Consider the following 57,671-nt stretch of genomic DNA (forward strand, 5'->3'; position numbering starts at 1 on the left):
CAGGACGCGGCGGCGGCTTACCCCGACATCGCGGAATGGCTATCTGCCGACGCCTTTCGCGAACGATTGCCGGACGTCCGAACGTGCGGAGGCGGCCTCTTCATCCCTCGCGGCGGGGCGATCGACGTGCCGGCGTTCGTGAATGGCGTTCTGGATGCGGCCCGGTCGCATGGAGCGCACCTGCACACCGCGGCGGACGTGCGGTACTGGTCGGAGCGGGACGGCACGGTGACGGTCGACGTAGAACACGCAGCCGCGGATGGCGGCGGGTCTCTCGAAACGTATCGCGGCTCCCACCTCCTCCTTTGCGTCGGGCAGGGGTATTCTCGAATCGCCGAACTCACAAATCTCCAACTGACCGGCATCAAGGGTCAAACCGTCCGGGTCCGACGCCCGACGATAACGGGCAGCGGCCCGCTTCACCCGATGTCCGGTCGCGGCTACATCGTTCCTGATGACGACATCCTGATCCTTGGAAGCAGCTATCAACACAACTTCGACTCGCTCCAACCCGATCCGGAGGAGACGAACTACATCCTTACGAAAACCGCGGAGATGCTTCCCGGCCTCGAGCACGCCGAGGTGTTGGATGTCACCTCGGGCGTTCGCGTGAAGCACCTGGACTCCAACCTTCCCATCGTCGGGCCGCTCCCGGACCGAGAGCGGATCTGGACATTCACCGCGCTCGGGTCGAAGGGGCTGCTGACCGCCCCGATAATCGCACATGAACTACACGGCTACCTGCAGAATCCAGCGATCATTCCGAACGACCTCGCCGTTCCGCGACTACTCGACCCCTGACCTAAACGGACGTCGAGAGCCACGCACAATCAACCCGGGTCCCGTCGTCGGGAGCCCCAACCATTGAGTTGACAATCTGGAGACGTTTGCGTCGGTCTCGACCGTCGTTCGAACGAAGCAGGACGGGGGTTGTACAGAGTCGTAGCGCGCCTGTGATTCCGGCCTTCACTGTCCTCCCGTCACCACGGCTTCTGCCTTCCATGGATTACGATGTCATCATTGTCGGTGGCGGCCTCGCGGGGTGCACGGCAGCGACCCATCTTGCGGAGGCGGGCCACCGCGTTGCCCTGCTTGAGAAAGGCTCGTTTCCCCGGCACAAGCTGTGTGGTGAGTTCCTTTCGCCGGAAGTGCAGGACGCGTTTCAGTCGCTCGGTGTGATCGGCGAGATACGCGCGGCCGGATCGCACGACATCGACCGCGCCTGCATCACCTCCCCTGGCGGCGCCACCTTTCGGTGCGACCTGCCGGGCACGGCCATCGGCCTCAGCCGCTACGTGCTGGACGAACTTCTTTTCGAGCGCGCTGGCGACGCCGGCGCAGACACCTACGCCGGCACGAGGATCACCGACATTTCTGGTTCGCTCGACGACGGGTTCACCGTCACATCACCGGATGCAGAGTGGACCGCGCGGGTTGTTCTGGGTGCATTCGGGAAACGATCGACGCTTGACCGCAAACTGGATCGCCCCTTCCTTCAACGTTCGTCTGACCTCGTCGCGTTCAAGGCTCATTTCCTGGGGCCTTCTGTCCCGCGGACGATCGAGATTCACACCTTCCCCGGCGGCTACTGCGGCGTGTCGCACGTAGAAAATGACCGCGTGAACGTGTGCTGGATCGGTCGGGCCGACGCTCTGCAGTCGGCGGGCGGCACGCCGGAGGCAATGATCGACGCCTCCCTCCGAAAGAATCCACACCTCGACGACCGCCTTTGCGATGCCGAGCGTGTAACCGATTCGTTTTACGCGGTCAGCCAGGTCTCGTTGGACGGTAAGGAACTCTTCCGCAACGATGTCTGCATGATCGGCGACACGGCCGGGATGATTGCGCCTTTATGCGGGGACGGGATGGCTATGGCGATCACCTCCGCGGAACTCGCCACGCCGCACGTCGACAGCTTCCTCAACCGGCGATCGAGCGCGGCTGCCTTCCGGTCGGGCTACCGTACGGACTGGACGGATGCGTTCGGCCGGCGCATGCGACTCGGTCGCCTCGCGCACGCCGCCGCGATGCGACCTGCTCTCGCAGCAGCCGCCGTAGGTTTTCTCCGCGCGGCGCCGATGGTCGGACGGTGGCTCGTCCGGAATACACGAGGATAAGCGGCAGTGACGACACCCTCTCACCGCGACGCCGCGCGCCGTAGGCGGTCCATGAGGGCGAGACCAAGCCCTTCCTCCGGCACCTCCTGAGCGAAAATCCGCCGGCATCCCAGGGCGTCGCATTCGCGGAGAAAATAAAACAGCTCCCTCCCATACGCCTTAATCGACGGTGCAACGAACACGTTGGCAAAGGCCGCAGGAACGGCCGGCTCGTCGATCCCGATGTACCCGTGAATGGCCGCAGCATCGGCCTCCCCCGGATCCTTGACGATCACGACTTCTGCCTCTGGTGCGTAGTGACGGTGCTTCGTTCCCGGGCTCCGCGGTACGTCCGGCGCATCATCCACCTCCCGAATCGTGGGCACCACGTCGCGCAGCGCCTCCATTGACACGGCGCCGGGGCGGAGAACGGCGGGAGTATCGGTGGTCACATCCACGACGGTCGACTCAATCCCGGCGTCCGTTCGCCCCCCCCGCAGGATGCACGGGACGCGTCCGACGAGGTCCTCATAGGCCGCGCGCCACGTGGTCGGGCTGGGGCGACCGGACCGATTGGCCGACGGCGCAGCGACCGGCGTTTCGCAGGCGCGCAGAAAGGCACGTGCGATCGGCAGAGACGGGATGCGCACGCCCACGGTGTCGAGTCCTGCGGTGACGCGGTCGGAGAGCGCCGCCGCCCTCGGCAGGACGAGCGTCAGCGGTCCCGGCGTAAATGCCTCCAGCAGATCCTCTGCGGCAGAAGTTACCGTCGCTGCAACCGTTCCGAGGTCCGACCGATCGGCAAGATGAACGATCAACGGGTTGTCAGACGGCCGCCCCTTGGCCCGGAAGATGGCCTCCACCGCGTCGGGATTTAGTGCGTCCGCACCGAGTCCGTAGACGGTTTCCGTCGGAAAGACGGCAAGCTCGCCTCGCTGGATGTACTCGGCGGCTTCTTCCGGGGACGAGGTGATCGTTGTTTTCACGGGCTGAAACTGTACGGCGCGGTCGACGAATTCGAGTCGTATCTACTTCCGGAAGTACCCACCGATCCGTCTTAGAGTCGATCTCATCGGAAGCGCATATGCGCGAGAATCGCACCTGCAGTCTCTACGGCGGCATTTTTGCGAAAGGTCCAATTGACATCGCTGCAGCAACGTCGTAGCATCCATCAACGCTGTCTCCCGCTTACCGACCGGCCCCATGTCTTCTCCCCTTCCGCCTCTCCCCTCCGCCCCACGAAACAGCAGCGGCGACGGTTCACTCCCCCCCGCGCCCCCGCCGGATCTGACCGCCTCGCATGTTGTGGACACGGTCGTGGACTCGGCTCAGTCCGTCCTCCGGCGCCGGTTTCGCGTACTGATGCTGGTCCGGGACGCGTACGACCGCCTTACCGAGGACGCTCCGTCGCTGCAGGCCGTACTGGACGATCTGACGACGATGCTCCGCTTACTGCTTGCATGGGCGAACTCGACCTACCGGCGCGTTCCGTGGACAGCCCTGTCGATGATCGCCGGCGCCGTGCTGTATTTCGTCATGCCGGTCGACCTGGTCCCCGACCTCCTCGGCCCCATCGGGCTCATGGATGATGCTGCGATCATAGCAACTGTCGTCGGGTCGGTACGCGACGAGTTGCAGCGGTTTCGGACATGGGAAAACGGGCGCTCTCTGCCGAGTGCATCGGGCCAGGGTGCGGCGCTCAGCTGACGATGCCCCACCGACAGCCGCTGGCACAGCGGACCGTTACTCTTCGGGGGCGGCGCTACGGTCAATGCCGACCACTTCGTAGTGGCCCGACGGCGTCGCCTCCCCTGTTCGCCGCAGATACACGTCGGTCGTGCCGTACGACGGTGTGGTGATCCGGGCACGGTAGAATGGCGAGTGACCCGATGGAAGCTGGATTTCCGTGCCTGAGACAGATGTCCGGCCGATCTGGTCCGTGATCCGATGGGCCTCGTTCGAAAAGCGGTGCCACTGAACGAATCGAAGGCGCGGCGCCGTCCGCTCGACGTATCGGTGTAGCAGGTCCTCGAAAACGAGTCGCTCGCCGCTCACACGAAACTCATCGAGACCGCCGCCGAAACCGAGGTAGGCGGCGGCAATCGAGTCCCGTCGCCGGGATAGAACGGTGGTGACGTAGTCGACGGGAGCATCGTCCGGGTAGTCCGCGGCGTGCACCATGGCGCGAATCTCCCGATCCGTGATGTGCGCGATCTGCGCGGCCATCCAGAAGGTGTCGGCAGAATCCCGCTGTGCAAATGCGGGGTTGGGGTGCTCGGGACGCCACTTGTCCGGGTCGAAATTTACGGCGCCGAATCGCCCCACGTGCGGGACGTCCGGATACTGGGTGTTGACCCAATCGCCTCCGCTCAGACCAAGCGTTCCCATCCGAACGAGAACGGGGCTGATCTCCACCAGGTACTCCCGACCCATCCACGGCTCCTTGGGCCCGACCTGCGCGCTACCCAGCGACTCAAACGTGTTGTACAGGTAGTGGCGCACGAACGTCCGCTCCCCGTGGCGCACGGCCACGTCAAGGGTCCGCGTCGCCCGAATCCCCGTGTGGTTTAGCCACGCCGCTGCTACGTGTAGCCCGCGCAGCTCGCGACGGCGCTCATGTGGAAAAATGTCGTTGCCGTCGTCCGGGCGGGTTCCGTGGAAGCGAAACGGGCCGATCCGTTCGACGACGGGCTCGGGAATACGCAGCGCCGCCGCCCGATACACGCCTCCGTCGACGGTCGGGGCGTTCTCAAGCGCCTGCCAGATATCTGCCTGCTGTACACCGTTCCGCGAGGCCGGGACGAGACGGCCCGGAGAAAACCGGATGATGCGAAGCTCCGGGACGTTGTAGCCAAGCGCGTGATACGCCCGGTTGGTAACCGCACCGGCCGCCGTCGCCAGCACTGGGTACTCGGGGGAGTCGAGGCGGAGTTCGTACCTCCGTCCATCCCCGTCCCGAATCCGGAGGCGGGCAACGGGACGCACCGAAAGCACGGATTCGACCACCCAGGCGGAGTCCGTCGCCGGACCGTCTGTTTCGCCCGCACCGCGCCGGAGCGCCTCCAGCGTCATCCGCGTTCGATGGTGACGGGTTTCGTACCAGGACGAGTTCGGGACCTGCTGGAGCGTGTTGACGTTGATCGCAGGCCCGGCGTCGCCCCGCGTTTCCACGAAGGTGTTGGACAGAAAACGGACGTAGTCGGAGGCCGTGCGCTGGACGGGCACGGGCATGTTGAGCCGATCGGGGTCCTCAGTGATGGGGTCGTCATCGAGAAAGCGCTGCGCCTGTGCGGTCGGTGTCGCCGTCAGGAGGGCGACGGCACAGGCGGAAACGAAAAACAGCGCGACGCGGGATGCGCCGGATGAAACGGACGTGTACACCGGATGCGAGCGAACGATCGGAGACAATCACGAAAAGGATGGACGCACACCAACGTCCTCCGGTCTCAGAGAATCGAGCCGAATTTGAGGTACGTCGAAAACCCTTCCACGCTTCTTGCGATCTCGAAGCGCGCGACCACGCCCTGCGACGATCGGAACCGGAATCCAACCCCGTATCCGAATTTCATGTCCTCCACGCTCACGTCGTTGATTTCAGAAAACACCTGACCGGCGTCGGCGAAAAGGGCCATATCGAGCCGGTGCCAGATGTGACACCGCATCTCTGCCGTCGTCAGGACGACGTTCCGGTCCCGAAACCGCCCTCCGGTAAAGCCGCGCAGGGAGGCCGGGCCTCCGATGGACTGCATGCGGTAGAACGGGATCGTCTGCTTGTCGGGACTTTCGCTGAGCGAGAGGAACTGCCGAAACGCAAGTCCGCGCTGCATGCCGTGCTCCAGCGTAACGTACTGCTGAGCGTCCAGCGTGAGGCGTGCGTACGAATGGCGACGGTCGACGATGTCCTGATGATGGGTGAGGCTGGCAGCCAGGTAATACCCGCTTGTCGCGTCCAGAGAGATGCCCCGCAGGCGCTCTTCCGTGGGTGCGAAGCGGCGGCCGTAGGTCCGGTTATACGAATCATTTCGAGCATCAAGCTCGGCGAACACACCTCCGATGGCGTAGTCCGCATCGGCGCGGACGCCCGGCGGCGACGGAGAAAAGGCGTTCCCAACGCTGGGCTCGTCGGAATGAAGGCCCGGACCGACGCGGTCGCGGCGGTATGACAGATGCCCGCCGACGAGCAGCCGGTCGTTCAACGCGTACCCGGCCAGTCCGCCGACCATGCCTTCGTCGAGGCGGTAAAACGATCGGTTATCGACCTCCGTGTTGGGTCCGATGCCGTAGAAGCTCTCGGAGGCGCGATGCGTGTACCGGGAAAATCCGTATCCGACCCAGCGCTTGTGCTCGATGCCCCCGATCAGTTCCGTGCCCCAGTACCGGCGAAGGCTACCGAGAACCTGGGCGTGGGCGTGACGATTCGGCCCGCTGAAGAACGGCAGGTCGTAGTAAAGACCGCCGCTGGCACCCGCTTCGCCGGAGAGGCCGCCGAGGACCGGTTGCACGCCGTAGAGATCGGCGTTGGGAATATCAAGTACGAGGCGATCCGGCAGGACCAGACTGCGGTTGCGCTCGACAAATGCGACGAAACGCTCCGCGAGAGTGGCGTCGGGAGGCTCCATCGTGAGCGCCTTCTTCTGCCGCAGGGCTCGCCAGCGAGCGGTCCGCGTGCTGTCGCCACCGTCAACGTAGATGGCCGATTGCGCAGCCTCCAGCGGGAGGTCGGGCAGTTCGGCTTCCCGGATCAGTGCCCCGGCGGTCGTATCCGCGAGGTCCATGCCACCTGCCCGGGTGCCGATCGCCGCGAGAGCCTGATCTTGAATCGGTCCACGTAGCGGGCCTTCCTCGGTCTGCGCATGCGCCGGCGCGCAGAGCAGCAGCGAGAGCAACGCCGAAATGGCCCATGCGGCTGCGGGCTGAAAGGCCGTACAGGCGGCAACGCGCCAGCGAGCCACGTGCCGGCGATCGCTGCGTCGAATGGCGAGGTACGTGCTCACCAGGAAGATTCGAGATATGTGGAGTGGGCCAGCGGGTCAAACAAGGGCGGCCAACCGAAAGCCGCGCCATTCAAGAAGGTACGAAGCGGTCGGGTGCCGCGCAATATTGCCCGGATCTACGGACGGACCTTTTTCGTGCGACAGTGCCCAGAATCCTCCTTGTACACGACACCTTTGCGATGGAGTCTTTCGTCGGCACCACCGGTTGGTACCTTCTCCTCCTTGTCCTCGGTCTTGCCACCGGGGCACTGATTCAATGGTTTCGCCGGAAAGCAAACGAGTAATCCGGTAGACTTGCGGCCGAGTGCACGACTTTAGCGTCGAGCGTCGCTGACCACGCTAAGATCAACGGAAAGTCGAGTTACGGCGTCGAAGATCCGGCGCCAACAGAGGTAGTATCTCCGGCTCCACCCGGACCCGACCGTTGAACGACAATGTCCATGGCGCGATCGATGGAAATCCGATACGTATTGCCGTCCTCGTTCGGGACCGGCTCGTCCGGGTAGAGGTCGGTCGTATCGGCGACGGCGTCGGACGCCATTGCATCGTCGGTTTCGGTCCCCGTCTGCATGTAGATCATGCCCACGCCGACGGCAACCACGGTGACGATGATAGAAAACACGACCGCCAGCGGCTCGGTCGAGTACGATCCGCCGGAGGAAACATCGGCCACAGGCTCGCTTCCTGATGCGTCCGCAACGTCCGGTTGCTCGGGACGCCAGTCGGCGAGAACGAATGTGCCGATCGTTCCATACGGCGTCCACTCCTCGTCCGACCGGTAAGCCCGAACTCGCCAGTACAGTGTCAAGCCTTCCTGCGGTGGGAGCCCGCTGTAGGTAAAGCGCGAACTCGATCCGACGCGACCGTCGAAGGCGATCTCGTCGAACGATCGGTCCTTCGCAATTTGCAACTGGTACGTTTCCGCGTCCGGAACGTGCTCCCACTCGAAGGTGACGGACGGCTCATCGATCGTGGCGCCCTCCGCCGGACCGATCGGCGCGGGGACGCGTGGGCCGCCTGCAGGGTGTCCTGCAGGGTGTGACGACATATCTTCATCACCCGACGAATGGTCGGCGTCTTTGCCGGGCTTCCGTGATTCCGCGTCGTCCGCGTTGTGCGAATGGACTCCCTCCGGTGCTGGAAAATCGGAATCGGACGTCGTCATAGGTGGCAGCGTACCTGGTCCGTACGAAACGAGGCGAACAGGCCCTACGGGACGATCTGTTCGCCGTCTTCGTCTTCAACGATAAGCGCATCCACGGGACAGATGGCGCACGACTCGACGAGACGCCCCTGGTCGATGTCCGGCGTTTCGTCCTGAAAGTCGACGAGGTTTGCATCGTCAATCTCGAAAATCTCTGGCGCGAGGTTCGTGCAGTTGCCGGATCCGATGCACAGCGTGCGGTCGATTTTGACGGACACGCCACTGATCGTGCGTTCTCTGGTATCGTCGCTCATGTGGTGCTTGAAAGCTTAGGAATGGGAGCAGGCAAACCGGCGGACCGGCCTTTCTTGTGAAGCCTTCTCACGGGACGCAGTAGGCACCGTTCCGGACCTTACGCAATGGAGTTGTAACCCGGGATGCTGTCATCGAATCAGCGGTCATCCGCGCGATCGTTGCGACAGACCGCCTCACCGTGGAGCCGTGCTCGGTCACCGACCGAGACCCTGCCGCGCCTGCTGCGACAGAAGGGTCGGCGGCGACTGCAGCGCGAGGCCGCGATCGGTCTTCCAGCACGCTGTTTCCGACAAGACGTACTCGCGCCCGTTCTCCGTGGCCATCTCCACGATGACCTCGTAACGCGTGAAATCCCCCTCACGGATCGGCGTAAAATCCACCGTTTTGAACGTCACGGTCGACCAGTCGGTCAGCCCATGCCGTTCTCCTTCTCGATAGATCCGCTCGAAGGAGCGCTCGATTTCGTTCCGGCGGCGGTCGTAGCTTTCCATCCAGCCTTTCCGGTACGTCTCCGCATCTCGCCCCGCGGCGGCGCGGTGCTCAATCATGTACTCGACGTCGGATCTGGTGTAGATCAGCCGATTAAACGCGTCGGCATCGCCGGCCTTCAGAGCAGAAACGATGGTTCGACCGAACGCATGCGGGTCTTGAGGTAACGTCGCGGACTCCCCGCACCCGCCCGTACAGCCGGGAATCATTGCGAGTACGAGGATCGCCAGAATCCAGCGGGGCGCATTTCGTGGGGACGCGCCCTGCCGATAGGCCGTAAATGAGAGCATGGAAACCTGTGTGAGGAATGGGCAGAAGAACCCGCAGACCGGCAATGTTTAGCACGGCACAGCGGTTTGGCGTCCCCAGCTTACAGCAAATCAGGCGCCATCCTCCGCATCCGGCGACGATTCGTTTGCCTCGTCATTCTCCACGTGTTCGAAGGACCCGGGGTCCGGCGAATCGAACCGCAGCGTGTCGTCAAGCAGGTTGCCCGCGATTTCGATAAAGTCGCTCTCCGTGATGATACCGACAAGCTGCCCTTCGCGCACGACCGGCAAGGCCCCGATTTTCTGCTCGCGCATCAGCTTAACCGCCTCCACCGTGGGGAGGTCAGGCTCCACCGACACCGGTTCTCGGATCATGATCTCGCGAACGGGCACGCCGCCGTCCGGAGTGCCGTTGCGATCAGCGAGGTGTCGGAGCAGCGTCCGGTGACTCACGAGCCCGACGAGGCGGTGCTGCTCGTCTTCGATCAGCACGTGACGGATGCGCTGCCAGTCCATCAGGCAGGCGACAAACTCAATCGACTCGTTCTCGTGCACGGTGAACAGGTCCGTGCTCATGTAGTCCTCGACGTGTGAGGTCGACATTCCGCTCGGCACGAAGGTCTGATCCAGCGTGGCGAGGTCCCAGGTATGCACCGGCTCCCCCGTCTTCTGGTGCTCGACCATCGAGGCGGTCAGCGCCGTCAGCCGCTCCGATCGCGTGCCGATATTTTTCATTTTCTGAACCGACTGCAACTGCCAGTCCGCGCCGGTCTGCCGCGCCTCAACCCGTTCCTCAATGATGCCGAGATACCGGTCGATGTCCGGCTGGGCGATGTCGGACGTCTCGAGCCCCTTCCGAGCCTGCGGTATCAGCGTTTCGAGGACGAGTTCGTGTGCGGGCAGGGTCCGCCCGTCGATCCAGTCGAACTGGGAGGAGAGGCCGTGGCGCGCCGCGGCGATGAAATTATGGTGGGCGTCGTCGAAGTCCATCTCCGACGCGACGTCCTCGTACATTTCCGACATGGCGCTGACGAGACCGAACCAGAATGCCGCATTGGCGACCTCGTCGACGACGGTGGGACCGGACGGCAGGACGCGGTTCTCGATTCTCAGGTGCGGCTTACCCTCTGTTATGCCGTAGCACGCGCGATTCCAGCGGTAGACGGTGCCGTTGTGGAGCTGGAGCGCCTGAAGCTTCGGCACCCCGCCCTCCTGCAGGACGTGCACCGGGTGCTCTTCAAGATCCGTCGTGAGCAGGACCCGGAAGCGGGCGATATCCTCTTTGAAGATCTCCGTCACCGAATCCTGCACCCACTTGGAGCCGAAGTGCACCCGCGGGCTCATTTCACGCAGATACAGGTTGCTGGACCGCGTGTCCACCGCCTGCTGAAAAAGGGCGATGCGGGTTTCCTTCCACAGGCGCTTCCCAAACAGGATCGGCGAATTGGTCGCGGCGGCGAGCACTGGAGCAGCGACGACCTGCGCAATATTGTAGAAGTGTGGAAATTCGTCCGGCGTCACCTGGAAATGGGTCTGGAAGCTCGTATTGCACCCCTCCAGCATGATGGAATCGTGCTTCAAAAACAGCTCGTCGATTCCCCGGATCTGGTACTGCCCGGGTCCGCCGCGGAGGCGTCCAAGCGCCTCATTCAACGCGTAGTAGCGCGGACGGGGCGTCATGAAGTCCATCGCGAAGTCCGACAGGTGCGCCGTCGGCAGGATGCCTGTCATGACCGGCTCCCCGCCCACGGCGTTCACCAGATTGCGGACTTCCGCCAGCAACTCCGTCGTCGCCGCCTCCATCTGCCGGAAGCAATCGCCGCCGTAGACGAGCGGGTCCATGTTGAACTCGATGTTGAAGCGCGTCAGCTCGGTGACGATACGATCGTCTGTATTCCGCTCCAGCACCTCGTCGATGATGGGCGCCGGATCGTACCGGTCGTCGACCATGAACAGCTCTTGCTCCGCCCCGAGCCGACGAATCCCGGTTTCGAACATTTCTTCGCGAAGCATCATCTCGAGCGCCCGGACGTCGCGCAACAGGTGCTGGGTGAATTCCCGCAACACCGCGTCGTCGGTTTTCCGCTGTACGTTTTGCTCGCCCATGCTATTGGATCACTATTTGATGTCGGAGAAAGGTATGGCGCCGAGCGGCCTGCAATCTGCGGCCTCGGACGCCGGGGAAACCGGTTGCGCGCAAAGGACACGTACGCAACGGAGGATGGATCAACGCTTTACATCAAATTTCCATGAACGAACCGGGGTTCCGACGCCGCCGGTTTCGGTCCTGAATCCCGTCGCATAACCCGGTTCCCGTCGCGGAAACCCCCGCGTTCCTGGTCACGTTTTCCCTTCGGCAGTTGCACGCGTCAGTTCCGCTGTCCCGCCTTGCATTCCTCGCACCGCCCGGAGACCGATCCGCCGCATGCTCCGATCCACATCACATATTTCCGCCGCGTCGTCTCTCCGACCCCTCCGGTCGCGGATGCGTGTCCACGTCGCTATCTTGGCGGTGGTTCTCGCGATGGTGCTGTCACTGGGGACGGTTGGAGACGCAACGGCACAGGCACCCGGCGTCCAGCGCACGCTCGACGAGGACAGTCAGACGACGCATGCCCGTAAGCTGTTCGTCCGCGGGATGACGCGGGCTTTTCTCGAAGATTATGAGGCGGCAATCGCCTACTACGAGCAAGCACTGGGGTTGACCCCGAATGAAGCTCCGGTCCTGTCGGCCCTCGCGGAGGCCAAGGCCGAGACGGACGACGTCACCTCGGCCCTTTATTACGCGGAGCGAGCTCGCGACCGAGCCGCAGACAACGCAGCCTATCACACCCAGCTTGCTGACCTGCAGCGTGAGGCCGGCCGGTACGCCGAGGCGATTCAAACGTACAACCGGATGCTCCGTCGTTTCCCCGCCAATGTTGACGCGCGGATGGATCTGGCGCAGACGCAGATCGAAGCGCAGGAGGCCGATGCGGCGATTGACACCTACGAAGCCGTTCTCAACCAGGGAACGGATACACCCCGGGTGCATCTCGAACTGCTCCAGTTGTACCGTCAGACCGAGAATGCCGACGGGATCGAGTCGTCGCTCCGGGCCTTGATGCGTCACCGGCCCGCCGATCAACTCTATCCGCACCTGCTCGGTCAGTTTTACATGGAAGAAGGTCGGACCGGCGAGGCCATCGAGCTCTACGAGAAGCTGCTTCGACGGCGACCCGGCAGCGTGAACGTCGTCATGCGACTGACGTCGCTTTATCGTGAGGCTGGACGAACCGGAGAAGCAGACTCCCTGCTCCACGGTTTTGTGAACGACGCCGACGCGTCGCCCGACCAGTTCGTCGCGCGGGCCCGATCGCTCACCGACGGTTCTCGGTTTCGCGACGACCGGGATGATCCCGAGCTTCGGGCGACGGCGGAGCGTCTGTTGAACCGCGCGCTGGAGATGGATCCGAATCATGCCGACGCCCTGGCGTTGCTGGGCGACCTGAAATACGAGGCCGGAGAGTTCGAGCGCTCGGCAGAGCTTCTGCAGCGGGCCCTCCAGCAGAACCCCCGCTCGCCGCAACGGTGGACACGGGCCGCAGCGGCGCACCTACAGGCGGGTCAGGCCCGGCGGGCATCTACGGTCGCGGATGAAGGCCTCCTTCTCTTCCCCGGTCGCGCGTCTCTTCTTCGCGTGTCGGCATACGCGAGCATGAACCTCGGACAGAACGGTGCGGCCGCGACACGATTCCGCGAGGCAATTGATGCCCTGGATGCCGATCAGAACACGCTGCGAAGCCAGTTAAACGGTGCACTCGGGCTCGTGTACGCCCGGATGCAGCAGTTTTCAAAGTCCGACGCCGCGTACGCACGCGCCCTCGACGCCAATCCGGAGCACGCGGAGGCAGCCAACAATTACGCTTTTAGCCTGGCCGACCGCGGCGTCCACCTCGACCGGGCGCTCCGTCTGGCGCGACGGGCCGTTCGCCTCGACAGCACGAACGCCGCCTACCTCGACACCTTAGGCTGGGTCTATTTTAAGAAAGGCAACTTCGAGCGGGCCCGCTCGACGCTGCACGATGCGCTCCGGACCGGTCAGGCTACGGCCTCGGTCTACGAGCACTTCGGGGACGTGTCCGAGGCGCTGGGCGACACCGAAACGGCGCGGGAGTACTGGCGCCAGGCCCTCCAACGGGCGCCGGAACGAGACCGTGTGCAAGACAAGCTGAACGCTCTCCAGGACGACTGACGCGTTCGGCAGGGCCGGCTGCCGATACGAATGCGCCCGCCCGTCGCGTTCGCATCAGGCGCCGATGCGTGCAGCCGCACGCCTACGAGTAGGCCTACGCGTAGACCGATTTGAGGGATTGCTTCGAGGAATTTCGCCGGCTGGCCGGCGACGACTTCTTTTTTCGACACGTTCATCCAACCACCTCCATGGCTCGCTTCCACTCTTCGCGCCACCTTCTGCTCGCGGCCGTTCTGGTCGCCGGGCTATTCATCGCCGGATGCTCCGGTCCGCGGTCCGCAGGCACGGCCCCAGGCCTTCCGGAGGCATTTCCCGAGCACTCGGCCGGGCAGATCCACAAGCTGATCGAAGGGCAGTCCGACACGCTCTCCGGCTTCCGTGCCAGGGCGCGCATGACCGTCCGGTCCCCGCGCCAGTCCGGCTCGTTCAACGCGGAAGTGCGCCAGAGCCGTCAGGACTCGCTGTGGATGCGCATGAGCCGATTTGGATTTGAAGGGGCGCGCGTCCTCATCACGAGAGACAGCTTTTTCGTGCACAACCGGCTTGAGAACCAGGTGATGGTGGGAACAGTCGACGAGGCGCAGTCGCTTCTCGCCGCCCCCGTTACAGCCGAGGAGGCGTTCACCAACATGCTGGGCCTCCTTTCGCCGAGTCCCGACGTAAACTGGAAGGTTGGAGCCGACTCGCTCAACTACTTCCTGACCTCGCCGAGCGGCCGGGAGACCTACACCGTCGACCCGATCCGGTGGCGGGTCGTCCGGTATGCCAGAACCGCGGATGACGGCGATCTTCTGGAAGAACGCCTTTTTACCGACTTCAAGATGATCGACGGTGTTTCCATCCCCCAGCGGGTCATCTTTCGCAATCGACCGGAGGAGGCCATGGCTATGCTGACCTACGAATCCCTGGATCTCGATCCAGAGAATCTATCGTTCGACTTCGACGTACCGTCCGGCACGCCCCGCGTTTTCCTGCCCGCCTCCAGTCCGTGACGTAGCGCGGACCTTCGTCGCTACTGCCGTTCACGACGCCCCCAGAGCATGTCCATCCGGCCCGACCGAGTCACGCACTCCGGTATGCACGTTCTCGTGATCCCCGGGCTGCTGATCGTGGTGCTTTCGTTTCTGGCCGCGGGACCGCTACACGCGCAGGACATCGCCGATGAACGCAGAAATACACAGCAGCGGCTGGAGTCGCTCAAGAGCCAGATCCAGAAGGACCAGCAGCGCCTGCAGGAGACGACAAAGGAAGAAAAGGCGACGGTCGACCGACTCGAACAGATCAAGCGTGAAATCGCGCTGCGCGAAGAGCTGGTCTCCACGTACGAACGCCGCATGCAGCAGCTTCGCGACGAGCGGAGCGAGCTCCGGGACACTCTCGACGTCCTCGAAGGGCGTCTTGACGAGCTACGGGAGGAATACAAGGCGCACGCCGTTCACGCCTACAAGTACGGCCGTCTCCACGACGTGGCGCTGATTCTGGCCTCCAAGTCCGTCACGCAGATGCTGGTTCGCGTACGCTACCTCCGCCGGTTCGCCGAACAGCGAAGAACGCAGGAGTCCGCCATTCGCGCGGCAGCGGAGCAGTTCAACCGGAGACAGCGAGAGCTCGAGGCCTCGCAGAAGAAGACGCAGCAACTCCTTGCCGAGGCCCGGAGCGAGCGGCAAAATCTGAGTCGTCTTCAGAAAGACCGGCGCACCGTCGTCGCCGAGCTCCGTAGCCGCCGCTCCGAACTGCAGCAGGAGATCACCCGGAAAGAGCGCGCGGCTCGCGAACTCGAGGAGCAGATCCGTGAGCTCGTCGCCCGTTCAGAAGCGCGCGACCGTCGCGCTCGCGTGTCCGGGGCCGCGTCCGCTCCGGCCCGCGCTGCCGACTACGCGCGCCTCTCCGCCACCTTCCAGCAGAATCGGGGTACCCTCCCCTGGCCCGCGGAAGGAGCCGTCACCGAAGGCTTCGGCAATCGCGTTGACCCGGTCCACGGAACCGAGACGTACCACCCGGGCATTCTCATCGCCACCAACCCGGAGCAGTCCGTCCGGGCCGTCTTCGAGGGCGTCGTGACCGGCATCGACTTTGTGCCCGGATACGGCACCTATCTTGTGATCCGCCACGGCGATTACCTGTCCGTCTACAGCAACTTCTCCTCGCTCTTCGTCTCGCAGGGCGACCGCGTCGACACCGGGGAAGTGATTGGAAATGCCGGAACGTCCAACGAGCCGCGGGGCGCCGGCCTGTTCTTCGCGGTGTTTGATAAGAAGAAGAACACGAGCGTCGATCCGATGGGCTGGCTGGGCGGACGGTAGCGTAATCCCCGAAACGTGCTCACCGGGCGCGGTGGACGTATTCACAGAAGCTTTCGTACGCCGGGCGAGTCCAAGTTGGGAACGGTGGGGAGCAGCGTGTATTTTAGCGCTTGCATGTTCGAAACGCCCAACTATTGCACCTCGACTCCATGGCTACTACGTATGACTGCGTGATCATCGGGAGCGGTCCCGGCGGTTACGAGACCGCCATCCGGGCCACACAGCTCGGACTGAAAACGGCAATCGTCGAAAAGAACAAGCTGGGAGGCGTCTGCCTCAACATCGGCTGCATCCCGACGAAGGCGCTGCTGAAGAGCGCCGAGGTAATGGCGGAATCGAAGCACATCTCCGACTTCGGTCTCAACCTGGAGGGCGAGATCACCGCCGACTTCCCGAAGGTCATCGAGCGTAGCCGTGGCGCGGCCGCCCAGATGAACAAGGGCGTACAGTACTTGATGCGCAAGAACGACGTCGACGTGCTCTACGGCTACGGCCGTCTCGCGGGCAATGGCACGGTGGAGATTCAGCCGAGCGAGAACATGGACGGTGAGGAGATCGGCGAAGAGCAGACCGTCGAGGCCGAGCACATCATCGTCGCGACGGGAGCCCGCCCGCGCGAGATTCCGCCGCTTCCGATCGACGAGGACAAGGTGGTCTCATCGACGGGCGCCATGATGCAGACAGAGCAGCCCGATCGCCTCGTTATCGTCGGCGCCGGCGCGATCGGTGTGGAGTTCGGCTACTTTTACAACCACATGGGGACGGACGTCACCATCGTGGAGGTGCAGGACCGGATCGTACCGAATGAAGACCGGGACGTATCGAAAGAGCTCGAGCGCTCGTTCAAGAAGGCCGGCATCAACATCATGACCGGCGCGATGGTGCAGGGCTTCGAGGAGAGCGACGGCGGCCTCCGGGTCGAAATCGAGACCGACCAGGGCACCGAGCATGTGGAAACCGACCAGATCCTATCGGCGGTCGGTGTTGTCGGTAATGTCGAGAACCTCGGCCTCGAAGAGGTTGGCGTCGAGACCAACGGCAATGACATCGTGGTCGACGAGTTCTACCGGACGAACGTGGACGGTGTGTACGCCATTGGGGACGTCACCGGTGCGCCCTGGCTCGCCCATAAGGCAAGCCACGAGGGCATCATCTGCATCGAGAACATCGCCGGCGAAGACGTTCGCCCGATGAACAAAAAGAACATTCCGGGCTGCACGTACTGCCAACCGCAGATCGCCTCCGTCGGCTACACCGAGGCGCAGGCCGAGGACGCGGGCTACGACATCAAGGTCGGCAAATTCCCGTTCAAGGCGTCGGGCAAGGCCGCCGCGCTGGGGCACACGGAAGGCTTCGTCAAGATCATCTACGACAAGAAGTACGGCGAGCTTCTCGGCTGCCACATCATCGGGCACGACGCCACCGAGCTGATCGCGGAGGTGGTCAGCGCCCGGACGCTCGAAACGACGGGCCACGAGATCATGGAATCCATCCACCCGCACCCGACGCTCTCCGAGTCCATCATGGAGGCGACGCGCGTGGCCTACGGAGAACCGATCAACGTCTGATCCCCAGACTGGGCCTGAGAAGGCATCTTCTCACGCCACGGGCGGTCCCTACCGGGGCCGCCCTTTTTTTTGCCATCGCCGGACATTACTCAGATGCGACACGGAGGTCCTTCAGGACAGCGCCATGCGGGTCTACAACGATAGAGGCACCCTCAGGGACGGTCTGCGTCGCGGTTCCGTCGTCCAGTAGCACCCGTCGTACCTCCCCGTTAATCTCTACCGGGACCGGTACGTCAAGCGTGTGACCGTCGGCGGTCTGCGTCCACCTGAGGGTGAGCGCCTCCTCCGCACGGGTTACGGTCAACTGCGGCAGTTCGGCGCGGTACAGGTATGCATGAAAGAAAGCGTCGAGCGAGCGTCCCGACACGCGTTCGGCTGCGTCCAGAAAGTCATCCGTCGTGACCGACCGCGCCTGCGAGCCGTCTGTCGCAGCGCGTATCGCCTCCGTCGGGTACGTAAACTCCTTCAGGAGCTGGAAGAAGGCGTCGTCCCCGATCACGTAGCGCAGCGTGTGCAGGATGAGCGCTCCCTTGTAATAAACATCCGTTCCATACATCTCCTGTGCCGACGTGGCGTTTTTGCGGGCCACAGGCGAGCGGTTCGTAATCTGTCCCCGCCAGAACCGGACGGTGGACCGGTACCCGTCCGTCCCTTCCAGCGACTCCCGATAGAGCGCTTCGAGGTACGTGGCGAACCCCTCGTGAATCCAGAAGTCCTTCCAGTCGCTTGCCGTCACGAGGTTGCCGTACCACTCGTGGGCGAGTTCGTGAAAGTGAAGGGCATCGAACCCGGCCGGGTAGTAGAGACCGCCCTCGAGATTGAAGTCGTTGCCGTAGGCGATGATGGTCTGATGCTCCATCCCCTTAAACGGAGTCTGTGCGATGCCGTACTTGTCGGCCCGAAAGGGGTAGGGCCCGAGTGTATTCTCCAGGAAGCGGACATGCTCCAGAAAGTGCGGAAGCGCCGATCTCGCACGGGCTTCGTCACCTGGTAGCGCATAGAACGATACGGGCATCTCCCCTCCCGCCGTGCTTCGGTAGGTCGTGTCTACGCGAACGTAGGGAGCCGCGTGAAGCGCCACCGTGTACGGATTGATCGGCGTGGAAACGAACCAGCGGTAAGTTCGCGACGAGTCGGTTTCGGTCACGCCGCGAAGGCGGCCATTTGAGGCGGCGACCAGCGGTCGCGGAAGCGTAATGTCGATCGCCATCGAGTCGGGTTCGTCCGACGGGTGATCTTTAACGGGCCACCACATATCAGCCCCGATGGTCTGGCACGAGGTTGCGATCCACGGTTGTCCCTCCGGCGTCTTCGACCAGGTGAACCCGCCGTCCCAGGGAGGCTGCGGCGCCACGCGGGGCGATCCGGCGTAGTCGACCATCACCCGAAGCGTGTCTCCGTTCTGCGCGGTCGCGGGCAGCGTCATCCAGAGTTGATTGCCGTCCGCTCGCCGCTCGACCGCCAGTTCCACCACTTCGTCGCGCCATGTGAGGCGTGCCGATGACACCTCGAGTCGACCGTCGAGGTTGAGGACGAAGTGGTCAATCGGGTCGGTGACCGCCGCTACGGCCGTGAGGCGCCCATCGATCGATCGGGCCGCTGTGTCCACGTCGACGCTCAGGTCGTAGTAGGTAACATCGTAAGCCGCCTGCTCGGGAAGCAGGGCGCCTCCGGAGTCCTGCCCGGACGCGTCCGCCGAACAGCCGGCGCACAGCATGGAGGCTCCTACGAGTAGGATGAGACGGACCAGGCGATCCATGGGACGTCGGGGCGAAAAATAGAGACCGAAGTGCAGGATGCAACCGAAGGGTCCGGGGCGTGCATCCCGGAGACCGCCATCCCAACGAAAAACCCCGCCCCGTCGCGGTCCATGCCGGGGCGAGTGTGCGGGAAAGGGGCAGCCGAGAAATCGGACTAGCGAACGACGCTTCCCGGTTCTGCGTCTGCAGAGATGGGCGCCAGATTGCCGTCCCGATCTTCCGCCATCAGGACCATGCCCTGGCTTTCCAGGTCGAACATGGTTTTCGGCGCGAGATTGGCCACGACGACCACGTTACGCCCCTTGATCTCGTCAGGGGTCATGTGCTCCGCGATGCCGGCGAGTATCTGGCGCTCCTCATAGCCGAGGTCGATTTCGAGTCGTAGCAGTTTGTCCGCATCTTCGACGGGTTCTGCCGCTGTGACGACGCCCATCCGAAGATCCAGGTTCATGAAGTCACCGAACTCGATCCGGTCCTTCTTCGGCGCGTACCCGGCGTCCTCCGCTGTGGCCGTTTCGGCTGTCGAAGCGTCCGTGTCGTCCGTCTGGCCGAGTTTTTCGCGTTGTTCGTCCATCGTGTTGTCTTCTACCTTTTCAAAAAGAATATCGGGGGTACCGAGAACGTGGCCCGGAGAAAGGAGCGAGGTGCCGGCATCTTCCCACCCGATGAGATCATCGGTCGGGACGTCGCCGTCTCGCGGAGCGCTGGGACGCACCCCGTCGAGGTTCAGCATGTCACGCAGGCGTGCAGCGGCATCCGGCAGTACCGGCTCCATCAGCACGGATAGCGATGCGCAAAGCTGCAGGCAGAGATGCACGGTGTTGGCCGCCGCAGGACTGTCATCGTCCTTTCGCGTATGCCACGGCTCCGTGTCATTGAAGTACTTGTTGCCGGCGCGGGCAAGGTCGATTGTCTCGTAAATCGCCTCGCGCATTCGGTACTCGTCGTACGCGGCGCCGATCACGCCGGGCGCCGACCGGAGTCGAGCCAGAAGCTCCTCGTCCGTCTCCGTCGGATCCTTCAGCGGCGGCACAGCGCCATCGAAGAAGCGGTCGGCGAATGTCAGCGTCCGGTTGACGAAGTTGCCGAGCACATCGGCGAGTTCTCCGTTGATGCGGCTCTGAAAACCGTCCCAGCTAAAGTCGGCATCTTTCGACTCCGGCAGCGTTGTGCCCAATGCGTATCGAAGCATGTCCGCGCCGTGGGTGGCGCCCTCGAAGTCGTCGAGGTATTCGTGCAGCCAGACCGCCCAGCCACGGCTCGTCGACAGCTTACGGCCTTCCAGGTTCAAAAACTCGTTGGCCGGGACGTTGTCCGGCAGCACGTAGTCGCCATGCGCCTGGAGCATCGCCGGAAACATGAGGCAGTGAAAGACAATGTTGTCCTTTCCGATGAAGTGGACGAGCTTGGTCCCTTCATCTTGCCAGTACGTTCGCCAGCGATGCGGATCTCCCTGCTCGGCGGCCCACTCCTTGGTTGCGGAAATGTATCCGATGGGCGCGTCGAACCACACATAGATGACTTTTCCCTCCGCCTCCAGGCCGTGTCGGGCCGCGACGTCTTCCGGGACCGGCACGCCCCAGGGGACGTCGCGGGTAATGGAGCGGTCCTTCAGTCCCTCGTTGAACCAGCTCTGGACCTGCCCGAGCACGTTATTCTTCCACTCGGGATGCGTGGCGATCCAGGCTTCGAGGTCCGGCTGCATGTCGCCCAGCGGGATGTACCAGTGCGACGTCTGCTTTAGCACGGGTGTTGCGTCCGTGAGCGTGCTCTTCGGGTCGATGAGTTCGGTCGGGCTCAGCGAAGACCCGCATTTCTCACACTGATCGCCGTACGCCTCCTCATACCCGCAACTGGGGCACGTGCCAACGACGAACCGGTCCGCCAGAAACATCTCGGCCTCCGGGTCAAACAGCTGTTCGTTCGTTTTGAGCTTGAAGATGTCTTTTTCGTCGAGCGTTCGGAAGAACTCCTGAGACGTGACCCGGTGCGTATCCGAGCTCGTCCGGCCGTAATAATCGAAGCTCATCCCGAAGCGATCGAAGCTGTCTTCGATCATCGGGTGATAGTGGTCGACGATGTCCTCCGGCGAGCGTCCCTCGCGGAGCGCGCGCATCAAGATGGCAACGCCCATCTCATCGGACCCGCAGATGAACAGCACGTCCTCCCCCTTGAGGCGCTGATACCGGCAATACAGGTCGGCGGGCAGGTACGCCCCGGCGAGGTGACCGAGGTGAATATTGCCGTTAGCGTACGGCAGGGCGGCCGTCACCAGAATACGGTCGTGCGAATCGTTCGGCATGGCGAGTTGGCAGTGGGCGGAAAGCGAACATCAGCGCGCCGTCGAGATGCCGGGCATCCCGCAAGCGGCACATAGTATACGGGACCGGGAAATGTTGTTCAGCCTCCCGGGATGGATTGCGCGGAAGGTTTACGATGGGAGGGCGAATTGCGAATGCGGAATGTTGAAGGGCGAAGGGCGAATTCGGAATGATGAAAGGCGAATGTCGAAGGTCGAAGTAGTTATTCCATCCTCGTAATGTCCAATAATCCCCAATTCCCAATCCCAAATCCGTATTCCCAGATCCCTGATCCGCAATCGTAAATCCGCCCCTCTCGGAACGGCCTTTCGGGTGTGGCATACCGCCATCGTGTCTCGTTCTCCGCAGCCATTCCCCCGTCGTCGCCTGTGCCCGCGTCCCCAAGCGTTGATAGCCTCTGTTCCCTGCTGAAGGATCCCGCGACCTACCCTCACGAGCCCGATTCGATTAAGCTCACGCAGACGCATATCTCGGTCGTTGCGCTGGTTCCACCGTTTGTTTATAAGTTCAAAAAACCGGTCGACTTCAGCTTTCTGGACTTTACCACGCTCGATCGGCGCCGGTCCGCGTGCGAGGCGGAGGTCCGGCTTAACCGGCGGCTATGCAATGACACGTACCTTGGCGTCGTCCCGCTCGCCGACACCACGGACGGCTACCGGCTTGAATCGGACGACGGAGCCGCCGTGGAGGTCGCCGTTAAGATGCGCTATCTCTCACACGAAGGATTCCTACACCGACATGCCGAGGACGGGACGCTCACACGGGACGATATTGACCGCGTCACCTCTACCCTCTCAACGTTTTACGACGGCCTGGACACGCGTCCCGACATCGCCGAGCAGGGCTGGGTGGACCATCTCCGCGTGAACACGGACGAAAACTTCGCTCAGACCCAGGATCACACGGGGACGCTCCTTCCCGACGCGGCGTATCGCGTCCTCCAGGACTACACCGACCGCTTTTACGACGCGCACGCCGCCCTCCTCAATCGCCGGCGCACGGGCGGGCATTTTATCAACGGGCACGGCGATCTCCGGCTGGAGCACATCCACCTGTCTGAGGAGAGCGTCTGCATCTACGACTGCATCGAGTTCAACGACCGGTTTCGTCACCTGGACGTGGCGAACGACATCGCGTTTCTGGCCATGGACCTCGACGGCCACGGGTACCGGGATCTTTCGCGCTACTTCGTCCAGCAGATGGCAGACCGCCTCGACGACCCCGAGCTGCTGGACGTCGTTCGATTTTACAAGGTTTACCGTGCCTACGTCCGGGGGAAAGTCGAGGGCATGCGGGCCGCCGAGGCCGAAGTCCCGGAGGAGGAACGGGCCGCGAGCACGGACCGGGCCCGTGAGCACTACCGCTGGGCCCTGCGCTATGCCACGGCGGGCCCGCACCCCATGGTGGTCGTGGTGATGGGGCAAACGGGGAGCGGCAAGAGCACCCAGGCCGCCGCCTGTGCCCGTGCGCTCGGATGGAGCCATATTAGCTCCGATCGCATCCGGAAGGAACGAGCCGGCATACCCCTCTACGAACGCACGCCGGAGACGGCCCGGGACGAGGTCTACGGAAGTGAGATGACCGAGCGGGTTTACGAGCGGCTCACCAATGACGCGATCGACACCGTCCGGTCGTCCGGCCACGGTGTGGTCGTGGACGCAACGTTCAGCAGCGCAAACCGGCGAACGGCGCTCCGCGACGCCCTGCGGAAAGCCAACCTGCCGTATGCGTTCGTGGAGCTGACGGCCGACGACACGACCCGACGGAGACGACTGGAACGGCGCAACTCGGAAAGCACCATCTCAGATGCGCGGCCCGATGTGATGGGGAAAATCGACCGTCGATACGAAGCGCCCTCGGCGCTATGGGACGCCCACCACCTGCGTGTATCCACCCGGGTTGAGGTAGAGGATACGACGACCGACATCCTCCGGGCGCTCATCCGTCTCCACGACGGGTAAGTCGAGTGGTCACACCAGGGTTTTCGCCGCGTCGGCGGAAATAATCTGTACGCCAGCGTCGTTCATTTCCTCCCAGGCGGCGGCCAGCGATCCGTTGGCGTCGATGCCACGCGTGGCCTCTTCGACGACGTACACGTCGAACCCCTGCTTTCTGCCGTCCAAGGCAGACCACTTGACGCAGAAGTCCGTCGCGAGTCCCACCACGAAGAGCGTGTCGATGTCCCGCTCATGAAGGTATCCGGTCAGACCCGTGGGCGTCTCATTGTCGTTCTCGAAAAAGGCAGAATAGGAATCGATCTCCGGACGAAACCCCTTGCGAATGATAAGCGCGCTTCGAGTCGTGTTCAGGTCAGGATGAAACGCCGCACCTTCCGTCCCCTGTATGCAGTGGTCCGGCCACAGGGTTTGCTGCCCGTACTCGACTTCCATCTCATCCATGGGGTCATGGCCCGGATGCGATGACGCAAACGATTGGTGACCGGCCGGATGCCAGTCCTGCGTCTGAATTACATGACCAAAGGCGTCCGACAGGTCGTTAATGATGGGCACCACCTCATCACCCTCGGGCACTGCGAGAGCGCCACCCGGGCAAAAGTCGTTCTGCACATCCACGATCAGAAGAGCGTTCATTGGCTGTCGAGCCGTGTATGAGGAAATATCGTGCTGTTCTCTTGAACGGCCGGCGAATCGCCATGTTTGCCCGTCTGAGCGACGATTATGTGCATCTACCGGAAGAAACGCCCGCTGCGTTGACGGATCATCCCGCGGCGAATAAGGTTCGACCGATGATCCGGACCATCCCCTCGTGACCCACTGCGTACCGTCATGGCTGTCTCCACTCCATCGGTAGCGAACCGCGATGCATCGATCCCCGCCAAACCCCGTTCCGAGCGGCTAACCGAGCTCTTCCGGAAGCAGAAAGAGCATCATCTGACCGTTCGAAATACAACGGCGGACGAACGCCGCGCCCGCATTCGCCGAATCCGAGACGGCATCCGGAATCGGCGGCAGGAGATCCGGGATGCCCTCTACGCCGACTTCCAGAAATCTCCGGAAGAGGTGGATCTGACGGAGGTAAAGTCGGTGATCGATGAGGCCAACTTCGCGCTCACGCACATCGAGGAATGGATGGCGTCCGAGTCGGCACCGACGCCTCCCCTCCTGACGGGCACGTCCTCGGAGGTACGCTACGAGCCGAAGGGAGTGGTGCTCATCATTTCCCCGTGGAACTACCCGTTCAACCTGACGCTCGGCCCGCTGATCGCCGCCATCGCTGCCGGCAACTCGGTGATTGTTAAGCCGTCGGAATATACGTCGAACAGCAGTCGCGTGATGCGCGAGATGATCGATGAGCTGTTCGACCCGCGGGAAGTCGCTCTCGTCGAGGGAGCGGTGGAGACATCGCAGGCTCTCCTGGACCTGCCGTTCGACCACATCTACTTCACGGGAAGCCCTGAGGTTGGACGCATCGTCATGCGAGCCGCCGCAGAACACCTGACGTCCGTAACGCTGGAACTCGGCGGCAAGTCACCCGCCATCGTCGACGCGACGGCCGATGTAGACGACGCCGCGGCAAAGATCGCCTGGGGCAAATTTACCAACACCGGTCAGACGTGCATTGCGCCGGATTACGCACTCGTCCACGAATCGCTTTACGATGCGTTTCTCGAACGCGTTCGCCACTACATTTGCACGTATTACGGCGACACGGATGACGCACGCCGCACGTCCCCGGACTACGCCCGCCTCGTCAATCAGAAGCACTTTTCCCGCGTGCAATCGCTTCTGACCGACGCGATGCAGTCCGGAGCACGGGCGGTCATCGGTGGACAGACGGATGCCGAGTCCCGCTACATTGCGCCCACCGTGCTTTCCCACATCCCGGACGGAGCGCGCATTATGGAGGAAGAAATCTTTGGCCCGGTTCTTCCCGTTCTCCCCTTCCGCGATCTCGGCACAGCCATCGACCGGATCAACGCCCGGCCCAACCCGCTCGCCCTCTATCTCTTTACGAACGAGGAGGACAATGAAACCGCGGTCCTGGATCGGACGCACGCCGGCGGCACGTGCATCAACGAGGTGCTGCTGCACTACATGAATCCGCATATCCCGTTCGGCGGGAACGGCCACAGCGGAATCGGGATGGGACACGGAAAGTATGCGTTTCAGGAATTCTCGCATGCTCGGTCGGTGCTCAGGCGCTCGTACGGGTCGAAGCTGATGCGGTACATCTATCCACCGTACGGCTCGATGACCCGACGAATGATTGACGCCGCTCTCAAGTATCTTTAAATTTTGTTGATTGATTCAGGGCCTCCCCACCGCCCGGTCGGAAGCATACGTTCACCAGCGAGGATTTATGATCCAGGTCGGAGACACCATTGACGGCTACCGCATCGCCGACGTTATCGGTCGCGGCGGGATGGGTACGGTGTATCGCGCGGTTGATACCGGGCTGGAGAAGGAGGTCGCGCTGAAAGTGATCGCCCCGCACCTGGCCGAAGATCCGACATTTCTGGGTCGTTTTCGCTCGGAAGCCAAGGCGCTCGCCCGCCTCGACGCGCCAGGGATCGTCCGCGTTCTTGCGCTACGGGAGTCAACCCGCGCGACGTTCATCGCGATGGAATACGTGGACGGCCCGCCGCTTCGCAAGGTGCTTCGGGAGGCCGGCGCCCTGGAATGGCCGGAGGCGGTCAGTATCCTGCGGCAGATTCTGGGGGCCGTCGAGCATGCGCATTCGTCCGGCGTTCTCCACCGTGACCTGAAGCCGTCGAATATTCTCCTGACCGGCGACGGGCGCGTCAAGATCACGGACTTCGGCCTGGCAAAAATCCGGACGGCCGACACCGATCTCACAGCGACGCATGAAACCGCCGGGACGGTGGCATACATGTCGCCCGAGCAGGTCGAGGGCCTGAAGCACGTCGATGAGCGCAGCGACCTCTTCTCCGTCGGCCTCATCGCGTACGAGATGCTCACGGGGCAGCTGCCCTTCAGCCGGTCCGGCAGCTACTATTCGATCCAGCGAGCCATCGTGCAGGAGCCGTTCGAGCCGCCCTCGGCGCACGTGGAGGATCTCCCGCCGCGAATCGATCAGGTGATTCGCCGTCTTCTCGAGAAAGAGGCAGACCGGCGATACGCGAGCGCGAGCGAGGCTATCGAGGCACTTGCTCCGCTGGATGCGCCGTCGCGCGTTTCCACCCCAGCCGCCCTTCAACGCCGCACAGATACAACGGCCGACGACACCCCCTCGACGCGGGTCTGGGCCGTAGGCGCCGCCGTCGCCGCCCTCCTGCTGGCCGCCGTGGTCCTCGGCGTCTCTCAACTGCTGAATGTAGAGCCGACCCCGGCGCACTCATCCCCGACGACCCCGGACACCGTCGCGAAGCTCGCCATCCGGACCACACCGGCGGCGCAGCTTACCGTGAACGGGGACAGCATCGGCGAGAGCCCGGTCGAGGCGATGGAGATCCCGAGCGGATCGGTGACCGTCCGTGCACTACGACAGGACTTCGTGCCGGCGGAGACCACCTTTACAGCCGAGGGTTCGCACGCAATCGATCTCGTTCTTTCAGAATCCCGCCCGCAAACATCTCTGGAGGATGTCGCAACCGGTCGCGTGGAGGTGCGATCCTCCCCCGCCGGGGCCGTTGTCCGTGTTAACGACCGTGAGGTCGGCGTAACACCGGTGGAGGTCAGCGCCCGGACCGGCCAGGCAACCGTCGAAATTGAGAAGCCGGGGTATCACCCGTTCACGTCGCGCACCGAGGTGCGCTCCGGCCGGGAAACCAACATCAGCGCCACGCTTCAGGTCGTCGCCAGCACCGTCGCCCTCCGTTTTAATCCGTTCGCGACCGTCGCCGTCGACGGGCGTCAACGTAGTATCGACCGCGTCACCGAATGGTCGGACTCCCTCTCCCCGGGCCGCCATCGCATCGTCGCACGGTATCGCTCGGCCGAATGGGTTCGCGTCGTGGACCTGCGCCCGGGGGAAACCTTCCAGCGTGACGTCGACTTCACCAAGCGCGTCGAGGTCCGCATCGTAGCCCAGAACGACCAGGGGCAGTCGCTCCCAAACGCGGAGATCCTCGTCGATGGGACTCCGTCCGGGTACGCCCCGCAGCAACTCGACCTGCGCGTCGGACGTCACCGGATCCAGGTACGAAAGGACGGGTACCTCGACGCCGAACGCATCGTGGACATCGACACCGATGCCGGCGGACGCATCACCTTTACGTTGCAGGCCGTCGAACAATCAGCGAACTCGTCCAGGTAGCTCTGCTCGACCGCTGGACGCGCTGGCCCGCGCTCCGGGCGACGGCATTCCTGTGCACGACATTCAGCGAGACGGTTCGCACTTTCGACCATGCTGGCCCTGCACCGAGCGCCCTGCTGCGCGGGAAGGAACGAGAATTCTGTGGATAGGCGTGCATTCACGCCCTTCATTTCGTAGGCTATCGTGTCCCGCATCCATAGATCATCCACCGATCATCTACAGATGATGTCCGCGGGCCCCCTACGTGAGTGCTGAGTGCCGTACCTCTCCCCCGGTTCAGTTTGTCGTTATGCCGCGCGCTTCCTTTCCCGCCTTCCCGTTCCGCCTCCCGATGCCGTGGCCACTCGCGGGCTTCCGTTGCATCGCGTCGTCGCTGACGGCGATCCTGTTCGCCGGAATCCTGCTGATCGCTCCCGTGGAGCCCGCGATGGCACAGGAATCGCCTTCCAATGATCAGTGCGAAACCGAGTACCGGCAGGCACAGGAAAGCTACCTCGCCGCGGAATTCGACCCCGCGATCCGACTGCTTCAAACCTGTCTGGATGAAGCGCAGACGACACTGTCGGATACGACGCTGGTGAAGATGTACCGGCTTCTGGCTTTCTCGTATCTCGGGGAGGGTGACGAGGCCGGCGCCCGGCGGGCGGTCAACGACCTGTTGACCACAGCGCCCGACTACCGACCGAACCCGACGCAGGACCGCCCCGACTTCGTCCAGCTCGTTCAAAACGCTCGTGAGGAGCGCCAGCAAATTGCTCGGGACAGTGATGACGGGCGCAACTGGGTGAAATGGGTGGCCGGCGGCGTCGGTGTGGTCGTCCTCGGTGTGCTGGCAGCCGTCCTCAGCGGCGGTGGCGGGGATGACGGGGACGACTGACCTGCGCCGGCATTCTTTGACCGGCCGCGACGCTACCGTCCACGCCCGTAACAAATTACTGTGGAGCGGTTGCATCCCCCCCTTCGTGACCGGACATTAAACAGGCGCATCGTTTCTACCCGACGAATGCTATCGCCTGTGCCCGCTCCCGGCCCTGTGCACCCCTTCCGTCTCGCCGTCTTCGCTTCCGGCGGAGGCAGCAACTTCCGGTCTATGATCGATGCGGTCGAGGACGGAACCCTGAACGCTGAGATCGTGCTCTGCGTGAGCAACCACGAGGCTGCGGGTGCGCTCGATCGAGCAGCGGACCACGGCATCCCGACGGCTATCATCGATCCGGATCCGCTCGAGGGCCGGGCCTTCGCCCGTCGCCTTCTCGAGGTACTCGACGACCACGACGTGACGTTTGTAGCACTCGCCGGGTATCTCCGAAAGATCCCTCCGGCGGTCGTCGAAGCGTACCGACACCGCATGCTCAACATCCACCCCGCGCTTCTACCTTCGTTCGGAGGGAAAGGCATGTACGGCATGAACGTCCACCGGGCTGTCGTGGACTACGGTGTCCACTGGACCGGCGCCACCGTCCATCTCGTCGATGAGGAGTACGACCACGGGCCCATCGTCCTGCAGCAGCCGGTCCCCGTCTACCACGACGATACGCCCGACGACGTCGCCCGCCGGGTCCTGGCCGTTGAGCACGCCATCTACCCTCGCGCGCTCCGTCTTTTTTCCGTTGGCCGCGTTCAGGTCGATGGCCGCTCCGTCCGCATCCTCGACGCACCACCGGACGCCCCGCCGGCGTCCTGATCAACCTCTCCTCCATCCGACCCCCGTCTCCACACTCATGATCTCCGCCAAAGACCTTCCCGCACCGGACGATCTCCTCCCCGTCCGGCGCGCTCTCATCTCGGTCTTCGACAAAACGGGCGTCGCCGACTTCGGCCGCCGCCTGGACGCCATGGGCGTGGAAATCATATCGACCGGCGGCACCGCGCGGACGCTGCGTGAAGCCGGCGTCGCCGTTACTGACGTCCACGCCGTAACGGGCTCGCCGGAGATTCTGGACGGGCGCGTGAAGTCGCTCCACCCGACCATCCACGGTGGCATTCTGGCGCGGAGGAACGACCCGGACGACCGGAAGGACCTCGAGGCGGAGGGAATCGAGCCGATCGACCTCGTCGTCTGCAATCTGTATCCCTTCCAGGATGCGGTTCGACAGAAGGACGCAGACCTGGCAACGGCGATGGAGAACGTCGATATCGGCGGTCCGACCATGGTTCGTGCAGCGGCTAAAAACCACGACTTCGTCGCCGTCGCAACGTCTCCGGACCAGTACGCCGGCCTGATCGGCGAACTGGAGGAAGCCGATGGAAGCCTGTCGCTGGACACACGGCGTGCGCTCTCCCGCGAAGCATTCGGCCACACCGCCGAGTACGACGCAGCCATTCACGCTTACATGAGCGGTTCGCCCGACATCCCCAACGCAGATGCCGGCGACGACGTGCTGCCGGACACCTATACCGAGTCGCTTCCGAGAGCATCCGTGCTTCGCTACGGCGAAAACCCCCACCAGGAAGGCGGCCTGTATGGTGACACGGCGCCGTTCGTCGAACCGCTTCACGGAAAGGCGCTTTCGTTCAACAATTGGATCGACCTGAGCGCGGCGTGCGGCCTAATCGACGAATTTCAGGACGCGGGCCCGACGGTTGCGATCTTGAAGCACACGAATCCGTGCGGCGTCGCGACGTCAGACTCCCTTCTCTCCGCATGGAACCGCGCGTTTGCAACGGACCGACAGTCTCCCTTCGGCGGTATCGTCGTCACCAACCGGCCCCTTGACGCGGAGACGGCCGAGGCGATCGATGAGATCTTTACCGAGATCATCATCGCACCGTCGTTTTCACCAGAAGCCATGGAGTGTCTCCAGGAAAACGACCGGCGGAGGTTGATTAAGCACGTCGGTGCAGCGCGCAACGATCGCCGCCACGACGTTCGGAGCGTCGTGGGTGGTCTTCTGGTTCAGACCCGCGACACCGTTCTCCCGGCCTACGAGGTCCAGCGCGACCGCTGGACGGTGGCTACCGATCGGTCGCCGACAGACCAGGAAACGCGCGACCTTGACTTCGCCTGGCGCGTCTGCAAGCATGTCAAGAGCAACGCTATTGTGTACGCCCGAGACGGCGCCACGCTCGGCATCGGCGCGGGACAGATGAGCCGTGTCGATGCCTCCGAACTGGCTGTCATGAAGGCGAAAAAGTCGGAACTTGACTTGAGTGGCTCCGTGGTAGCCTCCGATGCATTTTTCCCCTTCGCCGACGGACTTGAAGCGGCCGCCGATGCCGGCGCACGAGCGGCGATCCAGCCCGGTGGATCCATCCGCGACGAGGAGGTCATCGAGGCCGCCAACCAGCATGATGTCGCTATGGTCTTCACCGGCCACCGCCACTTCCGCCACTGAGCCGGCACCGTCGACCGCCGCTCACGCGACGGACAGTCGCATCCCGGCGGCCCGTGCTCGATTCGTGGCATAGCCAGGGTAGGACAGTCGTCATATACCGATCGATCGTCGGATCGATCGGCTTCCCTCGGCCGTTCAGCGGCGGCTGAGCGCGTTGATCCCCTCGTTTGCTTCCCGGGCACACACGCGCCAGCCATCCGAAGAGCGTCGGGGTTTCATTATAGTAAGAGCAGCCGTATTCTCCCCCACAGAGTTTCCGGGCAACAGGACCGACTCCCCCTCGTGCGGACCGCGTGGCCGCATCCCGCGAGGCAGACCGCCGCGGGCACCCTCCATTTTTGTCGCACACATGACGGTACGGGCATAGATGTTTTTCAACTTTTCGCAGGACGTCGCCATCGACCTCGGGACGGCCAACACGCTCATTCACATCCGGGGCGAAGGCATCGTCCTGAACGAGCCGAGCATCGTTGCCGTGGACCACAAGACCGGCGAGGTGCGCGAGATCGGCTACGAGGCGCTCCAGATGCACGAGCGCACCCATACCGAGATCGAGACGATCTGGCCGTTGAAAGACGGCGTGATTGCCGACTTCAAGGTGGCGGAGCAGATGATCGAAGGCATGCTTCGGAAGGTCCGAAAGAACTGGCTGACGCGCGTCCGCAATATGGTCGTGTGCGTCCCTAGCGGCATCACGCAGGTTGAGGAACGGGCCGTGGAGGACTCGGGCGAGCGTGCCGGTGCAAAACACGTCCGCCTGGTATCTGAGCCGATGGCCGCCGCCATCGGGATCGGTCTCGACATCGACGAGGCCGTGGGAAACATGGTCGTGGACATCGGAGGCGGGACGACGGAAATTGCCGTGATCGCCCTCTCCGGCATCGTCATCGACGAGTCGATCCGGGTAGGGGGTGTAGAGCTCGACAACGCGATCGTTCAGTACTTTAAGCGAAACCACAACCTGCTGATCGGATCGCGGACGGCGGAACGGATCAAGTGCGAGATCGGAAGTGCTATCGAACTGGATCCGGAGATGGAGATTTCCGTCAAGGGCCGTGACCTCGTGAGCGGCATTCCGAAGCTACGCACCATTTCATCGGTGAACGTCCGGGAGGCGCTGCGCGACAACCTGGACCAGATCGGGGCCGCCGTCCTTCGCTGCCTCGAACGCACGCCGCCGGAGCTGGGCGCCGACGTGCTCGAGCGGGGCATCATGCTCACGGGAGGCGGCGCGATGCTGCACGGCCTGGACGTGATGCTGCGCGAGCGCGTCGAACTGCCGGTTTACATCGCCGAGGACCCGCTAACGGCCGTTGTTCGAGGGACGGGAGAGGTCCTGGAGAACCTTGAAAAATACAAGCGAGTTCTAATCTAGCGCAACGCGGTGGTCCTCCCCGCCTGAGGACATCGCCTATGTATTTCACGCCTCCGTACCGATGAACCTCTGGGAACAGCTTCGGGACTGGCTGCTGCTCATCGCACTGCTGCTCGCCTCCGTCGTCGTCATGGCGACACAGAACGAACCGCTGGTACGGGCCGTTCGCGCGGAAACGATGGAATGGACCGCGCGCATCGAGAGCGGCTTTGCATGGATGGGACGCTACGTGCGTGCCGTCGAAGAGAATGACGCGCTTCGACAGCGAAATATCGAGCTGTCCAGCGAGGTCGCCCGGTCACGCGCCGTTCGTACGCAGAACGAAGAGCTGCGCCGCCTGCTGAGCCTGCGCGATTCGACCCGCGCAAGCATGGTCCCGGCCCGCATCGTCACGAAGGACATCACGCGGCAGCGCAACTGGATTACGCTCGACGTCGGTCGCGCCGACAGCGTAACGGCCGGGATGCCGGTGATTCACGAGGCCGGGATCGTTGGGAAGATCGTGCTCGTCAGCGAGCATTACGCCCGTGTGATGCCCTTCCTCAACACTGATTTCCGGGTGCCGGCAACGATTCTACCGATCGGAGCCGAAGGCATCGTTCGCTGGGAAGGCGATCGGCTCGATCGCCTCCGCCTGCAGCACGTAGTAAAGACCGAACCGGTCGAGCGGGGCCAGGAAGTCGTCACGAGCAGTCACAGTGACATCTTCCCTCCCGGACAACGGATTGGGACGATTGACTCGGTGACCGTCCGGCCCGGACGGAACGAATTCAGCATTTCACTGCGTCCCGCGGTAGAGCTGTACCGCGTCAACCATGCCTTCGTAATCCGTGCAATCCCGACGCTGGAGAAAGACAGCCTCGAGGCAGCGTCGATCCCGTGACCGCCGGGATGCCCGTCGCCTGCGCCGTCGCCGTCGCCGGCACTCCGACCTCTCCGCCGGGCCGGTTGAACCATCTGCCACACCGGAACCGTGCATCGCCCTTCCGTCTGCGGATCCCGCTCCTCGCATCAATACCCCACCGGCCGTGAAGCGCTCTTCCACGTCTTCCCCCGCCGCACCGACGCCCTCGACGCCTGGGCCTCTCGCTGTGCTTGTCGTCGCGCTTCTGATCCCACTCCTCTCGTCCCCGGCCGTCGGCCAACCGATACAGAATGCCGAACATACGGCGGAATCCGTCGGATCAGCTGTGTCCTCCGCTCTCTCTCGACCGGAGTTCGACGGCTCGCTCTGGGGCGTCGTGGTTGCCGAGGCCGAAACCGGCCAGATCCTGCATGCCCGCAACGGATCGACCAACGCCACGCCGGCCTCGAACATGAAACTGTTTACCGCGGCAGCCGCGCTCGACCGTCTCGGTCCAGACTTTCGCTATACGACGACGGTCTTCCGCGGCGGACCGGTCGAGGACGGCGTACTCCGCGGCCCCCTCGTCGTCCGAGGAGCCGGCGACCCGTCGCTCGGCGACACAGACCCCGACCCGACTGCCGTCTTCCGCCTGTGGGCGGACTCACTGCGGGCGGCCGGGATTCGACGAATCGACGGGGACATCGTGGGCGATGACGATATCTTCGACGACCAGCCGCTCGGGAAAGGGTGGAGCTGGGACGATACGCCGTATTATTACGCGGCCGAGATCGGCGGACTCGTCTACCACCGCAACGTGATCGACCTGACCGTCCGCGGCCAGGACGAGAGCATGCCGGCCCGCCTGTCGTGGACGCCAGTGAACACCGGGTACGTGAACGTCGTCAACCGTAGCGTGACCTCCGGACCGGGCACACGGAAAGACGAGGACTACCGCCGCCTTCACGGTACGAATACCATCCACGTGCGGACAACGGTGCCGCCCGGGGGCCTGGAGCGGGAAGAACTTACCATCACCAATCCGACGCTTTTTCTAACGCATGTCCTGCGCGAGGTGCTGATCGACGAGGGCATCGCCGTGACCGGTTCGCCCGTTGACGTGGACAACATGGCCATCAAACCCGACTACGCGACGCCGGCGTTCTCACCGGTTGCATCATACACGTCGCCTCCGATGAGCGATCTGGTCGCCACCATTAACGAGGACAGCGACAACCTGTACGCCGAGCAAATTTTGCGTACCCTCGCCGTTCACGCTGCACCCGATGCGTCCCATCTGGAACCGGGATCGGCAGAGAGAGGCGCTGTTGTCGTCAAATCGGTCGCCGCACAAGCGGGCGTGGACACGAGCCGGGTCGAGGTCGCCGACGGATCCGGCCTCTCGAGGCACAACCTGGTCAGTGCGGAGGCCACAGTGAAGCTGCTCCGACACATGTGGAATCATCCGAACCGGGCCGTGAGACGCTCTTTTCTCGAAAGCCTTCCCCTGGGCGGAAGAGATGGAACGCTCGAGTACCGGTTTCGGGGGAATGCATCTGCAGGCCGGAACGTACGGGCCAAAACCGGCACGCTCTCGAACGTGAGTGCCCTGAGCGGCTTCGTTACGCGAGGTGATGGAACGCCGCTGGTTTTCTCGATCATGTGCATCAACCACACGACCCGAGGAAGCACCGTTCGCCGGGCGCAGGATCGAATCGTAAACGCCCTGGCGCGTCTGTAAATCCGCCTCGTACCCATGGGCCGCGCGTCTTTCACGGAGATTCTCGCCCTCGGCAGATTGTGGCCGAACCGGCGTCCCGCTTCGTCGTTAAGGAGCCCCGATGCGCCGGCACAACACCTGTGCCGTTCTCGCCCCGCCCGCTTACGATTCCGACGAATCCCGCCTTCTGCTCATGGCCGATCAGTCTTCGCTTCATGCCACCACCGTTCTCGGCGTCCGCCACAACGGGACCATCGCCCTCGGCTCCGACGGTCAGGCGACCATGGGCGAAACGGTGATGAAGCACAAGGCCGAAAAGGTGCGCTCGCTTTACAACGACAAGATTCTCGCGGGCTTTGCGGGGTCGACGGCGGATGCGTTCACGCTGTTTGAACGCTTCGAAGAGAAACTCCAGGAATACGGCGGCAACCTGACGCGCTCGGCCGTGGAGCTTGCCAAAGACTGGCGAACCGACCGATATCTCCGGAAGCTCGAAGCGCTGCTCGCGGTGGCCTCTTCCGAACGCATGCTCCTGATCAGCGGCGGCGGGGACGTGATCGAACCCGACGACGATATTCTTGCCATCGGTTCCGGCGGGCCCTTTGCTCTCGCAGCCACGAGGGCACTCAAAGAGCACGCGAGTGATCTCAGCGCGCGGGAAATCATCGAACAGGGTCTTAACATCGCCGCTGACATCTGCATATACACGAATCACAACCTGACGATCATGGAGATCGAAGAGGATGCATAGACGGTGTCCGCTCATCTCCACGGCTCCCGCTCATACGGGACAACACCACGCTCTTTGACGCACACGAGTGAAGCCCATTCCGGCGGGATCTTTCATCGCGCCGGGCCCACGACTTCGGCCTCTGTATTCTTTTGAGCCGAATTCCATTAATGATCCTTATCCGATAAAAAATAGATACGATGGGATACAGACAGTCATCCCGCGGCCTTGATGCGGGGACCTCCGACCGTGCCGCGATTTTCGTTGATTACGACAACCTTTACCACACGCTTCGTGATTTAAGCAGCCGCGGTGGTTCGGCGGCGGATTATACCTTTGAGATCTTCAATGAAGTGCGCCGTTACCTCGAGGAGGGAGACGACACGCCGACGATTCTCGCAACCGCATATGCCGATTTTGTAAACCTTGCGGATGGCGGGGGCCTCCAGGTGCAGGACCGGCTGTACTCGGAGGGCATTGATCCCGTGCTGACGCCCTCGGAACCGCAGGTCAATGCGTCCGAGCTCACGCTGTGCATCGACGCTACCTCCCTCCTCTCCGAGCGCCGAGACATTGGAACGATCGTCATCATCACCGGCGATCGTTCGTTCGTGCCGCTGGTTCGATCGATTCGCAATTCGGGTCGGCGTGCGCTCGTGGCTGCGGTTACGCCGCCCCCGGCCGGCTCAACGCCTTCCCTCGGGGAAGACGATGCCTACCTCGACGCGCGCAACCTGCTGAGTCAGTCCTCGCGGGACGATCTTACCGTCCGTGAGCGTCGCGACCGGTCTGCCTCCCGATCGCGATCCGGGGGCAGCCGCCGCTCCGCGCCGTCGCGTCAGGAGCAGACCACCGGTGCCGCGGCCAAACGACGCTATCGCTCGATCGACAATCCGATGGCGCGCCGAACTGTGGAGGTGACCGAGGAGCACTTCGGTCAGTACGAAGAGGTGTACCTCACCCCGCTCCTGCGCAAGCTGAGCGACGTTCTCGGCGAGCAGCATGATCCGAAGTCACTCGTCAGCGAGCTGGAAGCGGCCGGGGCCGTCCGACTCGAGAAGCGGGACGGCTATCCATACGACTACACCGTTCTCATTCTCAACCAGGATCACCCGGACGTTCAGGAGATCCAGGACGACTTCTACAGCCAGCAGTCCACCGGATACAACGGAGCGTCCGATTCGTATAACGATTACGGCTCATACGACGAGTACGACGAGGACTACGAGGGCGGCGCTTACGATGAGGAGCCTGAGGGCCAGGACACGTACGACGAGACCGCCGAGGCAGACGACGCCGACGCCACTGACGATGTCTACGACGAGGAGACCTACGACGAAGAGACGTACGACGAAGAACCAAACTAGCGGATCTCAGTGCCTCTTGCCTTTTCGTTCTGCCCGCATGCGTGGAGGGGAGGCCGATGGTCTCCCCTTCCGCATGCATGCCCGATCTCACGACGCTGTTGACCGACGGACCACCCTTTATGCCATCCACCAGCCCATTCGATGACGAACTGACCCCACGTCAGATCGTCGAAGAACTGAACGAGTACATCATCGGCCAGGACGAGGCGAAGAAAAATGTCGCCATCGCCCTCCGCAATCGCTGGCGCCGACAGAACGCGCCCGACGATATGCGCGAGGAGATCATGCCGAACAACATCATCATGATCGGGCCCACCGGCGTCGGAAAGACGGAAATCGCCCGGCGCCTCGCCAAGCTGGCGCGCGCTCCGTTTATCAAGGTGGAAGCCTCAAAATTCACTGAGGTAGGCTACGTTGGGCGCGACGTAGACAGCATGATCCGCGATCTGACGGATATCGCCGTGAACCTCGTACGCGAGGAGCACCAGAAAGAAGTGCAGGACCGGGCCCGTGAACGCGCGGAGGAGCGAATACTCGATATACTGATTCCACCGGAAGAAGGCGCATCGCCGTCCACCGGATCCGGCGGACAGTCCATCAACGGTCCCGGGTTCGTGCTGCAGCGTGGAGAAGACGAGCCCGAAACGCGGGACGCCGAGACGTCGGATGGCGACGCTTCCGAGGCGAGCCTGCGCGAGCGCACCCGCGAGAAATTCCGCGAGAAGCTGAAGCGAGGCGACCTGGACGACCGCGAGATCGAGATCGAGGTGACGTCCGACCAGTCGCCCATGATGCAGGTGTTCGGTCCGATGGGGATGGAGGAAATGGGCGTTAACCTGCAGGACCTGCTCGGCAACATGGGCGGACAGCAGCGCAAGAAGCGCCGCGTCACGGTCGACGAGGCCCGCGACATTCTCCAGGAGGAGGAGGCGCAGAAGCTGATCGACATGGATCAGGTGAAGGAGGACGCCATGGAGCGCGTACAGCAATCGGGCATCGTGTTTATCGACGAAATCGACAAGGTGGCCTCCGGCACCCGGAGCAGCGACGGCGGTGGCGGTGCCGGACAGGGCGTCTCCCGCCAGGGCGTGCAGCGCGATCTTCTGCCCATCGTCGAAGGGTCAACGGTGACGACGAAGCACGGCATGGTCAAGACCGACCACGTCCTCTTCATTGCCAGCGGAGCCTTCCACGTGTCCAAGCCGAGCGACCTGATTCCGGAGCTCCAGGGACGCTTTCCGATTCGGGTGGAACTCAACAACCTGGATGAGGATGACTTCTACGAGATCCTCACGAAGCCGAAGAACGCGCTGATCAAACAGTACCGGGCGCTCCTGGCATCGGAAGGTGTCGAGATCACGTTTGAAGACGAGGGCGTTCGAGAAATCGCCAGGATTGCCGCCGAAGTGAATACGGAAGTCGAAAACATCGGTGCGCGACGGCTGCACACTGTTCTCACGACGCTCTTGGAAGATGTCCTCTTCGACGTTCCGGATCAGGTGGAGCCCGGGTCGTCGGTAGTGGTCGACGAAGACATGGTACGCGAGCGACTGAGCTCGATCGCCGCCAGCCGCGATCTGAGCCAGTACATCCTGTAGATCCGTTGACGTTGAACGCAAAAGCGCCCCGCTCTCTTTCCCTCGGGAAGGCATGAGCGGGGCGCTTTCTCTTGTGTGTAACCGCGCGCCGAAGCGACGGCGTGTGACGGCCGCGGGGCCGTCGTCAACCGGTCAGAAACCGGGGATCGCCTGGACGTGATGATCAGTCGTCGTCGTCATCATCGTCGTCATCATCCCCGTCATCGTCGTCATCGTCATCGTCGTCATCGTCGTCGTACCCGTCGCGATCGTCGTCACGGTACCCTTCAATCGAGCGTTCGATGTTGTCTTCAACGAGCTCTTCGAGGTCGTCGTCATCGGCCGTTCGGGGATCGATCAGGCGACCATCGGACGTACGGAACCAGTCGTCGATGCTGACCAGAAACGTGACGTTCACATCGTCTGCCGCTGCCACATCGATGGGCGGCTCGAAGTCGATTTCCTGCTCGCTGTCCACGTCGCCGACCCAGATGAAGTCAACAGCAGACCCGCCGGCAGGCGTCCAGATGCCTTCGACGTAGACGCTCTCGTCCTCCGGCACATTGGTCGTGAGCGGAGACGCGTCATCGTCGTCGAGCGGCTCGATCTCGAACTCAACCTCGCTCCACGTGCCGATGGGGAGAGGCGCGGTGAAGGCTGTCAGCGGGGACGGCCCGTCAAGAGGCAGGACGATTACGAACGGACCGCGTTCAACTTCCTCGCAGTCGTCGTCACTTCCGGAATCGTCGTCATCGAACCGACAGGCGTCGTCCGAGCCGGCCCGCTCGAATTCAACCTCTTCCAGGATCATCTCCACGCGGGTGAATTCGAGTTGGTTGCCGTCCGCATCCGTGACGGTGCGCTTCATCGATGCCGCTGTCGTTCCGGCCGTGAAAGAAACCGATAGGTCCGCATCGGACGATGCGGTCTCTGTCGAGTCGCAGGCTGTCAACGACAGGAGCAGCGCAGCCAGAAGAATCGTGGTCGGAAGACGGAAGAGCGTATATTGAGTCCTTCTTTTCGTTACGTACATTGCTGTCTCGGTGGAAATCTGGAGGAATAGGACGTTTCCACGATCGGGGGGTACAGGGGCCGCGGCGACCGAGCGGTCGGTTGTGCCGTCCGATAGCGCGGTGTACATTCTAAAGTCAACTCCCGTACCGATTCGTATCCGGCAGATCGGTTCCATAATAAAATGCCGTTTAACCGCTATAATGGCGGATATTTCTACCAAATCGCTCCGGTTCACCCCGTTGTCTTCGTCTCACAGGAAACACCGTGGCGTGCACCGGGTGTCTCAAATGTGTCTCATGGCACAGCAGTAGCGCTCGCCTCCCCTCACCCTCCTGCTCTCCCGAATCGGACCGTACATGCGCCTCCGACGGATTCTTCCTTTCACGGTTGCCGCCCTCCTATTTCTGATTGCTCTGATTGGAAGCGTGGCGGGAACGGCGCTGTGGAGAATGCGATCGCTCTTGCTCCGGCCCGACCTTTCGCCCGAGGACATCGCCGGCCCCCTCGACCTCGCCTTCCCCCTCGTGATCGGTCTCACCGTCGTGAGCCTGGGCCTCGTGGCCGGTGCGGGCTGGTACGCAGTGCGCACATCGAGGGCGACCTTCGACAACCTCCTGCGCGCGACGCGCCAGATGCGTGACGGAAATCTGGATGTCGACCTCGACCTGAACCGCAACGACGAATTGGGAGACATCGCCCGCCATCTTGGCGAAATGTCCGAGACGCTTCAGCAGCGAACGGTCTCGCGCAGCTACCTGGACGACGTCCTGGACTCGATGGCAGAAATGCTGTTCGTCGTGGACGAGTCCAACCGCATCGAACACGTCAATCGTGCGGCGGTCGACCGCCTCGGGTTCGCCCCGTCCGACCTTCAGGGCCGCTTCCTCGATGACCTCCTGATCGGGGATGCCCCGCTGCCCTCCCCCGACGACACTGTGTTTCGTCGAACCGGCTCCGTCACACAGATCGAGCGCCAGATTCAGACCGAGGACGGAGACAATCTGCCGGTCCTCGTGTCGCGATCGCTCCTGCGGGGCTCCCCCGCCAACGCACCGGACATCGTCTGCGTGGCCCAGGACATCAGCGCACGAAAGCGAGCCGAGGAGCAGCTCCGCGACTCGCTCCGCGAAAAGGAGGTCTTGCTACGAGAAATCCATCACCGGGTCAAAAACAACCTGCAGGTGATCGCGAGCCTGCTGCACGTGCAATCGAAAAAGGTCGAGGACGCGAACGCGAAACGACTGTTCGCCGAAAGTCAGGACCGAATCCGGTCCATGGCGTTTATCCACGAACGACTATATCAGTCCGAAGACCTCTCACAGGTCAACTTCAGCGCCTACCTGGACCGGTTGACAGAGCACTTATATCGCTCCCACGGGGTTGCCCTCCGCGACGTCACCTGCCAGCTCGAATCCGAGGACGCCATTCTCGCGGTGGATCGCGCGATTCCGGCCGGACTCATCGTAAACGAACTCGTGTCCAATGCCCTGGAGCACGCCTTCCCCGACGATCAGGGCGGAACGATCACGGTCGCCTTCACGACCGACGACGACCGCGGCTGTCTCCGGATCGCAGACGACGGCGTCGGACTCGAGGATCCTGATGAGATCGACCGCGAGGCGACGCTCGGCCTCCGACTGGTAAAAGGGCTGATCCGCCAGCTCCGCGGCGACATGACGATCGACGGCAACGGCGGGCTGACCTACCGCATTACCTTTCCGCTGACCGATGAAGAACCGGAAACCGTGTGAGCGCCACGCTCGCGTCCGTCCGCCCATCCCCGTCCGTGCCGGTGAGTACGCCCCGCGGATTCTCGTACTTCTGCCCTCATAGAGTCTCACCGACATGTCGAATACGATGCACGCCGCTGCGCGAGTCCTCATCGTGGAGGACGAATTTGCCGTTGCCATGGAGCTGGAGGATCGACTCGAAAACCTCGGCTATGACGTAGTGGGCCACGAACTTCGCGGCCGCGAGGCAATCGAACGCGCGCAAGAAACCACACCGGATCTGGTCCTCATGGACATCCGGCTCGACGGGCGGATGGACGGCATCGACGCCGCGCAGAAGATTCGCACGAAGCTGCACGTTCCGGTCGTGTTCGTCACCGCCTACAGCGATGACGAAACGCTCAAGCGGGCGAAGGAGACGGCGCCGTTCGGGTACGTGATCAAACCATTCGAGGAACGGGAACTGTACGCCGCGATCGAAGTGGCGCTCAGCACGCATGCGCTGGAGCGCCGCGTGGCGCGGCACCGGGATGATCTTCGACAGATACTGGACGGGCTGAACGAGGGCACAGCCATGACCCAGTCCGACGACAAGCTAACGTTTATCAGCCGATCCGCATCCCACATGCTCGGCAGGCCTCCGAGTGCGCTCACCGGTCGCGACTGGAAATCGGCTCTACCCTTCCCTGAAGACACCATCTCCGTCCTCAAACGCCGGATCGGGGAGGACGACCAAGACGTGGTGCCCGTATCCATCGAGCATGAGGATGAAACACAGGTGCGGCTCGAGGTAAGCGTGCGGCGCGACCCGCGGGACGAGCAAAGGCACATCTTCACGTTCGCGGACGTGACCGACGTCCACGAGATGCGCCGCATGCTCGACGAGAAAACGGAGTTTAACGACATCGTGGGCAAGAGCCAGCCCATGCAGCAGGTCTTCCAGGAGATCCGTTCGGTTGCATCCGTCGATGCAACGGTGCTGATCAACGGCGAGACGGGGACAGGGAAGGAGCTGGTCTCCCGGGCAATCCACGACGCAAGCCCACGCGAACACGGCCCGTTCGTCCCGGTGAACTGCGCCGCCATGAGTAAAGACCTGGCCGCCAGCCAGCTGTTCGGGCACCGCAAAGGGGCGTTTACCGGCGCCGTCGACGACCACGAGGGCTATTTCGAAGCGGCGGATGGCGGCACGCTGTTCCTGGACGAGATCGGCGACGTGCCGCTGGAGGTGCAGCGTCAGCTTCTGCGCGTGCTGGAAGAGCGAAAAGTGACACGCCTGGGCGAAACGCAGAGTCGCCCGGTGGACGTCCGGATCATCGCGGCCACGCACCGGGACCTGATGGAGGAAGTGAACACTGGAAGCTTTCGACAGGACCTCCTCTACCGCATCCGCATCGCACGGGTCGAGCTCCCCCCCCTGCGTGCCCGCCGCTCAGACATTCCGCTTCTCGTTCGGACGTTCCTCCGCCGCGCCCGCGCGACGATGGGGAAGGACGTCGAACAGGTCAGCGACGGGGCCATGCGAAAGCTGCTCGACTACGATTGGCCCGGCAACGTGCGCGAATTGCGAAATGCGGTGGAGTCGGCCCTTATCCGCGCGAGCGGCCCAATGCTGGAAAGCGACGACCTGCCGCCGGAGTTGAAAGAAAACGGCTACACGCCAACCCGGCGGTCGGAGCCGGAATCCGAGGCGGAACGGATCCGTGCCGCTCTGGAACAAACGGAGGGGAACCGGACGGAGGCCGCGCAGCTTCTGGGAATCAGCCGAGCGACGTTGTACCGCCGCCTCGACGAGTACGACATTGACTGATGCAAGCCGATCCGTGCATGGACGTCGCAGCTCGTCCTTTCCGGATCCGCTGATATCGCGCGATTGTGTCTCACATGAGACACATCCGAGACATTCTCTGCGGACGCGATGAGACAGAAACGGATCCGCCCATCGACCTCGACCTCGCGAGCGAACACAGATCCTTCCCTCTATCATGAAGATATAGCAAACTGACGGCCCTCTAATCCATCTCTATCCGCATGAAGAGGGGTTTGGATTCATCCAATCACTTTGTGGCATCAGGCTTGGATACTAATAGGGTGGCCATGCGGTCCTCGCACCGGCTTCGGGCGCACCCCGACACGCGCCCGGGGCCGGACCCATGCTCCCAGGTTACTGGGAATTCAACTGCGAGGCTCCCCGGCCCGTCCCACCCTGCAGACGATCGCACCGTGATGAGTCCACGTTCGTCCTCGTCCCGCGACCCCGCGTCTTCCCACGCGTCGTCCGACATTGACCGAGCGGAAACGGCATCCGATACGGATGCGGCGACTCGCTCGCGCGCCGAGCGTCTGCAAGCCTGTGCCCGTGAATTTCTTCATCTGCTTCACGGCATGCCGGTATCCACGGCGCGGAAGCAAACGGCCATACGTCTTCTGATCAAAGCTGTGCGATTGATCACCCCGAAGGCGTCCATTGAAGGTCCGGCGCGAGCATCTGACGGAGAAGGTGAGGCTACCTCCGCTTCAAACGGAGAAGCGACACCAGAAGATGCATCGTCGAACGGTTCGTCCTCTTCGTCGGACGTTCCCGCCGTGATGGCACTGTAGACCACATACGACCTGTCCGGTTTGTCCCGTGGCGTCGCACTAACGGAGGCCTCACCGACCGGCGGTCTCTTTGAGACCGTGGTGATCGCCTCTCACGACATGGGATCTCTTGCTGGAGGATCCATAGCCGGTGCGCCCGGCGACAACCGGAAGCTGTCAGCCACAAGCGCCTTTTCCCTTTCGGGAGAGGGCGCTTTGTGTTTGTGGCCATCAGAATACCGATCGTCGTTTTTTCGGGAAGGATGGGCATCGGGTGAGCAATACGCAAAGACGGGCGAAATTGGACCGCGTCCTGAATCACCGTCCCGGAACGCAGGTTGGTGGGTCGCGCCCCGATCCCGGGGACAACAGTGCAGCGACTGGACCACGATCGACGACAGCGACGCCACGTATGACCCTCCGAGTCAAGCCGTGTCGTTCGCACGTCCGATCGGATGCGGGTGGCACGAACGTCACAGCCTGCCTCCGGTGCAGTCACCGTTGAAGATCTCGCGATGCAGCGTGTCATCCATTCGTTCGCCCGGGCCCGGTCACCGGGTCAGAGCGGCCGGTAGACCCGCTCACGACCGGGTCTGACGCCGCTCGAACGGGCAATGTGGATTGGTTGTGGATAACGCTCGTCCGCTGGGGAAAAACAGTGGATAATCGATCGCGACATTCACTTGCGTTCAGGGCGGTCCGCATCTACCTTTTGTATCCGCTCGACATCGCGGGCCCTCCAAACTGTTGTCGTCCGGCGGACTCGTCCGTCCTTGTACGATTTCGTTCGCCTCTCTTCCATTTATGGTACCTTCAGCGACAGATGCCTGGACTGCTACGCTCAAGCACCTCCGCGAGGAGATCCCGAGCCGTACGGTGGAAAACTGGCTCGTGCCAATCGATCCCGTTTCATTAGAGGATGCGGAGGACGGCGTGTACCTGATTCTCGAGGTACCGACGACGTTCAACGCACAGTATCTGCAGAGCCGGTTCAATAATAACCTGCAGCAGGCGGTCTCAAAGGCCGTTGGGCAAAAAACGGCCATCGAGTTTCGGGTTGCTGAATCGCTTCCTGGAGGCGACTCGGACATGCCCGATGCATCGACCGATGCTGCCCCGTCCGCACCGCGGCGGGACCGGTCGGCTGCGCGTGAACGATCAACGTCCGCGGAAAGCAGCAGCCCCGCTGATGCGGCCGATGCGTCGCAGGCCGGTCGCGGTGACTCCGGCGACCTTGCGCGAGCGGCCGCGCACCCGGGCACGCTCTCCGGTGACGGGTCGTCGTCGGCCGCGGACCCGCGCACACGCCCTTCCCGCACGAATCGCGGCGGCGGTCCCGGTGGCGGTACAGGCGGGGGGCGCACCGGCGGGAATCGACGCCCTCCCGCCCACCAGAAGGTCAACCGCTCCGGTCGATCGGGGGGGTCGCCGAACGGCACAGAGACTGCCTCTGGTCGAACGGTATCGACGCCTCCCTCCCACCTCAAGGCGTCATATACCTTCGATGAGTTCATCGAAGGAGACGGCAACCGGCTCGCCAGGAGTGCTGCGGTCGCCGTAGCGGAATCGCCGGGCGAAACCAATTACAACCCGCTGTTGATTTACGGCGGCGTCGGTCTCGGCAAGACCCACTTAGCGCAGGCCATCGCCAATCACGCGCAGAAAAAGCAGACCACGGAGTCGGTTCTGTACGTTTCGAGCGACCGGTTCACGAGCCAGTTCGTGCGGGCGGTGAAGAACAACTCCATCGCCGACTTTTCCGCATACTACCGCCAGGCGGACCTGCTGATCGTGGACGACGTCCAGTTCTTCGGCGGAAAGGAAAAGACGCAGGAGGAGTTCTTCCACATCTTCAACGACCTCCACCAGCACGGGCGCCAGATCGTCCTCTGTGCGGATCGTCCCCCGTCGGAAATTGATGGCATCGAGGAGCGGCTCCTCTCCCGCTTCCAGTGGGGCCTCTCGGCAGATATTCAGCGCCCCGACCTGGAAACACGCATCGCGATTCTTCAGCGGAAGGCGAGTCGTCGAAACATCGACGTGGACCCGCAGGTGGTCGAGCTTCTCGCCCATCGCATCGACAGCAACATCCGGAAGCTCGAGGGCGCCCTCAACCGCTTGGCCGCCATCGCACAGCTGGACAACGAGACGCTCAGCATGCAGACGGCGCGGCAGCTCCTCCACGATCAGATCGACGACACGTCGTCGTCGCGTGTGGAGTGCGGAGCGATCATCGAGACCGTCGCAGATTACTACCGCCTCTCCGTCGACGATCTGCTGTCTCGCTCGCGGAAGCGTGAGATCGCGGCAGCACGACAGACCGCTATGTACCTGTGCCGGGAGCTCACGAACGAATCATACGCCAGCATCGGCTCCCGCTTCGGTGGCCGCGACCACTCCACCGTCATTCACGCTAATAAGAAAGTAGCGGATCGGCTGGATGTCGAAGCCAACTTCAAGCAGGAGATTAAAGAATTGAAGCGATCCATCGGCGGACCGGGAATGAACTGACAGGCGATCCCGTACTTCGCACGTATCGAGAGAACGTTCGCACTGCCGCCGTGGCCATCGCCCGGCGGCTTTTGCATTCAGCCCCGGTCTGTAACCGGCGTTCACCTGAACCGTAGACATGGCCTCTACGCGTTGCCGTCGTGTTGGTCGACCTTCGGCCCCTGTGTTCACGTCTAAAAGCCGGATGCGTAGCGCATGATCAGCCGAACGACGTTCGACGGAAGCACCTCGGATGCTCGGTAGAGCCAGGCAAACTGCTTTCCGACAGGCCAGTGGATCCGGTTCTCCTGAACGGCCTGCTCCACGACGTCCGCCACATCGTCCGGGGTCAGATCGACGCCCATCCGATCCATGCTGGCGGACCGCGCGGCCTCCCGCGTCATGGGTGAATCGACATACGGCGGCACGATGTCGCACACGTAGATGTCGTGATGGGCCCACTCCAGGTTCAGCGCCTGCGTGAGCGTTCGAACGCCGCCCTTTGTGGCCGAATACGTGGCAAGTTCGGGCGTCCCGTACACCGCGGATGCAGACGCCATGGAGATCACCCGCGCGCCCTCCGTGCGTTGAAGCAGCGGAAAACTGAGACGGGTGACGAGCATCATCCCGGTAAGGTTGACATCGATGACGTGCCGGAGGTCGTCCGGGTCCATCGACTCAAAGCGGCCGATTTTCAGGACACCGGCCGAGTTAAACAGCAGATCCATGCGTCCACCCGTCGCCTCATCGAAGTGCTGTACGGCCTCCTCCACCTGACCTGTTTGCGTGACGTCGACTTGCTTGAAGCAGGAACGCTCGGACCCGATATCGCGGTGGACGCGCTCGAGGCCCTCGCCATTTCGATCGTACAGACCGATGAACCATCCCCGGTCCGCAAACCTGCGGGCGACCGTTTCACCTATGCCGGAGGCCGCTCCAGTGACAAAAAGGGTGGGCTGGTTCATCATCGGGGGGCGGGGGTTCGTTGGGGTCAGGACGCATGAAAAACGAAGTGCCTTCCGTGCGTTTCTGCACAGAAGGCACCCGAAGAAAGGACGGCGGTTCCACATCGGGAGGGCTCCGTCCCGTTGATACAATCGATGGTGCTATCGCGCCCCGATCGCTGATCCATCCGTCTGAAGGAAGCGATCGAACCACCGGAGCATCCGGATATTATAGTCCAAACGAGCGGTAGCTGCCCGATTGCCGTGTCCCTCACCGGGGTAGAGCACAAGACGGACGGGCGTATCCGTCCGCGTCTTGATGTGCCGGTACATTTCCAGCGACTGGCTCGGGTGGACGCGCGGGTCCTCTTTTCCATGCAGAATCAGGAGCGGCGTCCGGGCCTCCCCGGCGTGGTAGATCGGGCTACGCTCAAGGTAACCCATGTAGTCCTCCCAGATCCGCTCCCGCGAGTGGACGAGGAAGAGCTCTTCCGGAATGTCGCTTTCGCCCCACTTAGAAATATTGTTCGAGATGCCCACGAACATCACGCCGGCCGCGAACCGATCTGTATACCGCGTCGACATCCAGGCCGTCGCATAGCCCCCGTAGGAGCCGCCCGTCACGCCAACGCGGTCCGGGTCCACGAGTCCCCGATCGATCAGCGCGTCGACGCCGTCGACAACGTCGTCGAATTCACTTCCGGCAAGGTCTCCCTGACTGCTCTTGGCGAAGGCTTCGCCTCGACCGGTGCTGCCCCGGTAGTTCGGGTAAAAGACCGCATAGCCGCGTGCCGCCGCCATCTGGCCCGCTGTGCTGTAGGAGGTCAACCACCCGTCGTCGTAGTGGGCTTCGGGTCCGCCGTGCACGACCGTGATGAGCGGATACGTGCTCCCCTCCTCTCTGTCGAGCGGATGGATCAGCAGTCCCTGCAGCTCCATGCCGTCCCGCGCCGTGTAGCTGACCACTTCCTGGGTTGCCATTTTCTCATCGGCAAGCCACGGGTTGTGATCGGTGAGTCGCTCCGGCGACGTACCATTCAGAATGTACACCTCGCGCGGATGCGTCCGCGCGTCTGCGACGAACGCATGGGTGTCGCCCGCCGCATCAAGCGAGTGCAGGACCGGGCCATCACCGGATAGTACACGCTCCATCTCGGAGCCGTCGCGGCCGATGGTCGCGAGCGTCGAGTGAACGCCTTCGCTGGCCAGGAATTCGATGGTCTCATTGTCGCGCCACCGGATGTCTTCCATCTTGCCCTCGAAGTCGGGCATCAGTGCCGTCGGCGAGCCGCCGTCGGCAGAGACGACGAAGAGACGACCGTCGATCGGATCGTGAATGTCGGCGCCCGCTACAAACGCGAGGTGAGCGCCGTTCGGACTGAAGGCGAGCGGCCCGAATTTGCCATCATGGTCGACCGTTGATGTAACGTCGCCGCTGGACGCCTCCACGATATCGATCTGCCGCTTCATGTAGAAGTCGTCGACGCGCGGCGTGGGAGCCGTCAGGATGGCGAGCGTTGATCCATCCGGGCTCCACGTCACGCCGGAGACGTTCCGGTCCGAGTCGATACGCGTGGTCGTACCGGCGGATACATCGGCGATGTATCCGTAGGAATAGGTCAGCCCCTCTTCGTAGATTTCCGGCTGATACGGCAGGTCGCTCTCCGGCTCCTCGGCCTCGGGGTCTGCTGCGTAAAACGCAAGTTGCGACCCGTCCGGAGACCAGTCGTACGACGAAATCGAGGTGTCGAAGGCAAACAATTCCGTAGCCTCACCGCCGCTCAGCGGGACTTCGTAAATCCGCGCCGTTTCCGCGTCGCCGAGCTGGTCAATGAAGGTGAGCGTGTTGTGCTCGGGTCGAACGGCGAGGCCCCGAACGTTGCCGCGTGTGGCATACGGCGTGGCCTGGCCCGACTCCACATTCACCACCCACAGCTGGCTCGACGCCGGTTCGTTGGACTCGGTCGGATTCGCCGGCACGGAGAGTGTATAGGCAACGTGGTCACCGTCCGGCGTGACGACGGCGCTACCAACCTGTTTAATTCGGGCGATGTCCTTCGGAGTGAGAGCGTCTTCGTTGTCTTCGAAGGCCTCGGCTTCAACCGTGCGCGCCGGCAGTTCCGACACCATCTGCGCGGAGACGGTCGGCGCGAGCACCGAGAGGCACAAAAGGGCGACAAGCCCGATAACAGTACGTTTCATCATGACGGTCGGTGGAAACAGTGGTAGGGCACTCGGACCGGAAAATGTACGACCGTTTCACCCTCTCGTCAAGTGCGGTCGCGGGCAGAATCGAGACAGCGGAGACGTCCACCCGTCTTGAACATCATGCGTCCACGAATCCACCTGGAAAGAGGCCCCGGCCGGGTGGGTCAGCTGCCACTTCGCGTTACCCCGGCTGGTATTCGTTTACTAAAATCATCCACTGGATCGGGGCGCGCGCGGTGGCAAAGGCGCCGATGTAGACCGCATACAGCTCGATGCCCTCGCCTTTCGAAAATTCGTCCTGCATCTAGTCCAGTGGCGTCGACTGCACGGGAAGCCAGAGATCGCCGGCAGTGGTACGAAACCGGGCGGACGAATTGTACAGGTCGACGTAGTTGGAGTCCAGACCTGCGGAGCGCAACCAGGACCTCAACATGTATCGGGTGGCGGACTGGGATTGGACGCGTCTCCCCGGTGTACGTCGCCCGAACCCGCATCCGCGGCGTCCGTGGCGCGATCCACATGTTGAACGCATCGGTGTCGATGTTCGACCGATCCCCCCGTTCGATGTTGCGCTCCATCGTCGAGAGCAGCGTGTCCAGACGCGTCGGCTCGTACCCCTCCCACTGGCCCCGCCCACTCTACGGCAGCGCTGCCATCAGGCATGCGACGACCGTGAGTCCGAAGATGAAGCGCCGAGATACAGCTGGCTGGACGCGATCCATTCCGAGGGTAGACGTAGTGGTATGACGAGGCGCTTCTGGAAGATAGACTTCGTTCCGATGGGCGAGGGTCAGGCCTCCTGCACGACGGCGCGAGATCCAGCTGCGGGCTCGAGATTCATTCGTTCGGCGCGTTTGGCCCCCCGGCGCATTTCCCGCTCCATCTCGTGCATGTAGTTCCAGAAGTCGACCTGGATGGTGTGCCGCGGCGATGCAGTGTACCGATTCTGCATAGCGGTGAGTGCAGCGTCGATTTCCCCCTCCATGGCTTCCACGGACGGAACGGCGACCTGGCCCGCCAGGAGCTCGGCGACCCATTTCGCCTGCTTCTCGACCAGGGGCATGACGGCGCCCAGCGGTTGGATAAGGCCGAGAAAGTACAGCCCCGGCATTTCCGGCGGTACGACGTACCGGTAGAGACGAACCCGATTGTTTTCGACCGAGAAAAGGTCATCCGGGAGAAACGGAAACGCGATGTCGTAGCCCGTAGCATAAATGATCGCATCGAAGACCTCTGACGCGCCGTCTTCGAAGTGGACGGTCGCCCCGTCCAATCGATCGATATTCGGACGAACGGCGACACGCCCGTGACCAATCTGAGACAGCAGTTCCTGGGAGATCGTCGGGTGCTCCTCCATGAGATCGTGATCCGGCTTGGGAAGTCCGTACCGCTCCTGGTCACCGACGGACATCCACACGAGCAGCTTGAACAGGGCCCGCCGCACGCCGACGGGGAGATATTCCATGTACGGATTCGTCCACTGGTCCAACGGGTGACCCAGGACGTATTTCGGCAGCACCCATGCACTGGATCGCGTCGACAGCGTCACCTGCCCGGCGACCCGGCAGAGGTCGACGATGATATCGCACGCGCTGTTTCCGATGCCGACAACGAGGACCCGGTCCCCGGCGAAATCCTCCGGCTCCCGGTACGCATGTGAATGCAGCACACGTCCGTCGAAGGATCCGGGGAAATCAGGCCAGCGGGGATTCCAGTGGTGACCGGTTGCAACCAGGACGGCTCCGTATTCCCGCACCTCCCCGGTCGTGAGCCGAACCCGCCACGTGTCCGGATCCACGCGATCAGCGTGCTCGACGCCCGTGTTGAACGTGATCCCGGACGTCAGGTCGAAGGCATCAGCGTACGCCTCAAAGTAGCGAAGAACCTCTGCGTGGTGACCGAACACGGGAAACTCCTCCGGCATCGGGAAATCCTCCAGCTCCATATTGTGCTTGCTGGAGTTGATGTGGAGCGTTCGGTAGGCCGCTGAGCGGTCGTTGTCGTTGTCGAACCGCCAGAGACCCCCGAGGTCGGATCCAAGCTCGAAGTGATCGTACGGCAGCCCGTGATCCTTCAGCGCCTTCGCGGCCGTCAACCCGGAGATGCCCGCCCCGATAATGCATGCCTTCCCGCTCCTCAGAAGATGCTGATGCGCCTCGGATTCAGAAGTACCGGTCGTCATATGGAGCGAGAGTTGGTTAGAGACCCGTGCAGCGATCCTTACGCCTGACCTCGAAGGAGGTTTGTCCCAAGACGCGGATCAAAAACGGGCGGTTCTATCTGAGGGAGCCCGACGCGGGCCGATGATGGCCGGCGAAAGGATTCCAGCCGCGTGACGGCCTACAGAAATGAAGATAACGGCCATCGATCCGAACGGTTCGTGCTGATGGCTGCATGCGGCAGATGTTTCCGCGCCGTTGAAACGCGTCTTTTGAATTCAAAATGATTCGTGCGCCAAACAATTACGGCCGCGTGTGCCACGATGGCTTCATGCGTTCGCGTCGATTTCGGCGAGACGCGTTACAGTCCCGAGAGCGTACGATACACATCTCCCTCCGTAATCGACGGGACTTCGAGATCTGGATGGCCGCTGACGTCCATCACCAGCGGTCCTCGATAGGCGTCGATGACCGTTTCGACGTGGAGGTAGTCCATCGAGATGGCTTCCGCGGCCTTCATGGAGAGGTCCAGCAGGCGGTCCCAGCGCCAGATTCGTACACCCTCGATGGACGAGTACGTATCCGGGTGTTCGGCGAGAAGTCCATCGCGGTCGTGGGCCGGGTGCATTCGGCCCGATGCCATGTCGATCCCCGCACAGAGGGCGCCGGCCTGTAAGGTTGCCCGTCCGTCGGACGTGTCCGTCGGGATGCGGGCAAGGGCGAATTTCGGGTCGCCGCAGTACGTTATGATACGAACGTACGACAGACCGCGCGGATAGATCTGGTAGAACATGTCATCGATCGTGCAGCGATATTCGGCGAGGATGCCTTGCGCTGCCGTCGGCGACATTCCGGAGACGGCGTTTTCCATGAGCCGCACTATGTCCCGCTCGGAAAGAATGCGTCCTATCGGAGTTCGCCATTCGACCGCACCGCTCGATTCGACTTTCTTCAGGAGGACGGCCTTCCAGGCCGGTGCGGCGCCGATCGGCTTCAAGACGAAGGTCGGCAGATCCCGCAACGCAGACCACGCGCTCTCGACCTCCTCAGGGCGTGTTATCCTCGCGTATGTGTCAGGCACCGGCAAACCGGCGTCTTCTAGCAGTGATTTCGGAAGACGGGTTGGCTCGTTCTCAGATGGCGTATCGGCGGCGGCAGACGCGCCCCCACTGAGAACGCCTAACGTGGGATCGATCCGCTCGTGTGCCACCGTTTTCTTGCCTCGCCCGTGTCCGTATGCATTCATCTCGGAAACTCGATATGACGAAAAAGCAGTCGGCCGGACGCTTCCGCGCCGGCGTCAGCCCGTGTACGTGCGAACCACGTACCACTCTTGGAATCGCTTCCTCTGGACGTCTCTCCGTCCGCAGAACCGCGTCTTAAACGCAACGCCCGAAGAAAAAGTGTCATCTTTAGACCCTGTGAGACGCCTGTGACACGTCAGATGACACACGTATCGGAATATGCCGACGTACTCCACCAACAAAGTGCGGTCGGCACCGTGCGCGCACCATGCTCGAGGGAAGTCGCGTATCGCACTTCCCTTTTTCGGTGACGTGCGATATACTACCGGGGCGTCTGTTCTCATTTCCGCATGTCTCGCTACGCATGAGCACCTCAACCACTGCCGAGTCGTGGAGCGACCGGCTCCTCGATCGTGTCGAACGCACCGGTAACGCCCTGCCGGACCCGGTCACGCTCTTCTTTATTTTCATCGGGATCGTGATGATCGCCTCCTGGCTTGCCTCGGCCACCGGCGTCAGTGCCGTTCATCCGGGCACTGGCGAGACCATCACCGTGGACAACCTGTTCTCCTCCGAGAACATCCGGCGCCTGTTTGTGGAAATGCCGGAAACGTTCGCGGCCTTTCCTCCGCTTGGCCTGGTGCTCGTCGTGATGCTCGGAATCGGCGTGGCCGACAAGTCGGGCCTCATCAGCGCCGCCCTAAGCGCGTTCGTAAGGTCCGTCCCCGACGCGGCGCTTACGGCAGCGCTGGTCTTCGCCGGGATCATGTCGAGTCTCGCCGTGGACGCCGGCTACGTCGTCGTTATTCCACTCGGTGCCGTCCTGTTCTACGGTGCGGGACGCCATCCGCTGGCCGGACTCGCCGCAGCATTCGCCGGTGTGTCCGCCGGCTTCAGCGCCAACCTGTCGCTCACGTCCCTCGATCCGCTGCTCGCCGGGTTTACAGAGCCCGCCGCCCGCTTGATCGACAGCGGGTATTCCGTCGACGCCACGGCCAACTACTACATCATGATCGCGCTCGTGCCGGTCTTCATGGTCGCGGGCGTGTGGGTCACCGAGCGCATCGTCGAGCCTCGACTGGGCGTCTACGACCCGCCGGACGACCTGGACGCGGATTCGTCCCACGACCTGTCCGGCGAAGAGCGGCGGGGGCTTCGGGTTGCGGGAATCGTGTTCGCTGTGGTCGCGGCAGGTGTGGCCATGCTCGTGATACCGGAGGGCGCTCCCCTACGCGGCTCAGCCGGATCGCTCGATCCGTTTTATGAAAGCATCGTCGCCCTCATGGTCGTGCTGTTCTTTCTCCCGGGCCTCGCGTTCGGCATGTCGACTGGCAAGATCGAATCCGACAAGGACGTGGCGGAGATGATGGCCGATACGATGTCGGATATGGGGGCGTACATCGTCCTGGCCTTCGCCGCTGCGCACTTCATCGCCATGTTCAGCTGGTCGAACCTCGGGTCTGTCGTCGCCATCACGGGCGCCAGCGGTCTGGAGGCGGTCGGCTTCACGGGCATCCCGCTCGTGGTGTCCTTCATATTCGTGTCCGCCCTCATCAATATGTTCGTCGGAAGTGCGTCGGCGAAATGGGCGATCCTGGCACCGATCTTCGTTCCGATGCTGATGCTGCTCGGCTATTCACCGGAAACGACGCAGGCGGCCTACCGGATCGGAGACGCCTTCACCAACATTCTGACGCCCCTCCTTCCGTACTTCCCCCTGGTAATCATCTTTGCCCAGCGATACGTGAAGGACAGCGGTATCGGCTCGATCGTGGCGCTTATGCTCCCCTACTCGATTGTCTTCGGAATTGTCAGCACCACGACACTGGTTCTGTGGATCATCTTCGGCCTTCCGCTCGGCCCGGGCGTTCCGCTCGAGTACGTGTCCCCGTAGACCGACGGGGAAAGACCGCGAAGCAGCCGGTTTGATGTGAGGGCGAGCGGGTGTGCGGGTTCTGTGTCATCGTGATAGCGTCCGGGGGTAGCCTGTGCTGATCCCGGGCGCTTGGCGCGTGTGCGAAATTCCGAGGGTGTTCCTTTCACGGCGAATCACGACCGTCGGCTCCAGCGTTTTCCTGCGTACATGACGTTTTCTGTCGCCCGCAACGTGAGTCCATGAACGACCTCCTCGCCTCCAAACCTGAGTCGCTTCGCGAGAAGCTGGACAACCTGCCGCGTGACACGGGGGTCTACAAGCATCTCGACGAGGAGGGAATGGTATTGTACGTAGGGAAAGCGAAGGACCTCCGGAGCCGCGTCCGATCGTACTTCCAGAACAGCCGCAACCACTCCCGGCGCATCGACGTGATGGTCCGGAAGGCCGCCGACGTCGAGGTCATTGTGACCGATACAGAGGTGGAGGCGCTGATTCTGGAGAACAACCTGATCAAGGAGCACCAGCCGCGCTACAACGTCAATCTGCGCGACGACAAGACGTATCCGTATATCTGCATTAAGAACGAACGCTTTCCACGCGTTTTCAAGACGCGGAAACGCAAGCAGGACGGATCCAAGTACTTCGGTCCGTACACGGATGTCGGGCAGATGAACAAGATGATGGACGCCATCCGCTCCGTCTTCCAGCTTCGCACCTGTTCGCTGAAGCTCGACCCCGAGCCGATCGAGGCCGGCAAGTACGACGTCTGCCTCCAGTACCACATCGACAACTGCAAGGGCCCGTGCATTGGCGAGCAGTCGCACGAGGACTACATGCAGACGATCGACCAGGTCGAGAAATTGCTGAACGGCCACACGCAGGAGCTGATCGACCTGCTCGAGGATGAGATGGAGGAGCAGTCGGAGGACCTGAACTTTGAAGAAGCTGCGCGCCTACGGGACCAGATCTCCGCGCTGGAAAAGTATTCGCAGCGGCAGAAGATCGTCAGCCAGGACAATGCCGACCGCGACGTCTTCGCCCTGCACGTCGACCGAAACGAGGGGGTGGCGTGTGCGGTCAAGTTCACCGTTCGGGAAGGGAAAATGATCGGGCGTCGGCACACGTACATTCGGCGGATCGACGGTCGATCGGACGAAGAACTGCTGCTTTCGTACGTCGAGAAGTATTACACGGAGGCCAACTTCTTCCCCGACGAGGTGCTGCTGTCGGTCGACCCGAACGACCATCCGGCGCAGGACACGCACGCACTCGAACAGCTTCTGCGGCGAGAAAAGGGCAAACAGGTACCCGTCAAGGTCCCGCAGCGGGGCGACAAAGCGTCGTTGATCCGGATGGCTGCGTCGAACGCGAAACTCCTGGTCGGCGAATGGAAGACGCAGCAGATGAAGCGCGAGCGCGACCGCATTCCGGAAGCGGTCAAGTCGCTGCGGAAGAACCTGCAGATGGAGGATCTCCCGCGCCGCATCGACGGAATCGACATCTCGCACCTCGGGGGGACGGAGACGGTCGCCTCTTGCGTCGTCTTCACCGACGGCACGCCGCGGAAGAGCGAGTACCGCACGTACAAGATCCGGACGACCGACGAAGGACGTCCCGACGACTTCAAGGCGATGCGGGAAGTCATCCAGCGTCGCTACAGCAAGATCGTAGAGGAAAACGGCCCCTGGCCAGATCTACTGGTTGTTGACGGCGGAAAGGGCCAGCTATCCAGTGCCGTCAAGGTTCTGAAGGAAGTGGAGGCGTACGGGAAGTTCCAGGTGATCGGAATCGCAAAACGTCTGGAGGAGGTGTTCATGCCCGGCGACACGGATCCGGTAATGATCGCGAAAGACGACGTCGCACTCCAGCTCCTCCAGAAAGTCCGAAATGAGGCACACCGCTTCGCCGTCACGTATCAGCGCAAGCGTCGCAAAAAGAAAACGCTCCACTCCGAGTTGCTCGACATCCACGGCATCGGTCCGAAGACCGCCAGGGACCTGCTGAACCACTTCGGGTCGGTAACAAAAGTCAAGAACGCCGCCGAGTCTGACATCGCAGAGGTCGTCGGCCCGGCGAAAGCGGAAACCGTCCGCGCCTATTTCGACGACGTCTCCGAACCCGAAGCGGAGATGGCAGATGGGTGAGCCGGTGAGTACATCAGCGCGGTTTTACGTATGTGCGTTGATGCGTTGGGGCGTTGATGCATTGATTCGTTGAGGCGTTGGGGCGTTGGTGCGGTTGCGTACCCGCGGGACGTCGACCGGCACGCGCTCGGCCCCGACGCGCACGCGGCCCGGGTTGGAGCCCCAGCGCACGTAACGGCCGCCATGGGGCTTGTGGCGGCTGTAGCGCGGCCCGGCCATCGAGCGCACTTCTTTGCTCATCAGCGACGTGGCCAGGGCCAGTAAACCATCGATGGCCCGTTCGATCATCGCCAGCTTAACGTCGGGTGGGGCAGCGAGCAGCTCCTCGATCGTTGCAACGGTCGGCGCTGCCTGCGGCGGTGGTCATTTTCCAACTAACTTTGAATCTACCCCAGACCATCCCAGAACCCAGAACTCGGAGCTCAAATCCCGGAACCCTGAACCCTGAACGTTGAACCCTGAACCTTGCCCTGAACCTTGCCCTGAACGGGCCCCGCATTTCTCTTCTCCATCTCGCTCCGTACCATGAAGGGCGCCGGGGTGACCCGGCATGTCTCGGATCGTATTGCTGACTCCCTGCGCCCATGCTCAACTACATCTGGGC

The 57,671-nt window shown here is 62.7% G+C and carries 43 protein-coding genes (1 of these 43 running past the window's edge); 25 read left to right on the top strand and 18 right to left on the bottom strand.

Annotation, left to right across the window (positions count from 1 at the left end; all coding sequences use genetic code 11):
* Both ACFCU0_RS00725 and ACFCU0_RS00730 read left to right on the top strand, forming a co-directional pair.
* A partial coding sequence (locus ACFCU0_RS00725) for an NAD(P)/FAD-dependent oxidoreductase (protein WP_434971736.1) occupies nucleotides 1-801 on the top strand: 801 nt, incomplete at its 5' end.
* A 200-nt stretch (nucleotides 802-1,001) separates the two neighbouring features.
* Nucleotides 1,002-2,117, top strand: a complete 1,116-nt coding sequence (locus ACFCU0_RS00730; protein ID WP_434971737.1) for an NAD(P)/FAD-dependent oxidoreductase — start codon at nucleotides 1,002-1,004, stop codon at nucleotides 2,115-2,117.
* Nucleotides 2,118-2,137: 20 nt separating this feature from the next.
* On the opposite strand, the gene ACFCU0_RS00735 is transcribed toward ACFCU0_RS00730, so the two are convergent.
* A complete protein-coding gene (locus ACFCU0_RS00735) occupies nucleotides 2,138-3,082 on the bottom strand; it encodes an L-threonylcarbamoyladenylate synthase (protein ID WP_434971738.1) in 945 nt (314 codons plus the stop codon).
* A gap of 217 nt (nucleotides 3,083-3,299) precedes the next feature.
* Between ACFCU0_RS00735 and ACFCU0_RS00740 the strand changes: the two genes are divergently transcribed.
* A complete protein-coding gene (locus tag ACFCU0_RS00740) occupies nucleotides 3,300-3,803 on the top strand; it encodes a YkvA family protein (RefSeq protein ID WP_434971739.1) in 504 nt (167 codons plus the stop codon).
* A gap of 36 nt (nucleotides 3,804-3,839) precedes the next feature.
* On the opposite strand, the gene ACFCU0_RS00745 is transcribed toward ACFCU0_RS00740, so the two are convergent.
* The 6 genes from ACFCU0_RS00745 to ACFCU0_RS00770 form a co-directional block, all read right to left on the bottom strand.
* Nucleotides 3,840-5,477, bottom strand: coding sequence for a hypothetical protein (locus tag ACFCU0_RS00745; RefSeq protein ID WP_434971740.1), 1,638 nt, complete (start codon nucleotides 5,475-5,477; stop codon nucleotides 3,840-3,842).
* 65 nt (nucleotides 5,478-5,542) lie between these two features.
* Nucleotides 5,543-7,090, bottom strand: a complete 1,548-nt coding sequence (locus tag ACFCU0_RS00750; protein ID WP_434971741.1) for a BamA/TamA family outer membrane protein — start codon at nucleotides 7,088-7,090, stop codon at nucleotides 5,543-5,545.
* 361 nt (nucleotides 7,091-7,451) lie between these two features.
* The gene (locus ACFCU0_RS00755; RefSeq protein ID WP_434971742.1) at nucleotides 7,452-8,255 is read right to left on the bottom strand and encodes a hypothetical protein; all 804 of its coding nucleotides are present in this window, start codon (nucleotides 8,253-8,255) and stop codon (nucleotides 7,452-7,454) included.
* A 44-nt stretch (nucleotides 8,256-8,299) separates the two neighbouring features.
* Nucleotides 8,300-8,548: a ferredoxin gene (locus tag ACFCU0_RS00760; RefSeq protein ID WP_434971743.1), complete on the bottom strand. Its 249-nt coding sequence runs from the start codon at nucleotides 8,546-8,548 to the stop codon at nucleotides 8,300-8,302.
* Between the two features lie 195 nt (nucleotides 8,549-8,743).
* Entirely contained in the window at nucleotides 8,744-9,328 is a 585-nt protein-coding gene (locus tag ACFCU0_RS00765; protein WP_434971744.1) for a hypothetical protein, read from the bottom strand.
* A 90-nt stretch (nucleotides 9,329-9,418) separates the two neighbouring features.
* Nucleotides 9,419-11,413, bottom strand: coding sequence for a CBS domain-containing protein (locus ACFCU0_RS00770; RefSeq protein ID WP_434971745.1), 1,995 nt, complete (start codon nucleotides 11,411-11,413; stop codon nucleotides 9,419-9,421).
* A 319-nt stretch (nucleotides 11,414-11,732) separates the two neighbouring features.
* Between ACFCU0_RS00770 and ACFCU0_RS00775 the strand changes: the two genes are divergently transcribed.
* The 4 genes from ACFCU0_RS00775 (at nucleotide 11,733) to lpdA (ending at nucleotide 17,412) form a co-directional block, all read left to right on the top strand.
* Nucleotides 11,733-13,541, top strand: coding sequence for a tetratricopeptide repeat protein (locus tag ACFCU0_RS00775; RefSeq protein ID WP_434971746.1), 1,809 nt, complete (start codon nucleotides 11,733-11,735; stop codon nucleotides 13,539-13,541).
* Nucleotides 13,542-13,729: 188 nt separating this feature from the next.
* A complete protein-coding gene (locus ACFCU0_RS00780; RefSeq protein WP_434971747.1) occupies nucleotides 13,730-14,533 on the top strand; it encodes a DUF4292 domain-containing protein in 804 nt (267 codons plus the stop codon).
* A gap of 48 nt (nucleotides 14,534-14,581) precedes the next feature.
* On the top strand, nucleotides 14,582-15,844 hold the full coding sequence (locus tag ACFCU0_RS00785; RefSeq protein WP_434971748.1) for a murein hydrolase activator EnvC family protein: 1,263 nt from the start codon (nucleotides 14,582-14,584) through the stop codon (nucleotides 15,842-15,844).
* A gap of 149 nt (nucleotides 15,845-15,993) precedes the next feature.
* Nucleotides 15,994-17,412: a dihydrolipoyl dehydrogenase gene (gene lpdA, locus ACFCU0_RS00790; RefSeq protein WP_434971749.1), complete on the top strand. Its 1,419-nt coding sequence runs from the start codon at nucleotides 15,994-15,996 to the stop codon at nucleotides 17,410-17,412.
* An 85-nt stretch (nucleotides 17,413-17,497) separates the two neighbouring features.
* Here lpdA and ACFCU0_RS00795 read toward each other — a convergent pair whose 3' ends face one another.
* Nucleotides 17,498-19,171: a M1 family metallopeptidase gene (locus ACFCU0_RS00795; protein WP_434971750.1), complete on the bottom strand. Its 1,674-nt coding sequence runs from the start codon at nucleotides 19,169-19,171 to the stop codon at nucleotides 17,498-17,500.
* Between the two features lie 155 nt (nucleotides 19,172-19,326).
* Nucleotides 19,327-21,474 (bottom strand): methionine--tRNA ligase, encoded by a 2,148-nt coding sequence (gene metG, locus ACFCU0_RS00800; protein WP_434971751.1) that lies wholly within the window; start codon nucleotides 21,472-21,474, stop codon nucleotides 19,327-19,329.
* A gap of 387 nt (nucleotides 21,475-21,861) precedes the next feature.
* On the opposite strand from metG, the gene ACFCU0_RS00805 reads away from it, so the two are divergent.
* Nucleotides 21,862-23,454, top strand: coding sequence for an AAA family ATPase (locus ACFCU0_RS00805; RefSeq protein WP_434971752.1), 1,593 nt, complete (start codon nucleotides 21,862-21,864; stop codon nucleotides 23,452-23,454).
* A 9-nt stretch (nucleotides 23,455-23,463) separates the two neighbouring features.
* Here the strand turns inward: ACFCU0_RS00805 and pncA are convergent, their stop codons facing one another.
* Nucleotides 23,464-24,084 carry a bifunctional nicotinamidase/pyrazinamidase gene (pncA, locus tag ACFCU0_RS00810; RefSeq protein WP_434971753.1) on the bottom strand — a complete coding sequence of 207 codons (621 nt, stop codon included), beginning with the start codon at nucleotides 24,082-24,084 and terminating at the stop codon, nucleotides 23,464-23,466.
* Nucleotides 24,085-24,279: 195 nt separating this feature from the next.
* Between pncA and ACFCU0_RS00815 the strand changes: the two genes are divergently transcribed.
* The 11 genes from ACFCU0_RS00815 (at nucleotide 24,280) to hslU (ending at nucleotide 38,699) form a co-directional block, all read left to right on the top strand.
* Nucleotides 24,280-25,746 (top strand): aldehyde dehydrogenase family protein, encoded by a 1,467-nt coding sequence (locus ACFCU0_RS00815; protein ID WP_434971754.1) that lies wholly within the window; start codon nucleotides 24,280-24,282, stop codon nucleotides 25,744-25,746.
* Nucleotides 25,747-25,813: 67 nt separating this feature from the next.
* On the top strand, nucleotides 25,814-27,730 hold the full coding sequence (locus tag ACFCU0_RS00820) for a serine/threonine-protein kinase (RefSeq protein WP_434971755.1): 1,917 nt from the start codon (nucleotides 25,814-25,816) through the stop codon (nucleotides 27,728-27,730).
* Nucleotides 27,731-28,061: 331 nt separating this feature from the next.
* Nucleotides 28,062-28,607: a hypothetical protein gene (locus ACFCU0_RS00825; protein ID WP_434971756.1), complete on the top strand. Its 546-nt coding sequence runs from the start codon at nucleotides 28,062-28,064 to the stop codon at nucleotides 28,605-28,607.
* A gap of 138 nt (nucleotides 28,608-28,745) precedes the next feature.
* Nucleotides 28,746-29,414, top strand: coding sequence for a phosphoribosylglycinamide formyltransferase (gene purN, locus ACFCU0_RS00830; RefSeq protein WP_434971757.1), 669 nt, complete (start codon nucleotides 28,746-28,748; stop codon nucleotides 29,412-29,414).
* Between the two features lie 37 nt (nucleotides 29,415-29,451).
* Nucleotides 29,452-31,065 carry a bifunctional phosphoribosylaminoimidazolecarboxamide formyltransferase/IMP cyclohydrolase gene (purH, locus tag ACFCU0_RS00835; RefSeq protein ID WP_434971758.1) on the top strand — a complete coding sequence of 538 codons (1,614 nt, stop codon included), beginning with the start codon at nucleotides 29,452-29,454 and terminating at the stop codon, nucleotides 31,063-31,065.
* Nucleotides 31,066-31,432: 367 nt separating this feature from the next.
* On the top strand, nucleotides 31,433-32,440 hold the full coding sequence (locus tag ACFCU0_RS00840; RefSeq protein WP_434971759.1) for a rod shape-determining protein: 1,008 nt from the start codon (nucleotides 31,433-31,435) through the stop codon (nucleotides 32,438-32,440).
* A gap of 61 nt (nucleotides 32,441-32,501) precedes the next feature.
* Entirely contained in the window at nucleotides 32,502-33,323 is an 822-nt protein-coding gene (gene mreC / locus ACFCU0_RS00845) for a rod shape-determining protein MreC (RefSeq protein ID WP_434971760.1), read from the top strand.
* 145 nt (nucleotides 33,324-33,468) lie between these two features.
* Nucleotides 33,469-35,025 carry a D-alanyl-D-alanine carboxypeptidase/D-alanyl-D-alanine endopeptidase gene (gene dacB / locus ACFCU0_RS00850; RefSeq protein ID WP_434971761.1) on the top strand — a complete coding sequence of 519 codons (1,557 nt, stop codon included), beginning with the start codon at nucleotides 33,469-33,471 and terminating at the stop codon, nucleotides 35,023-35,025.
* A gap of 172 nt (nucleotides 35,026-35,197) precedes the next feature.
* Nucleotides 35,198-35,755 carry an ATP-dependent protease subunit HslV gene (hslV, locus tag ACFCU0_RS00855; RefSeq protein ID WP_434971762.1) on the top strand — a complete coding sequence of 186 codons (558 nt, stop codon included), beginning with the start codon at nucleotides 35,198-35,200 and terminating at the stop codon, nucleotides 35,753-35,755.
* Between the two features lie 179 nt (nucleotides 35,756-35,934).
* Entirely contained in the window at nucleotides 35,935-37,101 is a 1,167-nt protein-coding gene (locus ACFCU0_RS00860; RefSeq protein ID WP_434971763.1) for an NYN domain-containing protein, read from the top strand.
* A 119-nt stretch (nucleotides 37,102-37,220) separates the two neighbouring features.
* Entirely contained in the window at nucleotides 37,221-38,699 is a 1,479-nt protein-coding gene (hslU, locus tag ACFCU0_RS00865; RefSeq protein ID WP_434971805.1) for an ATP-dependent protease ATPase subunit HslU, read from the top strand.
* A 163-nt stretch (nucleotides 38,700-38,862) separates the two neighbouring features.
* Here the strand turns inward: hslU and ACFCU0_RS00870 are convergent, their stop codons facing one another.
* Nucleotides 38,863-39,546, bottom strand: coding sequence for a hypothetical protein (locus ACFCU0_RS00870; protein WP_434971764.1), 684 nt, complete (start codon nucleotides 39,544-39,546; stop codon nucleotides 38,863-38,865).
* Between the two features lie 502 nt (nucleotides 39,547-40,048).
* Here ACFCU0_RS00870 and ACFCU0_RS00875 point away from each other — a divergent pair.
* From ACFCU0_RS00875 to dnaA, 3 genes are all read left to right on the top strand, one after another.
* Nucleotides 40,049-41,443 (top strand): sensor histidine kinase, encoded by a 1,395-nt coding sequence (locus ACFCU0_RS00875; protein ID WP_434971765.1) that lies wholly within the window; start codon nucleotides 40,049-40,051, stop codon nucleotides 41,441-41,443.
* Nucleotides 41,444-41,537: 94 nt separating this feature from the next.
* Entirely contained in the window at nucleotides 41,538-43,232 is a 1,695-nt protein-coding gene (locus ACFCU0_RS00880) for a sigma 54-interacting transcriptional regulator (RefSeq protein ID WP_434971766.1), read from the top strand.
* A gap of 1,574 nt (nucleotides 43,233-44,806) precedes the next feature.
* Nucleotides 44,807-46,513, top strand: coding sequence for a chromosomal replication initiator protein DnaA (gene dnaA, locus ACFCU0_RS00885; protein ID WP_434971767.1), 1,707 nt, complete (start codon nucleotides 44,807-44,809; stop codon nucleotides 46,511-46,513).
* 173 nt (nucleotides 46,514-46,686) lie between these two features.
* On the opposite strand, the gene ACFCU0_RS00890 is transcribed toward dnaA, so the two are convergent.
* The 6 genes from ACFCU0_RS00890 to ACFCU0_RS00915 all read right to left on the bottom strand — a co-directional run bounded on the left by ACFCU0_RS00890 (nucleotide 46,687) and on the right by ACFCU0_RS00915 (nucleotide 53,049).
* Nucleotides 46,687-47,460, bottom strand: coding sequence for an SDR family oxidoreductase (locus ACFCU0_RS00890; protein WP_434971768.1), 774 nt, complete (start codon nucleotides 47,458-47,460; stop codon nucleotides 46,687-46,689).
* 138 nt (nucleotides 47,461-47,598) lie between these two features.
* Nucleotides 47,599-49,641 carry a S9 family peptidase gene (locus ACFCU0_RS00895; RefSeq protein ID WP_434971769.1) on the bottom strand — a complete coding sequence of 681 codons (2,043 nt, stop codon included), beginning with the start codon at nucleotides 49,639-49,641 and terminating at the stop codon, nucleotides 47,599-47,601.
* Nucleotides 49,642-49,825: 184 nt separating this feature from the next.
* Complete coding sequence (locus tag ACFCU0_RS00900; protein ID WP_434971770.1) at nucleotides 49,826-49,948, bottom strand: hypothetical protein; 123 nt, start codon at nucleotides 49,946-49,948, stop codon at nucleotides 49,826-49,828.
* On the bottom strand, nucleotides 49,949-50,077 hold the full coding sequence (locus ACFCU0_RS00905; RefSeq protein ID WP_434971771.1) for a hypothetical protein: 129 nt from the start codon (nucleotides 50,075-50,077) through the stop codon (nucleotides 49,949-49,951).
* A 357-nt stretch (nucleotides 50,078-50,434) separates the two neighbouring features.
* Nucleotides 50,435-51,826, bottom strand: a complete 1,392-nt coding sequence (locus ACFCU0_RS00910; RefSeq protein ID WP_434971772.1) for a flavin-containing monooxygenase — start codon at nucleotides 51,824-51,826, stop codon at nucleotides 50,435-50,437.
* A gap of 338 nt (nucleotides 51,827-52,164) precedes the next feature.
* The gene (locus ACFCU0_RS00915; RefSeq protein ID WP_434971773.1) at nucleotides 52,165-53,049 is read right to left on the bottom strand and encodes a sugar-transfer associated ATP-grasp domain-containing protein; all 885 of its coding nucleotides are present in this window, start codon (nucleotides 53,047-53,049) and stop codon (nucleotides 52,165-52,167) included.
* Between the two features lie 362 nt (nucleotides 53,050-53,411).
* Here ACFCU0_RS00915 and ACFCU0_RS00920 point away from each other — a divergent pair, with 362 nt between their 5' ends.
* Entirely contained in the window at nucleotides 53,412-54,941 is a 1,530-nt protein-coding gene (locus ACFCU0_RS00920) for an AbgT family transporter (RefSeq protein WP_434971774.1), read from the top strand.
* A 221-nt stretch (nucleotides 54,942-55,162) separates the two neighbouring features.
* On the top strand, nucleotides 55,163-57,067 hold the full coding sequence (gene uvrC, locus ACFCU0_RS00925; RefSeq protein WP_434971775.1) for an excinuclease ABC subunit UvrC: 1,905 nt from the start codon (nucleotides 55,163-55,165) through the stop codon (nucleotides 57,065-57,067).
* Between the two features lie 24 nt (nucleotides 57,068-57,091).
* On the opposite strand, the gene ACFCU0_RS00930 is transcribed toward uvrC, so the two are convergent.
* Nucleotides 57,092-57,355: a hypothetical protein gene (locus tag ACFCU0_RS00930; RefSeq protein ID WP_434971776.1), complete on the bottom strand. Its 264-nt coding sequence runs from the start codon at nucleotides 57,353-57,355 to the stop codon at nucleotides 57,092-57,094.
* Between the two features lie 296 nt (nucleotides 57,356-57,651).
* Here ACFCU0_RS00930 and ACFCU0_RS00935 point away from each other — a divergent pair, with 296 nt between their 5' ends.
* A protein-coding gene (locus tag ACFCU0_RS00935) for a nucleoside recognition domain-containing protein (protein WP_434971777.1) crosses the window boundary here: on the top strand, nucleotides 57,652-57,671 show its beginning. Its footprint extends 964 nt past the window's final position; the window shows 20 of its 984 coding nt (coding positions 1-20); it begins with the start codon at nucleotides 57,652-57,654; the stop codon falls past the right edge of the window.

The sequence above is a fragment of the Longibacter sp. genome (assembly GCF_051155795.1).
In the GTDB taxonomy this organism is placed as follows: domain Bacteria; phylum Bacteroidota; class Rhodothermia; order Rhodothermales; family Salinibacteraceae; genus Longibacter.

What these genes read in the sequence shown, in the direction of transcription:
- ACFCU0_RS00820 (WP_434971755.1), top strand. Translation starts at nt 25,814, where the DNA reads ATGATCCAGGTCGGAGACACCATTGACGGCTACCGCATCGCCGACGTT.
- ACFCU0_RS00920 (WP_434971774.1), top strand. Translation starts at nt 53,412, where the DNA reads ATGAGCACCTCAACCACTGCCGAGTCGTGGAGCGACCGGCTCCTCGAT.
- ACFCU0_RS00815 (WP_434971754.1), top strand. Translation starts at nt 24,280, where the DNA reads ATGGCTGTCTCCACTCCATCGGTAGCGAACCGCGATGCATCGATCCCC.
- metG (WP_434971751.1), bottom strand. Translation starts at nt 21,474, where the DNA reads ATGCCGAACGATTCGCACGACCGTATTCTGGTGACGGCCGCCCTGCCG.
- dnaA (WP_434971767.1), top strand. Translation starts at nt 44,807, where the DNA reads ATGGTACCTTCAGCGACAGATGCCTGGACTGCTACGCTCAAGCACCTC.
- ACFCU0_RS00890 (WP_434971768.1), bottom strand. Translation starts at nt 47,460, where the DNA reads ATGATGAACCAGCCCACCCTTTTTGTCACTGGAGCGGCCTCCGGCATA.
- uvrC (WP_434971775.1), top strand. Translation starts at nt 55,163, where the DNA reads ATGAACGACCTCCTCGCCTCCAAACCTGAGTCGCTTCGCGAGAAGCTG.
- ACFCU0_RS00755 (WP_434971742.1), bottom strand. Translation starts at nt 8,255, where the DNA reads ATGACGACGTCCGATTCCGATTTTCCAGCACCGGAGGGAGTCCATTCG.
- ACFCU0_RS00870 (WP_434971764.1), bottom strand. Translation starts at nt 39,546, where the DNA reads ATGAAGCGCACCGTCACGGATGCGGACGGCAACCAACTCGAATTCACC.
- mreC (WP_434971760.1), top strand. Translation starts at nt 32,502, where the DNA reads ATGAACCTCTGGGAACAGCTTCGGGACTGGCTGCTGCTCATCGCACTG.
- ACFCU0_RS00785 (WP_434971748.1), top strand. Translation starts at nt 14,582, where the DNA reads ATGTCCATCCGGCCCGACCGAGTCACGCACTCCGGTATGCACGTTCTC.
- ACFCU0_RS00900 (WP_434971770.1), bottom strand. Translation starts at nt 49,948, where the DNA reads ATGCAGGACGAATTTTCGAAAGGCGAGGGCATCGAGCTGTATGCGGTC.
- ACFCU0_RS00730 (WP_434971737.1), top strand. Translation starts at nt 1,002, where the DNA reads ATGGATTACGATGTCATCATTGTCGGTGGCGGCCTCGCGGGGTGCACG.
- ACFCU0_RS00915 (WP_434971773.1), bottom strand. Translation starts at nt 53,049, where the DNA reads ATGAATGCATACGGACACGGGCGAGGCAAGAAAACGGTGGCACACGAG.
- ACFCU0_RS00795 (WP_434971750.1), bottom strand. Translation starts at nt 19,171, where the DNA reads ATGGATCGCCTGGTCCGTCTCATCCTACTCGTAGGAGCCTCCATGCTG.
- ACFCU0_RS00895 (WP_434971769.1), bottom strand. Translation starts at nt 49,641, where the DNA reads ATGATGAAACGTACTGTTATCGGGCTTGTCGCCCTTTTGTGCCTCTCG.
- ACFCU0_RS00875 (WP_434971765.1), top strand. Translation starts at nt 40,049, where the DNA reads ATGCGCCTCCGACGGATTCTTCCTTTCACGGTTGCCGCCCTCCTATTT.
- ACFCU0_RS00740 (WP_434971739.1), top strand. Translation starts at nt 3,300, where the DNA reads ATGTCTTCTCCCCTTCCGCCTCTCCCCTCCGCCCCACGAAACAGCAGC.
- ACFCU0_RS00770 (WP_434971745.1), bottom strand. Translation starts at nt 11,413, where the DNA reads ATGGGCGAGCAAAACGTACAGCGGAAAACCGACGACGCGGTGTTGCGG.
- pncA (WP_434971753.1), bottom strand. Translation starts at nt 24,084, where the DNA reads ATGAACGCTCTTCTGATCGTGGATGTGCAGAACGACTTTTGCCCGGGT.
- ACFCU0_RS00905 (WP_434971771.1), bottom strand. Translation starts at nt 50,077, where the DNA reads ATGTTGAGGTCCTGGTTGCGCTCCGCAGGTCTGGACTCCAACTACGTC.
- ACFCU0_RS00775 (WP_434971746.1), top strand. Translation starts at nt 11,733, where the DNA reads ATGCTCCGATCCACATCACATATTTCCGCCGCGTCGTCTCTCCGACCC.
- hslV (WP_434971762.1), top strand. Translation starts at nt 35,198, where the DNA reads ATGGCCGATCAGTCTTCGCTTCATGCCACCACCGTTCTCGGCGTCCGC.
- ACFCU0_RS00765 (WP_434971744.1), bottom strand. Translation starts at nt 9,328, where the DNA reads ATGCTCTCATTTACGGCCTATCGGCAGGGCGCGTCCCCACGAAATGCG.
- ACFCU0_RS00760 (WP_434971743.1), bottom strand. Translation starts at nt 8,548, where the DNA reads ATGAGCGACGATACCAGAGAACGCACGATCAGTGGCGTGTCCGTCAAA.
- ACFCU0_RS00840 (WP_434971759.1), top strand. Translation starts at nt 31,433, where the DNA reads ATGTTTTTCAACTTTTCGCAGGACGTCGCCATCGACCTCGGGACGGCC.
- ACFCU0_RS00780 (WP_434971747.1), top strand. Translation starts at nt 13,730, where the DNA reads ATGGCTCGCTTCCACTCTTCGCGCCACCTTCTGCTCGCGGCCGTTCTG.
- hslU (WP_434971805.1), top strand. Translation starts at nt 37,221, where the DNA reads ATGCCATCCACCAGCCCATTCGATGACGAACTGACCCCACGTCAGATC.
- ACFCU0_RS00860 (WP_434971763.1), top strand. Translation starts at nt 35,935, where the DNA reads ATGGGATACAGACAGTCATCCCGCGGCCTTGATGCGGGGACCTCCGAC.
- ACFCU0_RS00825 (WP_434971756.1), top strand. Translation starts at nt 28,062, where the DNA reads ATGCCGTGGCCACTCGCGGGCTTCCGTTGCATCGCGTCGTCGCTGACG.
- ACFCU0_RS00930 (WP_434971776.1), bottom strand. Translation starts at nt 57,355, where the DNA reads ATGATCGAACGGGCCATCGATGGTTTACTGGCCCTGGCCACGTCGCTG.
- purH (WP_434971758.1), top strand. Translation starts at nt 29,452, where the DNA reads ATGATCTCCGCCAAAGACCTTCCCGCACCGGACGATCTCCTCCCCGTC.
- ACFCU0_RS00880 (WP_434971766.1), top strand. Translation starts at nt 41,538, where the DNA reads ATGTCGAATACGATGCACGCCGCTGCGCGAGTCCTCATCGTGGAGGAC.
- lpdA (WP_434971749.1), top strand. Translation starts at nt 15,994, where the DNA reads ATGGCTACTACGTATGACTGCGTGATCATCGGGAGCGGTCCCGGCGGT.
- ACFCU0_RS00910 (WP_434971772.1), bottom strand. Translation starts at nt 51,826, where the DNA reads ATGACGACCGGTACTTCTGAATCCGAGGCGCATCAGCATCTTCTGAGG.